Below are 54,675 nucleotides of genomic sequence, written 5' to 3'. Positions count from 1 at the left end.
GGCCTGGGCTTCCAGCTGATGACCGGCTGCATGGTCGCCTCGTCCCTGGGCGTCGCGCCGGCCCTGCACCTGGCCAGCGCCTGCGACTTCGCCGACCTCGACGGGCCCTGGTGGCTGGCCGTGGACCATCCCGGCGGCCTGCGGGTCGAGTGCGGTAGGATCACGCCGCCGAAGCCGGGGTTCTGGGGTGATGGGGTGGAGGCCGAGGGTCTGTGGCTGGGCTGAGCCTTCCTCCCCCTCTGGGGGAGGGGGACCGGCGAACGCCGGTGGAGGGGCCCTGTGCGTTGGCCAACGCACGACCGCTTCGCGGACCCCCTCCGTCTCGCTGCGTATTCGCAGCGATCCACCTCCCCCTAATGGGGAGGAGAGGATCCTCTCTAGCGCCCCAGCTTCTCGATCAGCGCCATCGCCGCCGCCGGATTGCGCACCTTCGCTCCGGCGATGAAGTAGGCGAACACGTCGCCGCGCTCGGCCCATTTACGCGCCTGCTTGACCACCCCGTCCAGCTCGTCCGAGGTCATGCCGGTCGGCTCGTCCGGCTTGCTGGACATCAGGCGGGCATAGGTGAAGTCGGCGGTCGGCTGGTCGATGCAGGGCCAGGTCGGCTCTTCGTCGTCGACGGCGTAGACGATGGCCGCGCCGTACTTGGCGGCCAGGTCGTAGAACTCTTGGCAGGCGAAGGTCGGGCTGCGGACCTCCAGCCCGTGGCGCATCGGCAGGCCCTTCAGCTCCTTTGGCAGTAATTTGAGGAAACCCTCGAAATCAGCCGGATCGAACTTCTTGGTGGCCATGAACTGCCAGTTGATCGGGCCGAGCTTCGGACCCAGCTCCTCCATCCCCTGCGACAGGAATTTCTGCAGCGAGTCGTTGTTCTCGGAGAGCACCTTGCGGTTGGTGCAGAAGCGGCTGGCCTTGACCGCGAACACGAAGTCGTCCGGCGTCTCGTCGCGCCACTTCTGCCAGCTGTTGGGCTTGAAGGTCGAATAGTAGGTGCCGTTGATCTCGATGCTGGTCAGCTTGGACGACGCGTATTTCAGCTCGTCCTTCTGCTTCAGGTCATCGGGATAGAAGGCCCCGCGCCAAGGCTCGAAGGTCCAGCCGCCGATACCCGTCCGGATCACGCCCTTGGCCATGTTTGTTCCCTTCCTGTTCACGGCGAACCTAGGGGAACTCGGCCGCCTCGTCGAGAGTGATTCAGGCTGCCAGCGGCTGGCCGAAGGTGATCCAGAAGCGGTTCAGGTCGCGGATGATGAACTCGCGCATGCCGTACTCGGTGTCGTGCGGCGGCTCGAACACCTCGACCCGGTCCTTGAGGCTGTCGAACAGGGCGTCCAGGCCGTCGTCGACGGTCAGGTAGAGGTCGACCTCGCGCCGCTGGGCGTCAGAGGCCTTGCCACCAGCGTTGAACATCACCGCCCCGTCGCCCAGGGTCAGCCGCGCCCAGCTCCAGGCGCCGTCCAGATTGTGGAAGCCGGTCAGCACGAAGCCGAGGTCGCGATACCAGTCGGACGCGGCCCGCACGTCGGGCACGTGGATCAACGGGGTGATGGAGCCGGGCATGGGGTGGTCCTCCGACGGGGAGCGTAGCGCGTCCGGCTGGATCTAGGCTAGCACTCCCCCACCTGACCCGCTGCGCGGGTCGTCCGCCCCCAAAGACGGGCGGAAGGGGATCACCTTCTTCCCCCTCCGGGGGAGGAGCGCCCCCCGGGTCGCGCGAAGCGCGCGCCCGAGGACAGGCTCCGGCGCGGAGGGGGCAAGTCCTCAGCACTCCACCCGGTTGACCGACAGGCCCACCGCCAGGCCGCCCATCGAGGTTTCCTTGTAGATCTCGTTCATGTCCTCGCCGGTGCGCTTCATCGTGGCGATGACCTTGTCGAGGCTGACCGAGTGCTGGCCGTCGCCCAGTAGGGCCAGGCGGGCGGCGTCGATGGCCTTGATGGCGCCCATGGCGTTGCGCTCGATGCAGGGGATCTGCACCAGGCCGCCGATCGGGTCGCAGGTCAGGCCGAGGTTGTGCTCCATGCCGATCTCGGCGGCGTTCTCGATCTGGGCGTTGGTCGCGCCCAGCGCGGCGGCCAGGCCCGCCGCGGCCATCGAGCAGGCCACCCCGACCTCGCCCTGGCAGCCGACCTCGGCCCCGCTGATCGAGGCGTTGCGCTTGTAGAGCGCGCCGATCGCCGCGGCGGTCAGCAGGAAGACGCGAACCTGTTCGGGCGCGCCCTTGTGGAAGCGCACGAAGAACCGCAGCACGGCCGGCACCAGGCCCGCGGCGCCATTGGTCGGGGCGGTGACGACGCGGCCGCCGGCGGCGTTCTCCTCGTTGACCGCCATGGCCCACAGGTTGACGAAATCCATGGCCGCCAGCGGGTCGCTCATCTGGCGCTCCATCCGGCCCAGGATGGTCTGGTGGATCTGGCGGGCGCGGCGCTTGACGGTCAGGCCGCCGGGCAGCACGCCGTCCTGGCGCATGCCGCGATCGATGCAGGCCTCCATGGCCCCGAAGATGCGGTCGAGGCCGGCGTTCATCTCGCCCTCGCTCATCCGGGCCAGCTCGTTGGCGGCCATGACCTGCGCGATGGTCAGGCCGGCCGCCTCGGCGCGCCGCAACAGGTCGTCGCCGCTCTCGAACGGGAACGGGATGGCCGGCCCCTCTTCCGGCGGAGCGTTGCTGCCCATCTCGCGCTCGTCGCGGACGAAGCCGCCGCCGATCGAGAAATAGGTGCGCTCGGCCAGGATGACGCCAGCGGCGTCAAAGGCCGAGAAGGTCAAACCGTTGGGGTGCTGGGGTAGACGCTCGTGGCCCAGCCAGACGATATCGGTGACCGCGTCGAACGCGATGGGATGGTCGCCGCCCAGGGTAAGCGACTGGGTCGCCTGGACCTCCAGCAGGGCAGCCTCGCCGGCGTCGGGATCCAGGTCGGCCGGCACGAAGCCCATCAGGCCCAGAACCACGGCCCGGTCGGTGGCGTGGCCACGGCCGGTCAGGGCCAGGGAGGCGTAGAGCTTGATCTCGACCCGAGCGACGGCGGGCAGCTTCCCGGCTTCGCGCAGCCGGCCGACGAACAGCACCGCGGCGGTCATCGGCCCCATGGTGTGACTGCTCGACGGGCCGACGCCGAGTTTGAACAGGTCGAAGACGGAGGCGGTCATTTCAGAAAACTTCGCACAATCAGCTTGTCATCCCGGAAGCCTCGCAGAGGCTGTCCGGGACCCAGGGGCGGCGCGCACCGCGCTTCGTCACCCCCTGGGTCCCGGCTCTACGCTGCGCTCCGGCCGGGATGACACGGGAGGAGCGCTTCAACGATCTTACTTCCGCTGCGCCGACGTCTTGTCGCGCAGGGCCTTGAACTCCGAGCCCGCCTGCCACTTGGGCCAGACGCGGGAATTGGCCAGGTCGGCGCCGATCTCGTAGACCAGGCCCAGGTCCATGGCCTGGCCGCTGAGGTCCCAGTCGGCCCGCCATTCGTCGGCCGGCTGGTGGTAGCGGTTGTCGGTGTAGTCGGCCTCGGCCTTCTCGCCGGCTTCCTTGCCGCCCTTGTAGAGGTCGTTGCCCGAGCCGATCGAGATGGCCGGCACGCCGCGCTTGGCGAACGGGAAGTGGTCCGAGCGGTAGAAGTGGCCGGCCTGCGGGGCGGGGTCGGGCGTGAAGTAGCGGCCGTGCAGCTTGGCCTTGGCGACCAGCATGTCCTGCAGGTCGACCTTGCCGTCGCCGGACGTGCCGACGTCCTTTGCCGGACCGGCCGCCGACAGGGCGTCGATGTTGATGTCGCCGACCGTGGTCGCCAGCGGGAACAGCGGGTTGGCGCCGTAATACTCCGAGCCCAGCAGGCCCTTTTCCTCGGCGGTCACGGCCAGGAACAGGATCGAGCGCTGCGCCGCCGGGCGGCTCTTGAAGGCGCGGGCCAGCTCCAGGATGCCGGCGATGCCGTCGGCGTTGTCGACGGCGCCGTTGTAGATCTTGTCGCCGCGCGCGTCGGGCGCGCCGACCCCCAGGTGGTCCCAGTGGCCGCTATAGATGACGGTCTCGTTCGGATACTTGGTCCCGACGATGCGGCCGGCGATGTTCTTGGAGACGATCGTCTCGTGCTTGACCTTGTAGTCGGCCGAGAACGTCGCGCCGTTCAGCGCCACCGGCTTGAAGTCGCGGCTCTGGGCCTGCGTCTTCAGGGCGTCGAAGTCGAGGCCGGCCTTCTTGAACAGCTCGACGGCGGTGTCGCGCTGGATCCAGGCTTCCAGCGACGGATGCTGCTTGGTTGGCGCCTTGCGGACGATGTCGAACATCACGTTGGTGTTGGAGTTCTTGACCGTGTTCCAGCCGTACGAGGCCGGGGCCGTCTCGTGGACGATCAGCACGCCGGCGGCGCCCAGGCGGGCGGCTTCCTCGTACTTGTAGGTCCAGCGGCCGTAATAGGTCATGGCCTTGCCGCCGAAGTCGCCGGATCCGGTCTCGAAGTCCGGGTCGTTGATCAGCACGACCAGGATCTTGCCCTTGACGTCCAGACCCTTGAAGTCGTCCCAATTGCGCTCGGGCGCCTTGACGCCATAGCCGACGAAGACGATCGGGGCGTCCTTGATCGAGACGGCGTCGACATTGGTCATGGCGGCGCGGACGGCGATCTGCTCGCCTTGCGTCCAGGCCTGCTTGTCGCCGCCGACCGTGACGCCGGCGCTGACCGGGCCGGTGATCTCGAACTTGCCCAGCGGCACGTTCTGGGTCCAGGCGCGCTTGCCGTCCTTCTGGAGGTCGCCGGCGGGGGACAGGCCGATGGCCTTCATCTGGTCGACGATGTAGCCGACGGCCTTCTTCTCGCCCGCGGTGGCGGGACCGCGACCCTCGAATTCGTCGGACGACAGCACCTTGATGTGGGCCGACAGCTTGGCGGGGTCGATCTTAGGCGCTTCAACCGCGTGCGCCAGCATGGGCGCGGCGAGAAGGGCGGTGGTGAGCAGCAGGCGTTTCATCGAGGGCCCTCTTGAAGGGGAAATCTTGTCGTTGGCGCGGACCCTAGTGGGGGTTTTCGAGCGTGGCTAGGGGCTGGGCCTCGGGAAAGCGCCCCCTCCGTCACGCTGCGTATTCGCAGCGCGCCACCTCCCCCGCGATGCGGGTGAGGAGGGAGCGCTACCATCCTCCCCCGTGCAACGGGGGAGGTGGCCCGGAGGGCCGGAGGGGGCGTTTAGCGCGTGACCCTTCTCCCATCCACCGCCCACCGTTCCAGCCGTTCGCCGTCCCAGACGTGCAGGGCGTCGTAGAGGTTGATGGTCGGGTCGCAGTGGCCCGGCTGCAGCCAGACGAGCTCGCCGACCTGGGGCGCGTCGGCTGGTGTTTCTCGAGCAGGATCGGCGTCGGCGGCGGCCACGGCCTTGTCGAAGCCCAGCGGATCGCGGCCGGCGGCCTTCAGCACATCGAGCGTGGCGGGATGGGCGATCATGCCGTGCTCGTCGCCCATCGGCCGCCACAGCGACCCCGGCGACGCGCCGGCGACCACCCGAGCCGGCGGGCCGTCCATCGACATGGCCTTGAAGCCGGCGTCGACGACGACGTGGCTCTTGTGGCGGGCCGAGACCACGGTCGCGGCCACGAACAGGGCCGGCTCGAACGGCCAGTCGCCGCCGCCCGGCGCGCCGCAGGCGTCATACTCGACGTCCATCACCGCGTAGGAGCCGGCCTGCAGCTCGGTGAACACCCCCGAGGCCAGGTCGAAGGCGTGGGTGCCGGTGCCGCCGCCGGTGACGACGGGCGGGGCCAGGCCGGCGGCGGTAAGCTCGGCGACCAGGGCCTTCAGCGTGGCGAAGGCGGCCTCGTCGGCGCTCTGGCGCAGCGCGCCGTCGTTCAGATGTTGCAGGTGGCCGAGATAGGCTTGGATCCCGGCGAAGCGCAGGCCCGGCGAGGCGTCGGCGGCGCGGGCCAGCTTCAGCGCCTCATGCGGATAGACGCCGGCGCGGTGGGTGCCGAGGTCCAGATCGACCACCAGGTCCAGCACGACCCCCGCCGCCACGGCCGCGTCCGACAGCCGGTCGATCTGGCCCTCGTCATCGGCGACCGCGCCGACCTTGGCGCCGGTCCGGGCCAGCACCGCGAGACGGGCCGTGCCCCACGGCGGGGCGGGGGCGGTGACCAGCACGTCCTGGATCCCGCCGGCCACATAGGCCTCGGCCTCGCCCACCGTCTGGCAGCACAGGCCGACCGCGCCGCGCGCGATGATCAACCGGCCGAGCGTGGAGCACTTGTGGGTCTTGCCGTGGGCGCGGAGGCGCACGCCGGCGGCGTCGCACAGAGCCTGCATGTGGTCGATGTTGCGCGTGAGTGCGGCGCGGTCGACGACGAGGAGGGGTGTCTGGGGGAGGGCGGTGGCGGGCGGCAGGTTCATCGGATATCCCCCTCGAAAATCACCGTGTCATCCCGGCCGCAGCGAAGCGGAGAGCCGGGACCCAGGACAACCGCACTGCGCTTGGCCCCTGGGTCCCGGACAAGCGCTGCGCGCTTTCCGGGATGACACCGATTGTGTGACCTAGATTTGGCCGCTCAAAACCCGCGCGAACAACCCCGGATCCACGTTGCCGCCCGACAGCACGATCGCCGCCGTCTTGCCCTTCAAGTCGATCTTCCCCGTCAAGGCCGCCGTCAGGGCCACGCAGCCGCCGGGCTCGACCACCAGCTTCAGCACCGAGAACGCGTAGCGCATCGCCTCGGCCACCTCGGCGTCGGTCACCGCCACGATCCCCGACAGGTTCCGCTGGTTGATCGGCCACGTCAGCTCGCCGGGGATCGGGGTCAGCAGGGCGTCGCAGATCGAGCGGGCGTCCTGGTCGATCGTCTCGCGCTGACCGCTCTCCAGCGAGCGGCGGGTCTCGTCGAAGCCGGCCGGTTCGGCGCCCCAGACTTCCGTGGATGGAGAAAGGCCCTTCACGGCCGTCGAGGTCCCGGCGATCAGGCCGCCGCCGCCGACCGGCGACAGCACGCGGTCCAGCTCAACGCCCTTGGCGCGCGCCTGCTCGACGATCTCGATGCCCAGCGTGCCTTGGCCGGCGATGATGTGGGGATCGTCATACGAGGGTACGACCACGCAGCCGCGCTCGGCGGCGATCTGGTCGGCGATGGCGACGCGGTCCTCGGTGAAGCGGTCGTAGAAGCGGATCTCGGCCCCGAAGCCCTTGGTCCCCTCGACCTTCACGGCCGGCGAGTCCGACGGCATGACGATCAGGGCCGGCACGCCCAGCAGCTTGGCGGCCAGGGCCACACCCTGGGCGTGGTTGCCGGACGAAAAGGCCACGACGCCGCGGGTCCTTTCTGCGTCGCTCAGCTGGCTGAGCCGGTTATAGGCGCCGCGGAACTTGAAGGCCCCGGCCCGCTGCAGGGTCTCGGGCTTCAGGAACACCCGTCCGCCCAGCCGTTCGTTCAGCGCCGGGCTCTCGATCAGCGGCGTCTCGACGGCCAGGCCCTTCAGGCGTCCGGCGGCGGCTTGGATGTCGGCGAGGGCGATGGTCATGGCGGAGATTTAGGGGGTAAGGCAGCGCTTTTGAAGGCCGAAGGGACGCCCCCTCCGTCACGTCGACTCCAAGTGGCCTTGGCGTCGCCGCGCCACCTCCCCCGTTTCACGGGTGAGGAGGTTTCATCCTCCCCTGCGCAGCGGGGGAGGTGGATCGATGCATCGCATCGAGACGGAGGGGGCGCTCTTCCCCACCGAAACCCTTTCCGACCTTCGCTGTTCGAGCCATATAGAACGCGGGCTCATGCTGTTCAGGACGACTCGATGAAGACCGCCATGTCCGCCGTCGCGGCCGCGACCCTGCTGGGGAGCGCCGCGCTGGGGTTCGCCGCGCCCGCCTTGGCCGGAGAGGCCTTTGTCGGGGTCTACAAGCACGACGTGACCTTCATCGGCGACGCGGTCGGCCTGGGCGCCGCCGGGCGCGAGGAGGGGGCCGACATCCATCTCGGCTATCGCACCGACCGCATCGAGAGCCTGCGCTGGCTGGGCAAGCCGCAGGTCCACACGATGGTGTCGATCAACACCAAGAACACTTCGAACTTCGTGGCCGCCGGTTTCGACTGGAGGATCGAGCTGGGCCAGCCGGGCGGCTTCTATTTCCGTCCCGGGATCGGCCTGGCCTATACCGACGGCAAGGCCGGCCTGCCGCCCGCCAACGCCCCGGGCCTGACCCAGGCCGAGCGCGACCGCCGTACCTATCTCTACTATCATCGCATCGATTTCGGCTCGAAGGTGCTGTTCGAACCGGAGCTGGCGCTGGGCTATCAGATCAACGACCGCTGGGCGGCCGAGCTCAGCTACACCCACCTGTCGAACGGCCAGATCTTCCACCAGGGCAAGAACCAGGGGCTTGACGACGCGGGGGTCCGGCTGGTTTACGCCTTCTGACTTCGCGATGAGCCGATTTGACGGTTCTCGTGTCGCCGCCCACAATCGACTAAACGTCCGCAGCCGAGTCCTGTCGAAGGGCCGCGTGACGTCACCGGGCAGGTGACAAGGCATATCTCTACCATGGCCAATGTGACCGTCGTCGGCGCCCAGTGGGGCGATGAAGGCAAGGGCAAGATCGTCGACTGGCTCAGCAACCGAGCCGATGTCGTCGTGCGCTTCCAGGGCGGCCACAACGCCGGCCATACGCTGGTGGTGGACGGCAAGGTCTACAAGCTGGCCCTGCTGCCGTCGGGTGTCGTGCAAGGTAAGTTGTCGGTCATCGGCAACGGCGTCGTCGTCGACCCGTGGCACCTGCTGGGCGAGATCGACAAGATCGCCGACCAGGGCGTGGCCATCACGCCCGAGCTGCTGATCCTGGCCGACAACGCCTGCCTGATCCTGCCGCTGCACAAGGACCTGGACCAGGCCCGCGAGGCCGCCTCGACCCAGAAGATCGGCACCACCGGCCGCGGCATCGGCCCCGCCTATGAAGACAAGGTCGGCCGCCGCGCTATCCGCGTCGCCGACCTGGCCGATCCGGAAGCCCTGAAGCCGAAGATCGAGCGGTTGCTCAGCCACCACGGCGCCCTGCGTCGCGGCCTGAACCTGCCGGAAGCGAACGCCCAGGAACTGTTCGACGCCCTGATGGAATTGGCCCCGCGCATCCTGCCCTACGCCCAGCCGGCGTGGCGGGTGCTGGACCAGGCCCACAAGGCCGGCCGCAGGATCCTGTTCGAGGGCGCGCAAGGCGCTCTGCTCGACGTCGACCACGGCACCTATCCGTTCGTGACCTCGTCCAACACCGTGGCGGGCCAGGCCTCGGCCGGCTCGGGCATGGGGCCCTCGGCGACCGGCTTCGTGCTGGGCATCGTCAAGGCCTACACCACCCGCGTTGGCGAGGGCCCGTTCCCGGCCGAGCTGTTCGACGAGGTCGGCCAGCATCTGTCGACGGTCGGCCGCGAGGTCGGGGTCAATACCGGCCGCGCCCGCCGCTGCGGCTGGTTCGACTCGGTGCTGGTGCGCCAGTCGGTGGCCATCAACGGCATCCACGGCGTGGCCCTGACCAAGCTGGACGTGCTGGACGGCCTGAAGACCCTGAAGATCTGCGTCGGCTACAAGATCGGCGACAAGGTCGTCGACTATTTGCCGGCCGGCTTGCGCGACCAGGCCGCCGCCACGCCGGTCTACGAGGAGATCGAAGGCTGGACGCAAAGCACCGCCGGCGCCCGCTCGTTCAAGGACCTCAACGCCAACGCCATCAAGTATGTGCGCCGGGTCGAGGAGCTGATCGGCGCTCCGGTGGCCCTGCTGTCCACCAGCCCCGAGCGCGACGACACCATTCTCATGCGCGACCCCTTTCAGGGGTAGCGAGGGTCTGATGCGCGACCCCTTTCAGGGGTAGCGGGCCTGACGCGCGACCCCTTCCAGGGGTAAGCGCTGCAATAAGTGCGACGGACCGTCGCACGGTAAACGCTTGGTGAACTATGTCAGGCCTAGCCTCCCGCGACTTTCGTGTTGCGGGAGGAGCGCTTTTGGCACTCCGGGACTTCCTCGAAGACGGGCTGGAAGGCGCGACACTCATCATGAGCCGTCGCAGCCGGGTGGGACGCATTCTCGTCACCTTGCTGGTGGGCGGGCTGGTGGCTTTCCATTTTGGAGCCCGGCCGGCGCTGGCGTGGGGCGGGGTGAATCTCGTCCTGGAAGGGTGGCTCGTCTATCTGCAGATGACCTTCAAGCCGCGGGCCGAGGGGCGGACCAATCCGTTCGTTCGCCTGGGGCCGCCGGCGGCCTTCGCCCTCGCCTGGTCGGTGATGGCGGGCCTTTCAGCCGTGCACGGCCCGATGGCGATGAAGTTCGCGGCCCTGATCATCCTGTTCGGCCTGATCGTCGAAGGCTTGAAATACGCCACCGTCAGCCGGTCGGCGATGCTGTCGATCCTGCCCGGGCCGTTCTTGGCCCTGATCCTGGTGCCGATGCTGGGGCCGAAGTTTACCATCCTGGACAAGGCCGTGGCCCTGATCGTGCTGGCCGGCCTGGCTGGCTACGCCATCGACGCCGTGCGCCTGATGCGCGGCGCGGCCAGGGCGCTTGAGCGGGCCCAGGCCGAGGCCCTGGAGGCCAGCCGCGCCAAGTCGGCCTTTCTGGCGATGATGAGCCACGAGCTGCGCACGCCGATGAACGGGGTGCTGGGCCTGGCCCACGCCCTGCGCGGCACGGCGCTGGACCCGCGCCAGGCCGAGTATCTCGAGATGATCGAGCAGTCGAGCCACGGCCTGATGACCATCCTCAACGACATCCTGGATCTGTCCAAGATCGAGGCCGGCAAGCTGGAGCTGGAGGTCGCGCCGTTCGACATCCGCAAGCTGGCCGCCCAGATCCGCCTGGTGTGGAGCGAGACGGCGCGGCTGAAGGGCCTGGAGCTGGTGCTCGACATCGATCCGGACACCCCCGCCTGGCTGTCCGGCGACGCGGCGCGGGTGCGGCAGATCCTGATGAACCTGGTCTCCAACGCCCTGAAATTCACCGAAGCCGGCCGGGTCACCGTACGGATCGCCCCGGCCGCGGGCGACGCCGGGATCGTCGTGGCCGTCTCCGATACCGGAATCGGCCTGAGCGACGAACAGCGCGCCCGGCTGTTCACCCCCTTCGCCCAGGGCGACCGCACCATCGCGCGCCGGTTCGGCGGCACGGGCCTGGGCCTGGCGATCTGCCGGCAGCTGGTCGAGATGATGGACGGCGAGATCGGCGTCGAGAGCGTCGCGGGCCAAGGCTCGACCTTCGCCGCCCATCTTCCCCTGCCGGCCGCGCGGGCGCTCAGCGACTTCACGGGGCCGGTCGCCGCGCTGGACCTGGCGGGCGCGCGGGTCCTGGTCGTCGACGACAACGTGGTCAACCAGACGGTGGCGCGCGCCATCCTCGAGGCCGTCGGCGTCTCGGTGGCCACGGTCGGCGACGGCTACGCGGCCTTGGCCCGGCTGCGGGTCGAGGACTTCGACGTCGTGCTGATGGACGTCCACATGCCGCAGATGGACGGGGTCGAGGCGGTGCGCCGGATCCGCGCGGGCGAGGGCGGCCGGGTCGACCTGCCGGTCGTGGCCCTGACCGCCGACGCCATGATCGGCGACGCCGAACGCTTGCTGGCCCAAGGCTTCGACGACGCCCACCCCAAGCCGATCCAGCCGGCGGGCCTGTTGGCCACGGTGGCGGGGCTGCGAACGCCGCCACCGATGATCGAACGGCTGAGAGCGGTGGGAATGTAGCGGCCTTTGAAGCTCTCCTCCCCCTCTGGGGGAGGGGGACCGGCGAACGCCGGTGGAGGGGCCCTGTGAGATTGCCAACGCAGTACCGCTTCGCGACTCCCTCCGTCTCGGCGCGTATTCGCACCGATCCACCTCCCCCTAATGGGGAGGAGAGCTGAAAAGGCTCCTCCCCACTTCCGGCCGCGCGCGTTCGAGCGGACGCGGCCCGCTCAGCGTTTGTTAGCAGGCGGTGGCGTATGACGGTGGGTCTCAAGTCCGGGGGTTTCGTGTCCGCAGTCGCGCGTCGTCGCAAGCTCAGGCCTATCAACAAGGCCGACCGCGTGATGCGCAGCCTGCGCGCCCTGGAGCGCACGGCCTCGACCAGCCGCGTGCTGAACCTGATCGCCATCGAGGCCGAGAGCGCCCACCGGCCCGAATACGCCGAGGCCCCGCTGTTCAGGAACAAGATCCTGAACACCGCCCTGATCATCAAGCACCGCCTGCGCAACGACGACATCTACCTGTTCGACGAGGCGCGGCCGACCGCGACCAAGATCGTCATTCCGTTCGACCGCCAGGACCTCGGCCTGGGCGGCCAGTCGGTGTTCGTGGGCCAGCGCGGCTGGACCGACGTGCTGGTCGAGGCCTGCAACGCCTCGGGCGACATGCACCGCGACCTGTCGGTTCTGCGGATGATCGACACCCTGCCGTCGCTGGACCCGTTTCTGCTGCGCGAGCACCTGCGCCGCCACGACCTGTCCGTGGCCAGCTGCTATTTCGCCCTGTCGCCAGCGGACTACGAGGCCATGCAGGGCTTCGTGACCATGGAGATCACCAAGCTGATCGAGCTGGCCTATCGCGACATCGGCGGTATCGGCCGGGCCCACGCCGCGCGGCTGGTCGAGGCCCTGCTGGCCACCGACGTCGACGAGCGCCTGGAGCCCCTGCGCGAGACCCTGGTCATGGAGGGTGGCAGCTTCAAGGAGGGCGTCTTCAGCTGGAAGGGCTTCCTCTACTACAAATGGGTGCTGACCACTCTGTGGCCCAAGCTGACCGACATCGCCGCGGAGATCGGCCGCATCGCCGTCACCGGCCAGCGCGACGCCGAGACCGGCCGCTATCTGGAGGAGGCCCGCCGCCGCCTGCAGGGCGGGGTGATGGTCGAGCGCACCGCGATCCTGCGCACCTTACGGATCTATGACGACGCCTTCGACAACCTGGTCGACAACGCCCGGCCCCAGGCGTTCCGCGACTTCCTGCTGCGCGCGCCCGAGCTGTTCCTGAGCCTGGGCGAGCGGGTTGGGGTGATCTCGCACATCTCCAGCTTCTGGCGCTATCGCTTCCCCGAGGGCGAGGCCCTGACGGCCCATATCGACGAGGCGGTTGATATCTTCATGGACTTTGAAGCAGGGCTGTCGGCGCCGTTGATCGGCTAGGGGCGATCAGACGGCACTCCGAAAACCCAACCCCCCGTGTCATCCCGGAAAGCCCGCAGGGCTTGTCCGGGACCCAGGGGCCGGCGCAGGTGCGGTTGCCCCTGGGTCCCGGCTCTCCGCTGCGCTACGGCCGGGATGACACATGAAAGGGCGGTTCAAATTGCGTCTGGACACTAGGCTCTCCTAGCAATCGCGCCCTGACAAACTGACGCGGTTAACGCTCGAAGATTATCAAGCGGATTTTTACATTCTAAGGTTAGTCATCGAGGTCTAGTTTCGAGGAGCTTCGCTTCCGTGTTCGACGGGAACGCCCGCACAATCCAGCGTATCGCCGCCAAGATGCAGCGAGTCATGGTCGTGGACCCCAACCCCGCGACCGCCCGACTGCTGGCTGAACACATGCGCCCGCTGGGCGGCGTGCAGATCTTCGCCGCGCCGTCGGCGGAGAAGGGCTACGCCATGGCCCGGGCCACCGATCCGCAGCTGATCTTCGTCGAGCACGCCCAGAACGGCGTCGACGGCCTGGCCTTCACCCGCAAGATCCGCCGCAGCGACCTGGTCTGCCGCGAGGCGCCGATCATCATGTGCACCGCCGAGGCCACGGCCGAGGCGATCTTCGGCGCCCGCGACGCCGGGGTGCACGAGTTCATGCGCAAACCCTTCACGATCAAGGACCTGGAGCGCCGTCTCGAGGCCGTGACCCTGAAGCCGCGCGACTGGATCGAGGCGGTAGCCTATGTCGGCCCCGACCGCCGCCGCTTCAACTCGGCCGACTACAAGGGGCCGCGCAAGCGCAAGGCCGACGCGGCCGGCACGCCCGCCGCGCGCCTCTCGCAGGCCCTGCGCATCGTCAAGTCGGCCGCCCAGGCGCTGGACATCGATCCGGCCCAGGCCCGCCGCGCGCTCTTGGCGCAGGCCGTGGAGCTGAAGAAGGTCGGCGAGGCCGTCAAGGATCCCCGCCTGCTGGAAGCCGCAGCGGCGCTGGAGACCTGCATGGGCGCGGACATGGCCGGCTCGGCCGGCCGCGCCGAACTGGTCAAGCGCATCGACGCCCTGATGGGCTTCATGACCGAGGACACCGGCCGGGCGGCGTAGGGACAAGATCCTCCCCCGCCCGCGGGGGAGCATCTACAAAAAGGCGGCGTCCTCGCGGGCGCCGCCTTTGTCTTGTCTGGTCGCGAAACCCTAGAACGCCATGCGGGCGATCAGCTGGAACACCGGGCCGGCCTTTTCACGTTCCAGCTCGTACTCGTCGAACGAACGGCCGCGCTGGTCGGCCAGGGTGGTGAACTTGTTGAAGGTCTCCTTCTTGTCGGAGTCCAGCAGGTTGGAGCCGGTCAGGCGCACGGTGGTGGTCTTGCCGAGGCGCTTTTCGATGAAGGCTTCCAGGTCGCCGCCGTAGGTGGTGGTGACCTCTTCGCCGACGACGCGGCTATAGGCCTCGCCTTGCTTGCGATAGCTGACGCCGAACGAGGCGGCCCAGCTGGGCAGGTCCTGGATGAAGCCGACGTTGAACACCGACTCCGCCTGGCTGTTGAAGCGGCGCTTGCCGAACTCGTCGCCGACCTCGCTGTCCAGGTACGAGTAGTTCAGGAACACGCCGGTGTTTTCCATGCCGATGAACGACAGCGGCGTGGAGAGGTCGAACTCGACGCCGTAGACCTTGCCGTCGCCGGTGTTGCGGGCCGAGTACAGCCAGGTCAGGTCGCCGGGCGCGCTGGCCGAGCCGGGCGTCCCGGTGTTGTAGATCTCGATCAGGTCCTTGATGTCGCGATAGAAGACGTTGACCCCGAACACGCCGTCGCGGCCCATGCGGCGCTCATAACCGACGTCCAGGCCCCAGGCCTTTTCCGGATTCAGGCGCGGGTCGCCGCGGAAGTCGTTGTCGCCCAGCTCTTCTTCCAGCGTGACGGGCGACAGGAACTGGAAGCTGGGGCGGCGCACCGTGCGGGCCACCGAGGCGTAGACCTGGTCGACGGTGGTCAGGTTGTAACGCACCGAGGCCGACGGCAGCAGGACCTGGTAGTCCTTGTCGGTCTGTTCGTTGATCACGAAGTCCTGGACCGTGACGTCGGTGGTCTCGTAGCGCAGGCCCGCTTCCCACTTCAGGCCGTTCGAGCGGCCCGACAGCATCACGTACGGGTCGAGGCGGGTCTGCTCCAGGCGCGCCTTGCTGGTGATGGCGAACGGCTTGTAGGCGGGCGGGGTCGCGGCCGGCAGGTTGTAGCGGTTGCGCGGAACCTCGGTGACACGAGCGTCGCGGCGCTTGGCCTCGTACTGGACGCCGAATTCCAGGTCGGTCCCGGCGGTCAGCTCGCGCTTGTGCTCCAGCTTGGCGCTGGCCTCGTCGTCGCTGGTGCGGCTCTTGGCCCGGTCGCCGGTGAAGCGGTCGCCGTCGGGGAACGGCGTGGTGTCGCGCAGATATTCGGTCTCGTACTCGAACTCGTACTCGTCGGCCTGGAACGCCGCGTAGCCCAGCTTCACGGTGGTCATGCCGCCGGCCATCGGGAACTTGTACTTGCCGTTCAGCGAGTAGCTGTCCTGCTGGATGTCGACGTCGTTGTCGTTGATCGTCGACAGGTTGGCGTTGCTGACGACGCCCTTGTTGTACTCGATCGAGTCTTCGTTCTGGAAGCGGTCGGTGTGGACGTAGAAGCCGTTCACCGACAACTGGCCGTCGCCGACCGGCACGTCGTAGGCGACGTTGAACGAGCTGTCGGTGCCGTTGCGGACGTCGGTCTGGAACTCGTTGTTGTTCAGGGCCGCGCCGGGCGCGTCGTAGCGCAAGCTGAGCTTTTCCTTCGGGTTGCGGCGGCCTTGGACATTGGCGCCGACCAGCAGACGGCCGGGGCCGACCTGGCCGCCCCAGACGCCGCCGATGACTTCGCGCACGCGCTTGTCGTCGAAGCGCAGGGCGCCGACGCGGACATAGCCGCCGTCCAGGGCCAGGGCGTCGCGCAGCACGATGTTCAGGGCCCCGGCCACGGCGTCGCCGCTGCGGTTGGCCGAGGCGCCGCGCGAGATCTCGATGTGGTCGATCAGCTCGGCCGGGATGCGGTCGACGAAGAAGGCCTGGTCGGCGCCGTTACCGAACGCGCCCGAGCTGGAGCCCGAGCCGGGGACCTTCTCGCCGTTGATCAGGATCTGGGTGTAGGCCGGGTCGAGGCCGCGCAGGCGCACGCCGTCCGATTCCAGCACGTCCGACAGGAACGAGACGCTGGGCACGCGCTTCAGGGCGTCGCCGACGGTCAGCGGCTCGAAGCGCTGGAAGTAATCGAGGCCGTAGTCGAGGACCGGCGCGGTCGAGTCGGTGCGGTTGCGATAGGCGATCTTGGCCTGGACCACGACCGCCGAGGCCAGGGTCGGTTCGTCAGCGGTCGCGATCGGCGCCTCATCAGGCGCGGCGGCGACGGCCGAAGCCAGGGCCAGCGGCGCGAGCGCCGCCAGCGCGAAGAGCATGGTCTTCTTCATCGATATCCCCTTGTTGTGCTCCGCGCGCGATTTGAGCAGGCGCGGTTGGACAGCCCGGGGTCGGCTTAGTTTCGTGTCGCGATGTTTCGCTGACAGTTTTGTTTCAAAATATTGAAGGGACCGCGTGACGCCCCCTCCGTCTCGCCGCGTATCCGCGGCGATCCACCTCCCCCGTTGCACGAGGGAGGATGGGAGGTTTCCTCCTCACCCGCGAAGCGGGGGAGGTGGCGCGATGCGGATACGCATCGTGACGGAGGGGGCGTTTTTGGAGCCTATCCCCTACCGTTGACCGGCGGGTCTGGACAGCCAGTGCCGCAGCGCGCCGTTGACCGGGCCGGGCGCTTCCATCGGCGTCATGTGGCCGGCGTTGGGGATCACCACCAGGTGCGAGCAGCCGATCGCCCAGGCCATCTCGCGATGGCCGGCGGCGGGGGTGATCTGGTCGTTCTCACCGCAGATGATGACCAGCGGCACACGCAGGGCCTTCAGCGCGGCCTCGCCGTCCTCGCGCTCCAGGCTGTTCTGGCGCAGGAACACCTCGCGGCCCAGGCGCTGGGTCATGTCGACGATGCGGCCGGTCAGGCCCGCGTCGTCCAGGCGCGAGGCGTCGACATAGGATTTCATGATCGCCTGGCCGATGCCTAAGAACGTCCCGCCCTTGGCGGCGGCCTTGTTCAGCGCCTTGCGCTGGGCGGCGCGCTCGGGCGTGTCGACGCGGATCGAGGTGTCCAGCAGGGCCAGGCGCTCGATCCGCTCCGGCGCGATTCGGGCGATCTCCTGGGCCACGTAGCCGCCCATCGAGAACCCGGCCAGGGCGAAGCTCGGCTCGGCCTTGGCCAATACGCTTTGCGCCATCTCGTGGAGGGTCGCATAGGGCGCGAGATCGGGAACCCACGGACGGGAGACGTCGGCGAGGCCGGTGATCTGGTCGCGCCACAGCTCGGCGTCGTTCAGCAGGCCAGGCAGCAGGATCAGCTGGGGGAGGGGAGCGGTCATCGTCGCTTTCTAACCCCTTCTCCCCTTGCGGGAGAAGGTGGCAGCCCCCGGGTCGCGCGAAGCGCGCGCCCGAGGATAAACTCCGCTGACGGATGAGGGGTTGCGCCGATCTATCGGACAGGGCTTTCGACCCCTCACCCGACCCTTCGGGCCCCCCTCTCCCGCAAGGGGAAAGGGGAAACGAAAAAGGAGCGCTCGAAAGCGCCCCTTCGTCTCGATCCTGTAAGCGAAGCCTACGCCTCGACCATGTTCTTGGCGATCGCCGCCTCGCGCATGTTCTTCTGCAGCTTCTCGAACGCCCGGACCTCGATCTGGCGCACCCGTTCGCGGCTGACGCCGTACTGCGAGGCCAGTTCTTCCAGGGTGGTCGGGTCGTCCTTCAGGCGGCGCTCGGTCAGGATATGACGCTCGCGGTCGGTCAGCTCGACCATCGCTTCTTCCAGAAGCGACATCCGCAGCGACTTTTCCTCGTTCTCGGCGACCATGGTCTCTTGCGACACCTGCTCGTCGTCGGCCAGCCAGTCCTGCCACTCGCTCTCGCTGTCCGAACGCAGCGGCGCGTTCAGCGAGGCGTCGGGGCCCGACAGGCGGCGGTTCATCGAGATGACCTCGCTGTCCAGCACGCCCAGCTTGGTGGCGATGGCGCTAACCTGTTCGGGGCGCAGATCGCCGTCCTGGAAGGCCTCGATCTGGCTCTTGGCCTTGCGCAGGTTGAAGAACAGCTTCTTCTGCGCAGCGGTCGTGCCCATCTTCACCAGCGACCACGAGCGCAGGATATATTCCTGGATCGAGGCGCGGATCCACCACATGGCGTAGGTGGCCAGGCGGAAGCCCTTGTCGGGCTCGAACTTCTTGACGGCCTGCATCAGGCCGACATTGCCTTCCGAGATCACCTCGCCGATCGGCAGGCCATACCCGCGATAGCCCATGGCGATCTTGGCCACGAGGCGCAGGTGCGACGTCACCATCTTGTGGGCGGCTTCGCTGTCCTGATGCTCTTTCCACCGCTGGGCGAGCATGAACTCCTCGTCCTTGGGCAGCATCGGGAACTTGCGGATCTCGGTGAGATAACGCGACAAGCCGCCGTCCGGCGACATCACCGATAGAGAATTCACGGCCATATTACTCATATCCCCTTGCGTGCGGATCCGCTCGCCGTTCGCGCGCGATCATCCCCCACACGGAGGACTAGATAGTTCGCGGAGCGGCTGTTGGAAGGGTGGTAACGCATTTGTAATGTCCGAGTTCACGGCTTGGGTATTGCATAAATGCGGCGTCACTTTGCTCCGGCGCGCGGCTGGGCCAATCTGCCCCTCCAAAGAGGGGAGTCGCTGATGATCCGTTTCGTGCTTCGCGTCCTGATCGCCGCCGCCGGCCTGTGGCTGGCCGCGCGCATCGTGCCTGGCGTCACCGCCGACGGCTGGACCACCCTGATCATCGCCGGCTTCCTGCTGGGGATCGTCAACGCCATCGTCCGGCCGGTGGTGACCATCCTGACCTTCCCGCTGACCATCATCACCCTGGGCCTGTTCCTGCTGGTGGTGAACGCGGCGATGATCGGCCTGGTGGCCTGGTTCCTCGACGGCCTGGCGGTCAGCGGCCTGTGGGCCGGGGTGATGGCGGCGATCGTGACCGGCGTCGTCAGCTGGATCGGCCAACTGCTGCTGGGTGACGCGAAGAGGGCCGAGCGGGAGTAACCTTTCTCCGACCTCCCCGGCGAAGGCCGGGGTCCAGATCTCATGGCGCTTGAGCTGATTGGAAGGGCGCGGCGCTCATAGAGCCTGCTTCAGCGCTCTTCCAGCTGGATCCCGGCTTTCGCCGGGAAGGTCGGGCGTTGGATGTGACGCCACGACTGCGAAGAAAGGCATTCGCCAACGAAGAACACGGTAAACGCCCCCGCAAACACTGTGACACCGCCGTGAAGTTTTCGCGAAATGAACCGTCGCAAGCGGGGCCATTAGCGGGTCGTTAGGCGCGAAATGGTCCCTGCCTCCCGCGAGTGGAGGCGTTATTATGTTCACCCTGCGGGACACTGTTTCTTCCCTGACCCCGGCGCGTCAGGACGATCTTGGCAAGGCGCTCTACGAGCGCTTCCGCGAGGAGCCCGACACCCTGATCATCCCGGTGCTGGACGGCGAGGACCGTCCGATCGGCATCGTCGAGCGCAACGCCTTCTTTCTGCGGATGGCGGCCGAGTATGGCCGAGCCCTCTACGCCAACCGCCCGATCTCGACCCTGATGGACCGCGAGCCGCTGGTCGTCGACGCCGACGCCGAGCTGGCCGAGTTCACCACCGACAGCCTGTCGTACCGCGCCTCGGACCTGCTGCGCGGCTTCATCGTCACCGAGAACGAGCGCTATCTGGGCGTTGGCACGGTGCTGGGCCTGCTGCAGGCGACGAACGAGACCAACCGCCGGGGCGTGGCCCAGATCGCCCGCCTGGCCCACTACGACCCGCTGACCGACCTGCCCAACCGGGTGCTGTTCCAGAAGCACCTGGTCGAGGCCCTGGCCCGCCGGGCGCGCAAGGGCGACCAGCTGGCCGTCCACTTCATCGACCTGGACCGCTTCAAGACCGTCAACGACACCCTGGGCCACCCGCTGGGCGACGCCCTGCTGCGCGAGGCCGCCGAGCGGCTGCGGGCCTGTGTGCGCGAAGGCGACACCGTGGCCCGCCTGGGCGGAGACGAGTTCGCGGTGGTCCAGACCGGCCTTTCGGACATGTCCGGCGCCACGCGCCTGGCAGGCCGGGTCGTCGAGGCCATGGCCGCGCCGTTCGACCTGCAAGGCCACCAGGTTGTGATCGGCGCCAGCGTCGGCGTCGCCGCCGCGCCCTCGGACGGCGAGGACGCCGACGAACTGCTCAAGAAGGCCGACATGGCCCTCTACCGCGCCAAGGGCGACGGGCGAGGGGCCTTCCACTTCTTCGAACGGGCCATGGACGAGCAACTTCAGGCCCGCCGCGCCCTGGAGCTCGATTTGCGTCGCGCCCTGCAAGCCGGCGAGTTCGAGCTGTTCTACCAGCCGCTCTACAATCTGGGCGACGAGCGGGTGACGGGCTGCGAGGCCCTGCTGCGCTGGCGCCATCCGGATCGGGGCATGGTCTCGCCGGCCGACTTCATTCCCCTGGCCGAGGAAATCGGCCTGATCGTGCCGCTGGGCGAGTGGGTGCTGCGCGCCGCCTGCGCCGAGGCGGCCAAGTGGCCCGACTACGTGCGGCTGGCCGTCAACCTGTCGCCGGCCCAGTTCCGCGACCGGGGCCTGGTGCGCACCGTGGTCTCGGCCCTGGCGATGTCGGGCCTGCCGGCCCAACGGCTGGAGCTGGAGATCACCGAGTCGGTCCTGCTGCAGGACAGCGCGGCCAACATGACCATGCTGCACGATCTGAAGGCCCTGGGCGTGCGGATCTCGATGGACGACTTCGGCACCGGCTACAGCTCGCTGAGCTATCTGCGCAGCTTCCCGTTCGACAAGATCAAGATCGACCAGACCTTCGTCCGCGACATCCTCGACGACAGCGACGCCATGGCCATCATCAAGGCCGTGCTGGACCTCGGCGCCAGCATGGGCATCGTCACCACGGCCGAGGGCGTCGAGACCCTGGAGCAGCTCAACGCCCTGCGCGGCCAGGGCTGCGCCGAGATTCAGGGCTACTTCATCAGCCGCCCGGCCCCGGCCAGCGAGATCGCCCGGCTGCTGGGGATCACCGAGACCTCGGCGGCGGCCGAGGCGGCGCCCATAGTCACCTTCTCCCAGAAGGAGAAGGGGGGACCCGCGCCGCGGGCGTGGGCGGATGAGGGGTTACAACGGTTGGGGTCCTGACGCCCCCTCCGTCACGTCGCCTATCGGCGCCGCGCCACCTCCCCCGTTTCACGGGTGAGGAGGGGTGCGGTTTCCTCCTCCCTCGCGAAGCGGGGGAGGTGGCGCGCTGCGGATACGCAGCGTGACGGAGGGGGCGCTGCCGCCTAACCCACCCTCTTCAACGCCGCGCCCAGGTCCTCGACCATCTCCGGCGTCGTCGCCCATGAGCACATGAAGCGCACCGTGCCGTCCAGGAAGCGGTAGACGAACCAGCCCTCGCCGCGGAGGCGCTCCAGGGTCGGCTCGTCCATCTCGACGAAAATCCCGTTGGCCTCGACCGGATGCTTGATCGGGAAGGGCATCAGGTCCGCCAGCTTGCGGGCCATGGCGTTGGCGTGGGCCGCGCGGGCCGCCCAGGGTCCGGTCGAACCGTCCTCGCCCAGCAGGCCCAGCCACGGGGCGGCCAGGAAGCGGCCCTTGGAGATCAGCTGGCCGGCGTGCTTGAGCCGGGCGTCCAGGCGGCGGGCGTGGCCGGGGTTCAGGAACACCACGGCCTCGGTCGGGGTCGAGCCGACCTTGGTGCCGCCCATGACGAGGATGTCGACGCCCATCCTGGCCACGCTCTTCAGGTCGAAGCCGGCGGCCACCGCGTTGGCCAGGCGGGCGCCGTCCAGGTGGACGCCGCAGCCCTTGGCCTTCACCGGCCCGATCAGCGCCCGCAGGTCGTCTTCCGAATAGACCGTGCCGTATTCGGTGGCGGTGGTCAGCGACAGGGCGGCGGCGGGCTGGTTGTACGAGACCTCCGGCCGGGCCAGCGCCGCCTCGAGGTTCGGAAGGGCGATCTTGCCCGAGGCGCCGGCCAGGCCGATCAAGCCCACGCCCTGGCCGAAGAAGCCGGGGGCGCCGGTCTCGTCGGTGCAGATGTGGGCATGCTCGTGGGCCAGCACCGCCTCGTGCGGCTGGGCCAGCAGGGTCAGGGCAAAGGCGTTGGCGGCCGTGCCCGAGGCGGTGAACCGCACCTGGGCGTCGGCGTCCAGCAGGGCGCGGATGCGATCGGCGGCCGCCTTGCTGACGTGGTCGGTCCCATAGCCCGAGGCCGGGCCGGCGTTGGCGGCGACCAGGGCCTCCATCACCTCGGGCATGGCGCCCGCGACATTGTCCGAGGCGAAGTCGTAGCGGGCGGTTTTGGTCATCTAGCTCGGCGGCGGTTGGGGCGGATTTTGCGGGAAGGCCGGCAGGCCGGGATCGATCGGATGCCACGGCTGGGCCTCGCTGGTCCAGATGTGGATGCTCGGCGCCAGGGACGAGGGATCGTCCATGCTGCCCAGCTTCACCGGATAGAAGGGCCCGATGGCCGGCTCGGAGATCAGCGGCGTGCCGCAGTCGGCGCAGAACACGCGGTCGATGTTCAGGCCGCTGCCGCCGGGGCTGGCGTAGCGCTTGGGCTGGCCCTTGGTGAAGACCAGGCCGTCCTTGGGCGTCAGGGCCACATAGTTGGGACCGCCGCCCGTGCCGTACTGGCACTGCCGGCAATGGCAGACGCCGACGCCGATCAGCGGCGCGGTGATCTCATACCGGATGGCGCCGCACGCGCAGCCGCCCTCGATCTTGCTCATGGTTTCGCTCCCTGGGTTGGATCGCGCCATCCTGCACGAACGGCGCAGTGTGGGAAGTCAGGTGGCCACGACGAACCGCGCCCGCACCTTGGGCCACAGCATGTTCACCGCCAGGCCGGTCAGCACCAGGGCCGCGGCGATCAGCTTCCAGGCCGGCAGGCCCTCGCCCAGCAGCAGGGCCGAGGCGCCCATGCCGAACACCGGCACCAGCAGGGCCATTGGCGTCACCGTGGCGGCCGGGTGGCGGGCCAGCAGCCAGCCCCAGGCGGCGTAGCCGAACATGGTGTTGCCCACCGCCTGCCAGGCGACGGCGGCCCAGGTCAGGGCGTCGGCGCCGGTCACGCCCTTGACGATGGCCGGCCAGCCTTCCAGCCACAGCGACATCAAGAAGAGCGGCGGGATCGAGAACAGGCTCGCCCAGACCACATAGCCCAGCATGTTCACCGGCCCGGCCTGACGCGCGACGATATTGCCGCCCGACCAGCTGAGCGCGGCCACTAGGATCAGCAGCACGCCCAGCGGCGTGGCCGAGCCGCCGCCATGCGCGGCGATCAGCACGATGCCCGAGGCGGCCAGCAGCAGGGCGGCGATCTGGAAACCCTGGACCCGCTCCTTGCTGATCCACATGGCCATGCCGATGGTGAAGAACACCTGGGTCTGCACGACCAGCGAGGCCAGGCCCGGCGAGATGTGGCCCTTCATGGCCACGAACAGCAGGCCGAACTGCCCCGCCCCGATCAGCACGCCATAGGCCGCCAGATTGGCCCACGACACCGCCGGCTTCTTCACGAAGAACGCCATCGGGACCAGCACCAGGCAGAAGCGCAGGGTGGCGAACAGCAGCGGCGGCAAGTGGTCCAGGCCGATGCGAATGACCACGAAATTGGTGCCCCACACCGCCACCACGGCCAGGGCCAGCAGGAAGTGGCGCAAGGGCAGGGGGGCGTGGGTCATGGCCGTTCCAATCGCAAGCTGGACTGGGGTGGGACTTGGGCCTTCAGGGCGTGGGTCGCAATGGAAACATTGTCTCGGTGACAATGGGGGCGGCTGGCTTGGCGGCGACGCACCAGCCCACTTTTTAGGTGTCATCCCGGCCGCAGCGAAGCGGAGAGCCGGACCCAGGGCAACCACACTGCGCCGGCCCCTGGGTCCCGGACAAGCGCTGCGCGCTTTCCGGGATGACACGCTATTTTGAGCTTTTGCGATCCTGAGCCGCCCCGATCCCCAGCCCCCGCACCAGCGTCGACAGCGCCAGCGCCCGCAGCTTGGCGGGATCGATGGTCGGGCCCAGCTTGTCGCTCAGTTGCAGCATCAGCATGCCGTGCAGCACCGACCAGAACAGGTGGCCGATCAGCTCGGCGTCGCCCTGCATGCCGCCGGCGTCGATCATCGCCTCGACGTGGACGGTCATGGTGCGCCGCGCGCGCGCCGCGGCGGCGGTCAATTCGGGATAGTCCTTCTCGGTCGGCTGGCTGAGATCGAACATCAGCTTGTAGGCGTGCGGCTCGCTCAGGGCGAAGGCGATATAGGCCTCGCCGGCGGCGCGGGACTTGTCCAAGGGGCCGCCGGGGCGCGCCATGGCCGCCTCGATGGTGTCGGCGAAGCGGGCGAAGGCGGCGGCGCGGACGGCGGCCAGGATGGCGTCCTTGTCCTTGAAGTAGCGGTAGGGGGTCATCGGACTGACGCCCAGGGCCTGGGCCAGCTCGCGCATGGTCACCGCCTCGATGCCCCGTTCGGCGAACAGGCCCTCAGCGGCCACGCACAGCCGGCGGCGGAAGTCTTCGACGTCTTCAGGCGACAGGACGCGGGGCAAGAGGGAATCCGGGTTGACTCGACCCCTCGCTTACAGCATAAATTTACACTGTAAACAATAACCAATGGGAGGACTGGCCATGGACGGCGAGGTGCGTATCAATCCGTTTCTCAGCGGCAATTTCGCCCCGGTGCGCAGCGAGGACGACTTCGACCTGGTCGTCGAGGGGACGCTGCCGGCGGGCCTGAACGGCACGCTGTACCGCAACGGCCCCAACCCGCAGTTCGACCCGCGGGACGGCAACTACCACTGGTTTGTCGGCGACGGCATGCTGCACGCCTTCACCGTGGCGGACGGCAAGGTGAGCTATCGCAACCGCTGGGTCCGCACCAACAAGTGGGCGTTGGAAAACACGGCCGGCCAGGCCCTGTTCGGCAGCTGGGGTAATCCGATGACCAGCGACCCCTCGGTGCTAGGCGTGGTCAGCGACGGCGTGGCCAACACCAACATCATCCAGCACGGCGGCCATCTGCTGGCGCTGGAGGAGGCCCACGCCCCGTTCGAGCTGACCGGTCCCGACCTGGGCACGATCGGCGCCTACGACCTGGGCGGCAAGGTCACGGCCCACCCCAAGGCCTGTCCGATCACCGGCGAGCTGGTGTTCTTCGCCTATGCCGACGACCCGATGCCGCTGTCGAACAAGATCAGCTGGGGCGTCGCCGACGCGGACGGCCGCTTGCTCAAGCGCGAGACCTTCGAGGCCCCGTACTGCTCGATGATCCACGACTTCATCGTCACCGAGCACTATGTCGTCATCCCTGTCCTGCCGCTGACCGGCAGCCTGCGGCGGGCGATGGGCGGCAAGCCGGTGTTCGCCTGGGAGCCCGACAAGGGCGGCCATCTGGCGGTGATCCCGCGTGACGCGGGCGTGGCCGGCCTGCGCTGGATCGAGATCCCGGCCTGCTACGTCTTCCATGTGATGAACGCGTTCGAGCGAGACGGCAGGATCGTCGCCGACGTCATGCGCTACGCGGCCGCGCCGCTGTTCCCCAACGCCGACGGGACCAAGGGCGAGAACGCCGCCGCCTATCTGACCCGCTGGACGATCGACCTCGAGGCCGGCGCGTTGACCGAGGCTGCGCTGGACGACACGGCCGGCGAGTTCCCGCGCTTCGACGAGCGCTTCGCGGGGCAGGCCTACCGCCATGGCTGGTTCGTGGGTCAGAGCCTGAAGCCCGGCGACTTCCGCTCTAACGTCGTGGCGCATGTCGACCTGGTCGAGGGGACGCGGAAGACCTGGACCGTCCCGGCCGGCGACGCGCTCTCGGAAGCGGTCTTCACCCCCGCCGGCGAGGGTGCAGCCGAGGGTCAGGGTTGGCTGACGGCGGTGATCTACCGCGCCGCCGAGGGGGTGTCGGAGTTCGTGGTGTTCGACGCCCAGGATGTCGAACGGGGCCCGATCGCCAGCGCCAAGCTGCCCCGACGCGTGCCGTTCGGGTTCCATGGCCAGTGGGTGGCGGCCTAGCTTCCTTCTCCCCTTGCGGGAGAAGGTGGCGCGCAGCGCCGGATGAGGGGTCGAAAGGCTTGTCCGACAGGGCGGCGCGACCCTTCACCCGACCGCCTTCGGCGGCCACCCTCTCCCGCAAGGGGAGAGGGAATTAAAACAACCGTTTGACTTCCCGCGCACCGAACCGCCTACTCCGCTCGATCAAGATGGAGCCGGCCATGCCCTGGGATTTCCTCGTCGCCAAGTCCGACCTGCGCCGCACCGAATTCCGCGACGCCACCCCCGCGCCGCTGACCGACGGCCAGGTCCGCCTGGCCATCGAGAGTTTCGCCCTGACCGCCAACAACATCACCTACGCCGTGTTCGGCGAGGCGATGAAGTATTGGGACTTCTTCCCGCCGCCCGACGGCTTCGGCCGCGTGCCGGTCTGGGGCCATGCACGGGTCGAGGCCTCGGCCCATCCCGAGATCGCCGTCGGCCAGCGGTTCTACGGCTACTGGCCGATGTCGACGCACCTGACCGTGCAGGCCAAGGTCGGCAAGACCGGCTTCACCGATGTCTCGGCCCATCGCCAGCACCTGGCGGTGGTCTACAACCAGTACCAGGCGGTGGGCGCGGCGGACGAACTGGAGGCCCATAAGGCGCTGCTGCAGCCCTTGTTCATCACCTCGTTCCTGATCGAGGACTTCCTCGACGAGAGCGCGCTGTTCGGGGCGAAGTCGGTGGTGCTGTCCAGCGCCTCGTCCAAGACCGCGATCGGCCTGGCCTATCTGCTGAAGCATCGCGGCGCGGCCAAGGTGGTCGGGCTGACCTCGCCGCGCAGCGTCGGCTTCGTCGAGAGGCTGGGTTATTACGACCAGGTCGTGACCTATGCCGACCTGCCGAACGCGGTGATCGAGCGGCCGGCGGTGTTCGTCGACTTCGCCGGCGACGCGGCCGTGCGGCGGGCCGTGCACGAGACGTTCGGGCCGGACCTGGCCTTTTCGTCGGCGGTCGGCGGCACCCACTGGGAAGCCGAGCGCGTAGGCGGCGAGTTGCCGGGCGTGAAGCCGGTGTTCTTCTTCGCCCCCGACCGCATCGCCAAGCGCCGCCAGGACTGGGCGCCGGGCGAGTTCGAGGCCCGCTACGGCGCGGCCTGGTCGGGCTTCGTGGCCGATGCGCCAAGGTGGCTGACGGTCGAGCGCGGCCAGGGGCAAGCGGCGATCCAGGCGGCCTACTTGGCGCAGGTGGACGGCGGGACGTCGCCGGAGGTGGGGATTATCCTCAAGCCCTGAACGCAACAAAGCTTGTCATCCCGGAAGCCTCGCAGAGGCTATCCGGGACCCAGGGGCCAAGCCCAGAGCGGTGGCCCCTGGGTCCCGGCTCTCCGCTTCGCTGCGGCCGGGATGACAAGCTTTGTTTGCCTTTTGAGTCGGACCGTTAGGCCGCCACCCGACCCTCCTCCGCCAAGCTCACCCCCAGCCGCTCGCGCAGCGCCGCGGCGCCGTCCGCCGTCAGCCGCACGGCGCGGCCCTTGGCCTCCAGCGCCAGCCAGCCGCGCGCGGTCATCGCCTCCAGCAGCTTGACGCCCAGCGGACCGGCCAGGTGATGGCGGCGTTCGGTCCAGTCCAGGCATTGGCGGGCGACGCCGCGCGGCGAGCGCAGGCTGTCGACCCGGACGCCGAGAGCCTCGAACCAGGCCCGGCCGTCCGGCGTCACCTCATAGAGCTTGTCGGCCGCCGGCCGGATCAGGTCGCGGTCGACCAGGGCCTCGCAGACCCGCACGCCCAGCCGCCCGGCGAGGTGGCCGTAGCAGCAGCGGGCGTCGCGCAGGGCGCGGGCCTTGGGCGAGCGGGGGACCTCCAGCGAACGGACCGGCGCGGCCAGCACCGAGAGGGCCTCGATGGCGTGGGCGACCTCGGCGCTGGCCAGCCGGTAATAGCGGTGGCGGCCCTCGCGCTCGACCGCCAGCAGGCCGCCGTCGACCAGCTTGGCCAGGTGGTTGCTGGCCGCCTGGGCGGTGACCCCGGCGGCCCAGGCCAGGGCGCTGGCGGGCTGGGCGCGGCCGTCCTGCAGGGCCTGCAGCATGGCGGCGCGGGTCGGGTCGCCGATCAGGGCGGCGGGGGTGGCGATGTTGGCGTCCATGCTCTCCATCCTAGCCCACGGAACGATCGAATGGTTCATCGGCGCGTGTAGCATCCGGACGGCGGATCGGGGCATCACCCGCGGCATGAGCACCGCCACCTCTCCCGCCCGCCTGCCGTGGATCACGGCCGCCGCCAGTTTCGGCTTCTTCGTCACCCAGCTGGACGTGACCATCGTCAATGTGGCGCTGGACGCCATCGGCGGCGCGTTCCACGCCCCGACCGCCCAGCTGCAATGGGTGGTCGACGCCTATATCCTGGCCCTGGCGGCGATGCTGCTGTCGGCGGGGGCGATCGGCGACCGGGTCGGACCGCGCCGGGCGTTCGTGGCGGGCCTGGTGCTGTTCGGCTTGACCTCGGCGGCCTGCGGCTTCGCGGCGAGCCCGTTGGCCCTGATCCTGGCCCGCGCGGCCCAGGGGGCGGCGGGCGCGTTGCTGATCCCCCCGTCCCTGGCCCTGATCGCCCACGCCGCTCACGGCGACGACAGAAAGCGCGCCTCGGCCGTCGGCTGGTGGACTGCCGCCGGCGGGGTGTCGATCGCCGCCGGCCCGGTGCTGGGCGGCCTGCTGGTCGAGACCCTGGGCTGGCGCTGGGTGTTCTTCGTCAACCTGCCGGTCTGCGCGCTCGGCGCGGTGCTGACCTTGGCCGTCGCCCCGCCGACCCCGCCCAAGCCGAAGGTCCCGTTCGACATCCCCGGACAGATCCTGGCCGTGGCGGCGGTCTCGCTGCTGGTCGGCGGACTGATCGAGGGCGGGCATCGGGGTTGGTCTGGAGCGCCGTTGGCAGCCTTGGTGGCGGGTTTGGCCCTTGCGGCGCTCTTCGTGCTGTTCGAGCGGCAAGCCCAGCACCCGGCCATGCCGCTGAGCGTCTTCCGCCGGCGGCCGGCCTGGACGGCGGTCGCGGTCGGTTCGGCGCTCAACTTCACCTATTACGGCCTGATCTTCGTGCTGGGCCTCTACATGCTGCGGACCCTGCATTGGAGCCCGTCTCGAGCGGGCCTGGCCTTCCTGCCGCTGACCGCGACCTTCATCGTCTCGAACCTGCTGAGCGGCGGCCTGGTCGCCCGGTTCGGCGCGCGGACGGTGACGGCCGGCGGGGTGCTGGTCGCCGCCTGCGGCTACGCCCTGACCGCGCGGCTGGGCGCGGGGAGCACGATGGCGGACATGCTGCCCGGCTTCGCCCTGATCCCCGGCGGCATGGGCCTGGCGATCCCGGCCCTGACCAGCGGCCTGCTGGCCAGCGTCGATCGCCACGAGGCGGGCGCGGCCTCGGGAACCCTCAATGCCTGCCGCCAGGTCGGCGGCGCGGCGGGGGTGGCGATCTTCGGCGCGCTGGCGGCGGCCGACGGGGTGACGGGGCTGCGCGTGTCGGCGGTCAGCGCGGCGGTGCTGCTGGCGGGGGCGGCGATCGTCCTGCACCGGCAGTCGCCGACGCGCGAAAGCGGAAGTAAGACAGGCAGCGCGCGGCAGAGGGCGACTCATGGCGATGATCACCAATCCCGATGACTTCTTCAGCAAAGGCTGCGGCCGGTGCGCCCGGTTCGCGACGGCGGACTGCTCGACCCGGCCGTGGATCGACGGGTTGAACGCCCTGCGCCGGATCTGCCTGGACCTCGGCTTGGAGGAAACGGTGAAATGGGCACACCCGTGCTACATGCACGCCGGGCGCAATATCGCGATCTTCGGCGCGTTTCGGAGCGACTTCCGGCTCAGCTTCATGAACCCGGGCCTGCTGGTCGACAGCGAGGGGGTGTTGGAGCCGCCAGGCCCCAATAGCCAGACGCCGGGCATGATCCGCTTCACCGCGACCGGGCAGGTGGGCGAGATGCAGTCGGTGATCCGGGCCTATCTGCGGCAGTTGATGGATCACGCCGAAGCGGGGACCAAGCCCGCGAAGGTCGACCGCGAGATCGACATGCCGGACGAACTGATCGAGGCTTTGGACGCCGACCCCGAACTGGCCGAGGCCTTCCACGCGCTGACGCCGGGACGCCAGAAGAGCTACCTGTTCGCCCTGAACCAGGCCAAGCAATCGGCGACCCGCCTGGCGCGGATCGAGAAGTTCCGCGGCAAGATCATCGCGGGCAAGGGCGCTCTGGAGCGATAGACGGACGCCAACAGCGGACCATCGAAGCCGTCATAAGGAGAGAGAAGAGATGACCCTGGAGCTTATCAACCCACCCGATCTACCGACCCCGACGACCTATACCCAGGTCGTCGTCGCAAGGGGGAGCAAGCTCATCTTCGTCGCGGGCCAGGAACCGGAAGGCGTCGACGGGAAACTCGTGGGTCCCGGTGATCTGGCGGCTCAAGCACGCCAGGTGTTCAGCAATCTTGGTCGCGCCCTCGCGGCCGCCGGGGCCGGCCCCGAACACGTGGCCAGGATCACGATCTACGTTGTCGGCTACGAGCGCGACCGTCACCTGGCGGTGATCGAAGAGGCTCGAGTCGTGCTGTTCGGCGATCACAAGCCCGCCGACGTCGTCGTCGGCGTCGCCGCCCTTTCTCCGGGCTATCTGATCGAGGTCGATGCGTTCGCGGTCGTGGATGGCTAGGGCGCGACGGGGCGGCGAACGACCGACTAGGGTGGGATGGCGGACATCCAAAATCCCTCTCTCATAGAGAGAGGGAGGGGCCCGCCGCGAAGCGGTGGGAGGGTGAGTGGTTTCACCGCTAGCCGGTGAATCCTGGGCCTGTCTGTCGCGCGTTTCGTCAGGGCTTCGTTCTGAGAGGGTGTAACCTCTCACCCTCCCACGCCTGCGGCGTGGGCCCCTCCCTCTCTCTTAGAGAGAGGGAATCGGACGGCGCGAACGTCCGCTCAGGGTCGACCACGGTCTGGATCGCCGCCCTCCCAAAAACATGCCTCGAGTCTGCTCGGAGTCCACGGACGTGAACGGGATGTCACTTTTTGCTGGACCACGTCGCGCCTAGGCTGAACGGCAACGCAAGGCGCCGCTTGGCTGTTCCTGGCGATCCGGAAACCTCAGCAGCGGATCATCGTCAATGGAAACAACGGCCGGGAAGCCCGCCACGCCGCGTTCGCGGGGCATGGCGCGACGCGAGCTTCTGGCCCTGGCGCCGGCGCTTCCGCTGGCGCTTTCGGGTGCGGCCAACGCGGCCGGGGCGGCGGATCCGATCGGGTCGCTCGTCGCTGATTTCGTGCAGGCGGGCCGCGCCGACGGCGTCTCCGCCGCGGTCGTGCGGGGCGGACACACGCGCTTCTATAACGCCGGGCTGATCGCGCGCGGCGGCCCCACGCCGGCGACCGAGCGCAGCATCTACGAGGTCGGCTCGATCTCGAAGACGTTCACCGGCCTGCTGCTGGCCCACGCGATCCTGGAGGGCCGCGCGGCCGCGTCCGACGACGTGCGCCGCTACCTGCCGTCGGGCTATGACAACCTTGTGCGCGGCGATCGTCCCGTGCGGCTGATCGACCTGGTCGACACCACCTCGGCCCTGCCCGACAACCTGCCCGACTGGCGCCAGGCGATCGGCGACGCCAAGCCCGAGCAGATCCCGTTCATCGCCGCCAAGCTTCTCGAGGGCTATACCGCCCAGACGCTGATGGCCGACCTGCGCACCGCCAGCCTGGTCGACACGCCGGGTACGGCTCCGCGCCACTCCAACGTCGCCTCGCAACTGACCGGGATTGTGCTCGAACGCCTCTACGGCCGCCCCTACGAGGCGCTGCTGGCTCAATATATCGAACGACCGCTGGGCATGAGCTCGGGCGTCGCCGCGCCCGATCCCGCCCTGGTCGCGCTAGGCTACGATCCCAGCGGCCCCGCGACGCCGGCGCTCACCGCGCCCGTGGTTCGGGCGGCGGGCGGGTTGCGCTATTCGGCGGCGGACATGGCGCGCTACCTGGCCGCTCAACTGGCCGCGCGCGATCCCGCCGTCGCCCTGACCCACCAGCCGGCCTGGGGCTCGCCCGACACTGGCGCGGTCGGCTTCCACTGGGTGATCGCCAAGACCGCCGACAGCCAGGTCTATCTGCGCCACAGCGGCGGCACCTTCGGCTTTTCCAGCCATTGCGAATTTTTTCCAGGCCAGGATTACGGCATCGTCCTGCTGGCCAATCGGGGGAGACTGGAAAGCGCGCTGCAGTCGCTCGCCGGCCTGGCCCACGACAAGCTGTTTGGCCGGCCTCGCGGGTTGGCGGCGCTGGAAGCCGCGCTCGAACAGAGCCGCTACGCCGACGTAAGCGCGTCCGTCGCCGACGTGCGTCGCCGCTTTCCCGAGCTTCACCTCACCGAGGATGGCATCAACGCCTGGGGCTACCGCCTGCTGTTCGCGTCACGTCCGGCGGAAGCCAAGGCGCTGTTCGGCTACAATGTCGCCCAGCATCCCGACAGTTGGAACGCCCACGACAGCTATGCCGAGTCGCTGGCGGCCACGGGCGACAAGGCCCAGGCCATCGAGGCGTACCGCCGGTCGCTGGCGCTCAACCCGGCCAACGACAACGCCGAGAAGATGATCGCCAAGATCTCGGCCGCGAAATAGGCCGGAGCGGAAACGAAAACGCCCGCCCCGGTCTCCCAGGGCGGGCGTTCCAAACTCAAAGCTTAGCCAAGCCTCACACCAGCGAGCCGTGGCACTGCTTGAACTTCTTGCCCGAGCCGCAGGGGCAGGGGCTGTTGCGGTTGGTGCGGTCCCAGCCGTCCGGCAGGGCCGCGACCGGCAGGGCCTCGCGCTGCTGGGGCGACAGGCCGTCGGGAATGGCGCCGGCGACGGCGGCGTTCTCGCCGGTCAGCGGATCGAGGTGGACCTCGATCAGGCCCTCCGGCGTGTGCGGGACTTCCGGCTCGGCATAGGCGATCTCGACCGTCATCAGCCAGCGGGTGGTGTTGGTGCGCAGGTCGCCCAGCAGCTTCTCGAACAGCGAGAAGGCCTCGGTCTTGTACTCGTTCAGCGGATCGCGCTGGCCATAGCCGCGCAGGCCGATGACGTTGCGCAGGTGGTCCAGGTGCATCAGGTGCTCGCGCCACTGCAGATCGATCATCTGCAGCAGGAAGTTCTTCTCGACCGAGCGCATCTGCTCGGGCGTGATGATCTCCTCGCGCTGGGCGGCGTAGTCGTCGGCCGCCTTGGTCAGGCGGTCGCGGATCTCTTCGTCGGCGATGCCTTCCTCGGCCGCCCACGCCTCGATCGGCAGGTCCAGGCCCAGGATCGACTGGACGCGTTCCTTCAGGCCCTCGATGTCCCACTGCTCGGCATAGGCCTTGGGCGGCAGGTGGCGGGCGATCAGGTCGTCGATCGTGTCGTGACGCATCTCGGCGATGATGTCCGAGAGGTCGTCGCTTTCCATGAACTCCTGGCGCTGCTCGAACACGGCCTTGCGCTGGTCGTTGACGACGTCGTCGTACTTCAGGAGGTTTTTGCGGATCTCGTAGTTGCGCTGCTCGACGCGCTTCTGGGCGGTGGCGATGGCGTTGTTCAGCCACTTGTGGGTGATCGCCTCGCCTTCCTGGACGCCGAAGGTGCGCATGATCGCGTCCAGGCGCTCGCCGGCGAAGATGCGGAGCAGGTCGTCCTCGCACGACAGGAAGAACTTGCTGCGACCCGGGTCGCCCTGACGGCCGGTGCGGCCGCGCAGCTGGTTGTCGATGCGGCGGCTTTCGTGGCGCTCGGTGCCCAGCACGAACAGGCCGCCGGCCGAGAGGGCCTTTTCCTTGGCGCCGGCGATCTCGGCCTCGATGCGGGTGCGCTCCTCGGCCTCATCCTCGGGCGTGACCTCGAGGCCCATGCCCTTCTGCTGCTGACGCCAGGTCAGCATGCGCATGTCGATGTTGCCGCCCAGCTGGATGTCGGTGCCGCGGCCGGCCATGTTGGTGGCGATGGTCACCGCGCCCGGCACGCCGGCGTCGGCGACGATCAGGGCTTCCTGCTCGTGGAAGCGGGCGTTCAGCACCTGGTGCGGGATGCCCTTCTGCTTCTTGCCCTCGTTCTCGAACGCGTAGCTGGACAGCAGCTTGGACAGTTCTTCCGACTTCTCGATCGAGACGGTGCCGACCAGGATCGGCTGGCCGCGCACGTGGCATTCGGAGATCTGCTTGAGGATGGCCTCGTTCTTCTCGCGCTCGGTGCGATAGACCTCGTCGTCGTCGTCGATGCGCTGGACCGGCCGGTTGGTCGGAATTTCCGAGACGCTCATCTTGTAGATGTCGTCGAATTCCTGGGCTTCCGTCGACGCCGTGCCGGTCATGCCCGACAGCTTCTTGTAGAGGCGGAAGTAGTTCTGGATCGTCACCGAGGCCAGGGTCTGGTTCTCGGGCTGGACGTCGACGCCTTCCTTGGCCTCGATGGCCTGGTGCAGGCCTTCCGACAGGCGGCGGCCGGTCATCATGCGGCCGGTGAACTCATCGATCAGGATGATTTCGCCGCTCTTGACGATGTAGTCCTTGTCGCGCGTGTACAGGACGTTGGCGCGCAGGGCCTGGTTGACGTGGTGCACGACCGAGACGTTGGCCGCGTCGTAGAGGCCCGCGGAGTCCTCGGCCAGGTGGCCGCCCGACATCAGGATCTCTTCGATCTTCTCCTGGCCGTCCTCGGTGAGGATGACCTGCTTCTGCTTCTCGTCGTGATCGTAGGTGGTCTTGTCCTCGATCAGCTGTTTCACCAGCACGTCGATCGTCTTGTAGAAGCTGCTGCGGTCCTCGGTCGGGCCCGAGATGATCAGCGGCGTGCGGGCTTCGTCGATCAGGATCGAGTCCACTTCGTCGACGATGACGAAGTTGTGGCCGCGCTGGACCATCTCCTCGACGCTGTAGACGAGGTTGTCGCGCAGATAGTCGAAACCGAATTCGTTGTTGGTGCCGTAGGTGATGTCGCTGCGGTACGCGCGCTGACGCTCGCCTTGGCTGAGGCCGTTGACGATCACGCCATAGGTCAGGCCCAGGAAGGTGTAGATCTGGCCCATCCAGTCGGCGTCGCGGCGGGCCAGGTAGTCGTTGACGGTGATGACGTGGACGCCCTTGCCTTCCAGGGCGTTCAGATAGGTCGGCAAGGTGGCGACCAGGGTCTTGCCTTCACCCGTGCGCATTTCCGAGATGCCCGAGAAGTGCAGCACCATGCCGCCGACCATCTGGACGTCGAAGTGGCGCATGCCCAGCACGCGCTTGCCGGCCTCGCGCACCACGGCGAAGGCTTCGTGCAGAAGGTCGTCGAGCGTCTCGCCCTTTTCCAGGCGCGCCTTGAACTCGGCGGTCTTGCCCTTCAGTGCGTCGTCGGAGAGCGCCGCGTACTCAGCTTCGTAGGCGTTGATCTTGGCCACCCGCGCGGCCAGGGTCTTGACCTTGCGTTCGTTGGAAGAGCCGAAGAGCTTTTTGGCGAAACCAAGCATGAAGAGGGGATCCGGTAGGACGGTTTGACGAGGAGGCCGGCGCTAAGGCTGTGGGGCCTCGACTACGGTAGATGAAGCCGCGACGGATCACCGGAAACTTCCGGCGCCCGTGCGGCCGGAGACTTAAGCACCGGTCATCTTGGTGTCAACGCGAAGACCCCTCGTGGAATAAGGCTTAAGCGCTGACCGCGGACGCGCGGACACAGGTTTCGTAAGCTTTCGCCGACGGCTTGGCGCATGGTCTTTTCTTCGAACGCCGTGTACCGAAACTGGGCCGGTCGCGTTCGACCAGGGTGGCCTCGCCTCGGCTCGATCGGCGCGGCGACCCTTTTCGCGGTGTGAAGCCGTTTCCACTCGGCGATAAACCGCGCTAGAGCGCTTCGTAGCAAAGCCGGAGACCTTGGCCTTGAAGACACTCGAGACCTTTCGCGCCCTGGGCGTGATCAGCGCCATCACCTGCGCGCTTCTGCTGGCGGCGTGCGGCCAGAATAAGGTCGCCGAGAAACCGCCGGAGCCGGGCGACACCGCCGTGGCCCGCGTCAACGGCCAGGTGATCTGGGCGTCGGACGTCAAGCGCGAGGCCGTGGCCCAGGGCCTGATTAGCGAGGGCGAGCCGCTGGACGTCTCCAGCGAGGTCTTCCGCCAGCGCCTCGACGAGGTCATCGACCAGAAGCTGCTGGCCTCCGAGGCCTCCAAGCGCAAGCTGGACAAGGAGCCGGTGGCCCAGCGCCGCCTGGCCGCCGCCCGCGAACGCATCCTGGGCGACATGCTGGTCGAGGGCGTGGTCGAGAAGGCCGTCACCGAGGACGCCATCCGCAAGCTCTATGCCGAGCAGCAGAAGCTTTCGAAGCGCTCGGAAGAGATCCGCGCCCGCCAGATCATCGTCGGCACCCAGGCCGAGGCCGAGAGCGTCAAGAAGCTGCTGGCCTCCGGCGCCTCGTTCGACGCCCTGGCCATGGAGCGCTCGACCGACCAGGCTACCCGCTTCAACGGCGGCGACCTGGGCTATTTCACCCTGGACGTGATGCCCGAGCCCTATGGCGCAGCCCTGAAGGACGCCGCCAAGGGCGCCCTGGTCGGCCCGTTCTCGGCCGAGGGCGGCTGGGTCATCGTCAAGGTCGAGGACAAGCGCACCGAGGAGCCCATCACCCTGGAGGCCGCCCGGCCGCAGATCGTGCGCTTCCTGACCTATGACCAGGTGCGCGACATCCTCGAGAAGCTGCGCGGCTCGGCCAAGGTCGAGATGCTGATCGGCAAGACCCAGGACGCGCCCGGCGCGGCCGCCCAGGAGCCGGCCTCGGCCCCGCCGGAACCCCCGGCCGCCGCGCCCGCCGCGGCTCCGCCTCCCGCCCAACCCGCCAAGAAGTAAGAGCGGCTCATGACCAAGACTCCCAAAGCCTCCGGCAAGAAGACGGCCGCGAAGGCTCCCGAGATCGCGTCCAATCCGGCCGCGCCCAATCCCGTCGAGCGCGCCGGCGCCGCCATCGAGCGGGCCCTGGTCGACCCGCTGACCTCGGCCCTGAAGCGCGCCGGCCTGCGCCGCGCCCAGAAGTCGGCCGGCGAGGATGTTTCCAGCCCGGCCCCCGCCAAGCCCGCCGCGACCGGCGCCGGCAAGCCGGGTCTGGCCATCTCGCCGCTGGCCGTGCCGTTTCCGCTGATCCCGCCGATCCCCGGCGTCGAGATCGCCACCGGCCGCGCCGGCTTCTACAAGCACGAGCGCGAGGACCTGCTGCTGATGCGCTTCGCCGAGGGCACCTCGGCGGCGGGTGTCTTCACCCGCCACGGCGTCGGCTCGGCCCCGGTCGACTGGTGCAAGCGCCAGCTGGCCGCCACCGGCGGAGCGGACGTGCGGGCCCTGGTGGTCAACGCCGGCTGCGCCAACAGCTTCACCGGCAAGCCGGGCGCCGACGCGGTGCGCCGCGTGGCCACGGCCGTGGGCAAGCGCCTGGACTGCCGCCAGCGCGACGTGATGATGGCCTCGACCGGCGTCATCGGCGTGATCCTGGACGACAGCAAGATCACCGCCCGCCTGCCCGAGGTGGAGACCCGCCTGACCGCCGACGCCTGGGCCCAGGCCGGCCGGGCGATCATGACCACCGACACCTTCCCCAAGGGATCTTACGCCACGGCGCTGATCGACGGGGTCGAAGTCAAGATCGCCGGCATCGCCAAGGGCTCGGGCATGATCGCGCCCGACATGGCGACCATGCTGGCCTTCGTGGCCACCGACGCGGCCATCGCCCCGGCGGCGCTGCAGACCCTGGTCAGCCTCTATACCCGCACGACCTTCAACTGCGTGACGGTGGACGGCGACCGCTCGACCAACGACACCCTGCTGCTGTTCGCCACCGGCCAGTCGGGCGCGCCCCGCATCAGCCGTCCCGGCGACAAGCGCCTGGCCGACTTCCGCGACAAGCTGGAGCACGTGCTGCTGGACCTGGCCCTTCAGCTGGTGCGTGACGGCGAGGGCGCGACCAAGTTCGTCAAGATCACCGTCAACGGGGCCGAAAGCCCGGCCAGCGCCCGCAAGATCGCCCGCACCATCGCCGAGAGTCCGCTGGTCAAGACCGCCTTCGCCGGCGAGGACGCCAACTGGGGCCGCATCGTCATGGCCGTGGGCCGCGCCGACGAGCCGGTGGCCCGCGAGCGCATCAGCGTCAAGTTCGGCGACCTCTACGCCGCCCGCGACGGCCTGATCTCGCCCGAATACGACGAGGCCAAGATGAGCGCCTACGTTAAGAACCAGGAATTCGAGGTCAGCGTCGACGTCGGCGTCGGCAAGGGCTCGGCCACGGTCTGGACCTGCGACCTGACCAAGCAATACGTGGCGATCAACGGGGACTATCGGAGCTAGCTGTTCTCCCTCTCCCCTTGCGGGAGAGGGTGGCCGCCGGAGGCGGTCGGGTGAGGGGTCGAAGAACGCCGCCACCGCGACCCACGGCAGCTCCGGGCGCCAAGCCGACATACCTATCGACCCCTCATCCGGCGCTCCGCGCCACCTTCTCCCGCAAGGGGAGAAGGAGAGCGCTATCGGTGCATCAGCTGATCGCGCACGTGCTAGAACCCCCTTCGTACGACCTCCCGGAGCCCCCTCATGGCCGACCCCACCCCCGATCAAGAAGCCGCCGTCCTGGCCGAGCTCGCCGCCGCCTGCCGCGCCGAAGGCTACATCGTCGAGGCCATCGACCGGGGCCTGGAGGTCTCGGGCGAGGACGAGGAGGAGGGCGCCTTCTACCTGCTGCCCGACCACGGCTGGCTGCAGGTGCGCTGCCTGGTGATGGCCCCCGAGGACCTGGCCGAGGCCCGCGACCTGACGGCCCTGTTCGAGACCATCGCCCACGCCCAGTTCCGCCTGATCGGCTGCCGCTTCGGCTATGACGCCGAGACCGGCCTGTGGCTGGTCGAGGACCTCTATCCGGGCTTCGAGGCCGCGCGCGTGCCGGCGGTGCTGGAGCAGCTGACCTTCGTCTGGGACGCGCTGGAGGACCTGTTCCTGGCGGCGCTGGCCGGGACGGTGCCGGGCGAAGACGCCTTCGACGCCGCGTTCGACCTGGAAGCGGCGACCCCGCCGAACTAAGCTCGCGCGAACCCTTGCCGCGCAAGGGGAACCGCTTGTCTAGCCTGCCGTTCCTGAGCGGTGTCGACCTGGGTGGAGGGCGTTGTGATGTCTGTGAAGCGATCCGTGATGATGGGCGCCTTGGTCGCCCTGTTGCTGGCCTCCGGCGCCCAGGCCCAGGTCAAGCCGCCCGCCACGCCGGACGAACCCGGCGGCCGCTGGGGCGAGGCCAAGAAGAAGGCCACTGAAATCGGCTCGCAACCGGTCCGCGATGTCGGCATGTCCAAGCGCGAGATCCCGCCGATCCTGGCGAAGGCCTATGACGACCCCTACAGCCTGCAGGGGCTTAAGTCGTGCAAGGCCCTGGCCACCGAGGTCGCCGACCTGAACGCCGTGCTGGGCGCCGACTACGTGATCGGCAACGAGTACAAGGAAAACCGGGCCGGCAAGCTGGCCGAGGCCGGCGGCAAGACCATCGTCAACAGCATCATCCCGTTCCGGGGCCTGGTCCGCGAAGTCACCGGCGCCGCTCCGGCCGACCGGCGGATGAACGCGGCGGTCGACGCCGGCCTGGCGCGGCGAGGCTTCCTGCGCGGCGTGCACCTGCGGCAGGGCTGCAAGACCAAGTTCTGAGGGGGCGATCAGGCGTCGCCGGTCACCCCTCGTCCGCGCGGCGCCGTCTGGAAAGCGCTTGGACCTTCAGCTTTTCTTTCGCGGCGGCCAGCTTGTCCGCATTCGCCTTGGCCGCCTGTTCGACGGCCTTCCCCGCTTCCGCGAGCGCTTCGTGGGCCGTCCGCACAAGATACTGCTCATGCAGAGATCGCAGGATCGACCCCACCGGGTCTGTCTTGAAGTGCTTGTGAGTGTTTATCTCGAGCAGGACGACCCGATCGGGATACTGCACGAGAAACAGCAGCACGTCGGAATTCTTGCCGCCCAGATGCAGGTGGATGACGCCCTCTTGCTCCAGGAGCGCGTCATGGTCGTCATCGATCCCCGCCCGGTAAAATCGCTCCTGCAGGCGTGTTCCGGCCGAGATCTGCTCGACGATCTCGTTGAAGTCGTCGTCGTAGACCGAACCGACGACAACCCTGCGCGAATGGTCACGGAAACTCGGCGCGCGCACGACAACCTTCGTCTTCGGCTCGATCCGAGGCCGTTTAAGTCGATTGGTCAGCGCCCCCTCCCGAGAGGCTAGCCGAACAGCAGCTTGCGCCGCTCCTCGCGGGACATCTTGCCGAGGTCGGGGCCGGTGACCTCGTCGGCGCGCCGGGCCGCCCGCACCAGCCGCTCGCTGTGCGTTTCCTTCGGGGTCTCCGCCTTGGCCTGCTTCGCTGGCTGAGGGGTCTTGTCCGCGAGAAAGTTGGTGGCCATGTGACCTCTGGGCCGAACGCGCCAAAGCGCCGCGTCTCGGAACAATAGATGTCTCTCGCACGGCGAAAGATCAAGTTGACCCAGCGCCGCGGCGCGGCCGGAGGGACTATCGCTCGCCCGCGCCCTTGCCTCCGCCACCACATCAGGCTCACATCTCCGGCATAACAGCGTCTGGGGGACGGCCAACTTGACGGAAGCCTTGATCGTTCGCGGGTTGAGCAAGACGTTCGCCAAGCCCGCGGTGTCCGACCTCGACCTGACGGTCCACGCCGGCGAGCTCTACGCCCTGCTGGGGCCCAACGGCGCGGGCAAGACCACCACCTTGCGGATGGTCGCCGGCCTGACCCAGCCCGACAAGGGCGAGGTGGCGATCTTCGGCGTCGACGCCCGCAAGGAGCCGGCGGCGGCCAAGGCCCTGGTGGCCTGGGCCCCGGACGAGGCGATGATCTACGACAAGCTGACGCCGCTGGAATATCTGGAGTTCGTCGCCGGCCTCTGGAGCATCGAGCCCAAGGCCGCCAAGGCCAAGGCCGAGGACCTGCTCTCCACCCTGGGCCTGGCCGACGAGGCGCGGCGGCGGTGCGAGGGCTTCTCGCGCGGCATGAAGCAGAAGGTCGCCCTGGCCGGGGCGCTGATCCACGACCCCAAGCTCTTGATCCTGGACGAGCCGCTGACCGGCCTGGACGCCGCCGCCGCGCGCCTGGTCAAGGACATGCTGCAGGCTAGGGTCGACGCGGGCGGCACGGTGATCCTGACCACCCATATTCTCGAGGTGGCCGAGCGCATGGCCGATCGCATCGGCATCATCGCCGGCGGCCGCCTGCTGGCCGAGGGCACGCTGGACGAACTGCGCGGCAAGGCGGGCGAGGCCAGCGGCCAGACCCTGGAAGACGTCTTCCTGCAGCTGACGACCGAGGCCCATCCCGTGGCGGCGGTCCCGATGGGCGCTACATCGTGAGCCTGCCGTTCAAGCCGGCCAGCACGCCTTGGCTGCTGAGCCACGAGCTGCGCCTAGCCTGGCGCGGCTTCAAGGCCGGCCGCAAGACCAGCGGCCCGGGAAGCGTTATCGCCTTCGCGCTGATCGGCGGCATGATCCTGGTCGGCGGGGTCTTCATGGGTCTGGGCCTGCGGGACTTCGACGTGCCGGTGAACCCGCTGTCGGTGATCATCGCCGACCTGGCGCTGGCGGTGATCGTCACCCTGATGCTGTCGACGACCCTGGCGGCGTCGGCCGACGCCCTCTACGAGCGGAACGACCTCGATCTGCTGTTCTCCTCGCCGCTGGCGCCGCGCAAGGTGCTGTTCGTGCGAGCCCTGGGCTTGGCGGTCAACGCCGGGCTCTGGTTCCTGCTCCCGGCCGTGCTGCTGCTGACCCCATCGATCGTGCTGGGCCACCCGGCCTGGCTGGGCGTCTATGTGACTCTCGCCGCCCTGGCCCTGGCGGCCTCGGGTGTCGGCCTGCTGCTGGCCATGGCTCTGTTCGCCCTGATCGGCCCCCGCCGCACCCGCACCGTGGCCCAGGTCATGGCGGCCCTGATCGGCGCGGCCTTCTTCCTGGCCAGCCAGTACCGCAACCTGATGGGCGAGCGGGCCAGCGAGAGCCTGTTCGCCCGCATCGCCCTGGACGCCCGCGACGGCCGCCTCAAGCCGCCGCCGTTCGCCGACCTGCCGCTGCGCGCCGCCCTGGGCGAGCCCTTGCCGCTGCTGGTGCTGGTCGTGGTCGGGGCGGGGATCTTCCTGTTCGCCGCCCAGACCCTGGGCCGCCGCTTCGCCGACGCGGCCGCCGCCACCCAAGGGGCCGAGACCCGCAAGGGCGCGAAAGGCCCCACCAAAGCCTTCGCCGCTGGCGCATTCCAGGCCACGGTCCGCAAGGAGCTGCGGCTGATCAGCCGCGACGCGGCCCTGCTGTCGCAGGTGCTGCTGCGGGTGCTGTACATGGTTCCGCTGGCGCTGGTGCTGGCCCGCAGCGCCGCGCACCTGCCGGCCTGGGCCCTGGCCGCGCCGGCGGCGGCCGTGACCTTCCTGGCCGGCCAGGTCGCCGGCAGCCTGGCCTGGATCACCGTCTCGGCCGAGGACACCCCCGACCTGCTGGCGATCTCGCCGACCCCGATGGCGGTGCTGAACCGCGCCAAGCTGACGGCGGCGCTGGTTCCGGTGGCCGTGCTGCTGGCTGTCCCGATCGCGGTCTTGGCCTGGTCGGCGCCGCTGGCCGGCCTGTGGACCGCGATCGGCGCCGCCCTGACCGCCTTGAGCGCCGGGCTGATCAATGTCTGGCGGCAGAAGCCCGGCAAGCGGGCCGACTTCCGGCGCCGGCGCGGCGGCTCGTTCTTCGCGGCCCTGGCCGAGATCCTGATCGCCGCCCTGATCGGCGGGGCGACGGCCCTGGCGGTGGCCGGTCAGCTGGTCTGGGCGGCGATCCCGCTGATCGTGGCCGGCGCGCTGATGATGGCCCTGCGCAGGACGGACGAACAGATCGCGGCGGCGCTTAGGGCGGCGGCGGTGAGCGCGAACTAGTTCCTCTTCAGCACAAACCCCGTGTCATCCCGGAAGCCTCGCAGAGGCTGTCCGGGACCCAGGGGTCGGCGCAGTGCGGTTGCCCCTGGGTCCCGGCTCTCCGCTTCGCTGCGGCCGGGATGACACGGTGATATTTGCTTGTTGAAGCTTCAGGCTGAACGCGCTCAAGCCTCCAGCAGCGCCCGGATCCGGCACACCACCCCTCCAGGCAGGAACTCGATCGTCGCCGAGCCTGACAGTTCCGCCGCCAGGCCGCGCTCGATCAGGCGCGAGCCGAAGCCGCGGGCCGTGGGCGGCTGGACCGGCGGGCCGCCGGTTTCGGTCCAGACCAGGTCCAGCCGCGCCGCGTCGGGTTCGGGGCAGTAGTCCCAGGCGATCCGGATGCGGCCGTCGGAGGTCGACAGGGCTCCGTACTTGACCGCGTTGGTGGCCAGTTCGTGCAGGGCCATCGACAGCGACAGCGCCGTCTTCGGCGACAGGCGGATGGCCGGGCCCGAGAGGTCGAACCGCGCGTGGCCGCCATGCGGCTCGGCCACCAGAGCGGTGACGTCGTGCAGCTCGGCGCCTTCCCAGTTCTCGCGGGTCAAGAGGTCGTGGGCCTCGGCCAGGGCGACGATGCGGCTGGAGAACGCCTCCTGGGCCTGGTCGAGCGCCCGGGCGCCGTTGAAGCTCTGGGCGGCGATGGCCTGGATGGTGGCCAGGCTGTTCTTGACGCGGTGGTTCAGCTCGTTGACCAGCAGCCGCAGGTGCAGCTCGGCCCGCTTGCGGTCGGTGATATTGACCACGGCGCCGACGAAGCGGTGCGGCTTGTCGTCGGCGCCGAAGAACACCTTGCCCTTCACGTTCACCCAGCGCTCGACGTGGTCGTCGCGGCCGATGCTGCGGAACTCGACGGTGTAGTCGGCGCGCACGGCCGGATCCAAGGCCTGGCGCATGGCGTCGCGGACCTTGGCCTCGTCGCTGGGATGGACGCGGGCCAGGAACGACTCGACGGTGAGCGGCTCGCCCGGCTTGATGCCGAACATGGCGTAGCAGCGCTCCGACCAGACCAGCGCGCCGGTGTCGATATTGAGGTCCCAGGTGCCGACGTCGGCCGCGTCGATGGCCAGGCGCAGGGTCTCTTCCTGGCGAAGCAGCCGGTCGATGGCCTCGCGCCGCTCGGTGACGTCCGAGACCACGCCGACGAAGCGGATCACGCGCTCGCTGTCGAAGAACGCCCGGCCGAACACCTCGACCCAGCGCAGGGCCCCGTCGCCGCCGCGATGGATGCGGTATTCGAGATTGATCATGCCCGGGCCCGCGGGGTCGGTCGCCGCCGCCACCGCCGCGCGGACCTTCGGCAGGTCGTCGGGATGCAACAGCCGCTCGAAGGTCTCCTGCGACGACGCCTCGTCCGGCGGCAGGCCGAAGATGGCGCGCGCGCGGGCGTCCCAGTACCGCTGGTTCAGATAGGGCTTGTGGTCCCAGCGACCCATGCCGGCGGCCTGGGCGGCGAGGTCCAGGTCCATGCGCGCGGACGCCAGTTCGGCCTCGACCCGCTTGCGCTCGGTGATGTCGACGATGACGCCGGTGTTGCGGGACGGCCGGCCGTCGGCGTCCAGATAGGCGTGGCCCCGGGTGAGGACCCAGCGCACCGAGCCGTTAGCCTGGACCAGGCGGTATTCCTCCGAGAAGTCGCCGCCTTCGCTGGCGGCCTTCAAGGCGACGTCACGGACGCGGTCGCGGTCTTCGGGATGGACGGCGGGGGTGAAGCTGTCGATGGGCAGGCCGGCCGAGGCGAACTCGGGCGAGACGTTGTGCAGCTCGGCGTAGCGGGCGTCGGCATAGACCTTGTTGGCCTTGATGTCCCACTCCCAGGCGCCGACCCCGGCGACCTCGCGGGCCAGGGCGTAGCGCTCCTGGGCGCTGCGCAGGGTCTTCTCGGCCTGGACCGAGCGTGAGATCTCGACGGCGGTGACCAGCACCCCGCCGATCCCGTTGGCCGCCGTCGTGTCGGGCACTGGGCTGTAGCTGACGGTGAAATAGCCCTTTTCCGGGACCCCGTTCCGGCTCACCCACAGAGGCAGCTTCTCGAACGCGAAGCCGCCGCTGGCGCCGCTGAGGATGTCCTCGTGCAACGAGCGGATCGAGGTCTCGAAGTCGGGGGCGGTGTCCTTGAGCAGCACGCCCAGCGCCTGGGGATGACCCACGTCGAGGGCCGGGGCGTAGGCGTCGTTGTAGATCAGGACCAGCTCGGGCCCCCAGCGCAGCGCCATCGGGAAATTGGTGGCCAGGATCATGTCGGTGGCCAGCCGCAGGGCCGGCGACCAGGACTCGATCGGACCCAGCGGCGTCGCTGACCAGTCGAACGCTCGCACGCGCTCGGCCATCTCGCCGCCGGCGACGCGAGTCAGTACAGGCGTGGCGCGGTGCTTGCCGTCGCCCATCGCATTGGTCCCCCATCCGATCATCGGACCGGCCCAGGTCATGGTGAACCCATAGACCAAGCGGACACAAGCTGCGTTGTAACGAAAGGACGCACCTAAACGAACGGGGCGACTTTCGTCGCCCCGTTTTTACAACCTATTGTAATCGTGTCTGTTTACTCGATCGGCGACCAGCGCTTCTCTGCCGGGGCGGCGTCACGCTTCGGGCCTCGGGCATCGTTCCGGGCGCCGCCGGGCTTTTGACCCTGGCCAGGACCACGACCTTGACGCTGCGGACCCTTGCCCTGGGCCGATTGCCCGCCGGCCGAGCGACCACCGCCGCCGCCGCCGCCATTGCCGCCGCCGGCGCCATTGCGGTTCCGGCCGCGATTGCGGCGCAGCTCGGACGGGACGTTGTTGCGCGGATCGGCCGCGCGCGGATCGACGTATTTCTCGGGCGGCGACAGCTTGTCGGCCACGGCCGCCGCGGCGGCGAGGTTCTTGTCGTTGCGGCGGTCGAAGGTCGGGATCACCTGGCGGGTGGCCTTCTGGATGTCCTTCAGCAGGCTGCGTTCGTCATCGGCGCAGAAGCTGATGGCGATGCCGTCCTTGCCCTTGCGGGCGGTGCGGCCGATCCGGTGGACATAGGCCTCCGGCACGTTGGGCAGCTCGTAGTTGATCACGTGGCTGACGTCGTTGACGTCGATGCCGCGCGCGGCGATGTCGGTGGCGACCATGGCCCGCATCTCACCGGCCTTGAAGGCGGCGAGGGCGCGTTCGCGCTGGCCCTGGGTCTTGTCGCCGTGGATCGAGGCGGCCTCGATGCCGGCGGCGTTCAGATACTTGGCCACCCGGTCGGCGCCGCGCTTGGTGCGGGTGAAGACGATGGTGCGGCTGAAGTTGCTGTCGGCGAACAGCTCGGCCAGCAGCGGACGCTTGCGCTGGGCCTCGATGAACAGCACGCGCTGGTCGATGCGCTCGACCGTGGTGGCCTGCGGGGCGACCGAGACCTGGACCGGATCCTTCAGCAGCTCGCCGGCCAGCTTGCCGATCTCGGTCGGCATGGTGGCCGAGAAGAACAGGTTCTGGCGGTTCTTGGACATCTGGGCGGCGATCTTGCGGATCGGCACCACGAAGCCCAGGTCCAGCATCTGGTCGGCTTCGTCGAGGACGAAGATCTCGACACCAGAGACGCTGGCCGACTTCTCGGCCATGTGGTCCATCAGACGGCCGGGAGTGGCGACCAGCACGTCGATGCCGCCCGCCAGGGCCTTCATCTGCGGGCCGTACTTAACGCCGCCATAGATCGTGTGGACCGACAGGCCCATGTGGACGGCGTAGGCCTTGAAGTTGTCGGCGATCTGGGTGGCCAGTTCGCGGGTCGGCGACAGCACCAGGCAGCGGAAGCCGCGGCGCGGGGCCGGCATGCGGTTCTCGGCCAGGCGTTGCAGGATGGGCAGGGCGAAGGCGGCGGTCTTGCCGGTGCCCGTCTGGGCGATGCCCAGCAGGTCCTTGCCTTGCAGGACGACCGGGATGGCCTGGGCCTGGATCGGCGTCGGCTCCTTGTAGCCCTTCTCGGCAAGGGCTTTCAGCAGCGGCTTGGCCAGGCCAAGGTCAGAAAATTGAGTCACGTGTGTTTGTCTTAATCATGCGCCGAATGCAGCCCATGCGTCCTCGCACGGCTGGCCCCTCGGCTAGTCGGTCGGAGGAGCGCCCCGCGTGCACGGGCTCTCTAATGAGAAGCTCTTCAGGGCGCTCGACAGGCTGGTCCGAAACGGACCCTCACGCGGCTGGAGCACCGATAGCGCCAAGGGGGCGCGAGGCCGATATCGGTTATTGCGCTGCGAAAGTCAAGGATCGCGGCGCAGCATGCCCGGAGCGGCCAATCCGCCGCACCCTTGCGAGGCCTGTTCGGACGCCGCCGCTAGCGATCGCCGCCGAGCGGTTCGGCCAGTCCGACCAGAACGCCCTCGGGGCCGCGGACGTAGCACAGCCGATACACGTCCTCGTACTGAACCACTTCCCCGACCAGCCGGGCGCCGTGCTTGCTGAGCCTGGCGAGGGTTTCGTCGAGGTCGCTCACCGTGAACATGGCGCGCAGATAGCCGAGCGCGTTCACCGGGGCGTTGCGGTGATCGGCGACGACCGACGGGGCGAGAAACCGCGACAGCTCGAGGCGGCTGTGGCCGTCGGGCGTGACCATCATGGCGATCTCGACGCGTTGGTCGCCCAGCCCCGTGATCCGTCCGGCCCATTCGCCTTCGACCATGGCCCGCCCCTCGAACGTCAGGCCAAGCTCGGTGAAGAACGCGATGGCGTCGTCGAGGGACTCCACGACGATGCCGATATTGTCCATGCGGAGCAGTTTGCTTCTGGTCATGATTTCGGTCGTGTCCCGGGTGAGGGCGTCAAAGAAGGGGCGACACTACAGGGGCGGGCCGCGTTTTGAAGCCGCCAGCCGGGGCGCGGGGAAATTTCATCGGCGATCGGCGTTGCCAACGGCGGAAAACCCCGCGACACCCGCATCCATGACCAAGCCGACCGTCCTCGTCGCCGCCGCCGCCCTGATCGATGTCGATGGGCGGGTGCTGATCTGCCAGCGCCCCGAGGGCAAGCAATTGGCCGGCCTGTGGGAGTTTCCGGGCGGCAAGGTCGAGCCGGGCGAGACGCCGGAGGAATGCCTGATCCGCGAGCTCCACGAGGAGCTGGGGATCACCGTCGCCCAGGCCTGCCTGGCCCCGTTCGTGTTCGCCTCGCACGGTTACGAGTCTTTTCACCTCCTGATGCCACTGTATCTGCTGCGTCGCTGGGACGGTCAGGTGACGCGCAAGGAGCACGAGGCGCTGGCATGGGTGAAGCCCGACAAACTCGCGGACTATCCGATGCCGCCGGCCGACGTGCCTCTGGTCGCCTGGCTGCGCGACCTGCTCTGAAGGCCTTCTGGCGTGACGAACGCGGCGCCACCGCCGTCGAACTGGGCGTCCTGGTCGCGCTGATCGCCCTGGTCATCGTCGGCGGGATGTCGGCCCTCAGCGGCAATATGAGCAAGATGTTCGACAAGGCCTCGACGGCCATCGCGGGCAGCTAAATCCTCTTCCTTCTCCCCTTGCGGGAGAAGGTGTCAGCGAAGCTGACGGATGAGGGGTTGATAGGCCTGTCAGCCTAGTGGGCGGCGGTTGTCGCGGTCGCAGCGGTTTCTGTCTTCAACCCCTCACCCGACCCGCTTCGCGGCCCACCCTCTCCCGCAAGGGGAGAGGGATCATGGCGTAGGTTTATCCCCCGCCGGCTGCTCCTTGACGCCCAGCGCGTCGGCCAGCCGCATCTTCGCCGAGCCCGGCCGCAGCGGCTTCTGCTGGCTGTCGTGCGGCGCCCAGCCGGTCACCGAGACGATCTCGAACGTCGCCGGCACGCGGCCGTCGGCCTCGGCGAAGCGCTCGACATAAAGCTCCATCGCCCGGAACAGCACCTTGCGCGGCAACGGCTTGCGCGAGCGGTCCAGCAGCACGCTGGTCTCGCCCATGGCCCGCAGATCCTGCATCAGCTTGATCGGGTGGGCGTAGCGGACCTTGACCCGGTCGACGTCGGCGACGGGCAGGGCGAAGCCGGCCCGCTGCAGCAGGCCCGCCGCGTCGATGGCGTCGGCGAACGGCGAGACCCGCATCGAGGCGCCGCCCAGGAGCTCGGCCTCGGCCGCCAGCAGGCATTGGCGGAGTTCCGTCAGGGTCGCTCCGCCGAAGATCGCGCCCAGGAACAGGCCGTCGGGCCGCAGGGCGCGGCGGATCTGGATCAGGGCGCCGACCAGGTCGTTGGTCCAGTGCAGCGACAGGGTCGAGACCACCAGGTCCAGGGTCGCGTCGCCGAATGGCAGGCGCTCCTCGTCGGCGACGACGCGCGGCGTGTCGCGGCCGGCCAGCATCCGCGCCGAGAGGTCGGTCTCGATCAAGGTGTCGATGTTGGCGCGGGCGTCGCTGTCGCCCAAGGCCTTGAAAAAATGACCGTTTCTCGCGCCGAGGTCGACGGAGACCGGAAAGCGTCGCAGGATCGTCTCCAGCCGCATGACCAGGTCCTGGGCCGCCCGCGCCTTCAAGAAGTCGGCGGACGCGAAGGCGGGCGCGGCGCGGTCGAGGCGGGCGCGGTGCAGGGCGCGGTCGAACAGAAGGGGCGAGGCGGTCATGGGCGCGGAACATGGCGATTCCGAACCGACATGGAAAGCCAAGCCGCATCCCCTTTTGCGAGATTGGGGAAGAGGGCTGCTGGACCTGCTGTTGCCGCCGTCCAGCCTGGACGGGCAGGCGGCGCTGAGCGGCGGGCTGACCGCGTCGGCTTTTTCGAAGCTGACCTTTCTCGACGACCCGGTCTGCGACGGCTGCGGCCTGGCCATGCCCTATGCCGACGCCGCCCTGGAGCGCTGCCCCGCCTGCCAGGCTAGGCCGAGGGCCTTCCAGCGGGCGCGGGCCGCCTGCGTCTATGACGAACACTCGCGCGAGCTGGTCCTGAAGCTGAAGCACGCCGATCGCACCGACCTGGCCGGCCTGTTCGCCCGCTGGCTGTCGCGGGCCTGCGCCGAGCTGTTGGCCGAGGGCGACGCCGTGGTCCCCGTCCCGGTCCACCGCGCCCGCCTGCTGCGCCGGCGCTACAACCAGGCCGCCGAGATCGCCCGGCCGCTGGCCCGGATGGCGGGGCTGGCCTACCTGCCCGACGTCCTGGCCCGCCAGCGCGACACCGCCAGCCAGGGCGGCAAGTCGGCCTCGGGCCGGCGGCGCAACGTGGCGGCGGCCTTCGTGGTCCCCGAGGCGCGGCGGGCCCAGGTGGCCGGGCGACGGATCGTTCTCGTTGATGACGTGTTGACCACGGGCGCGACGGCCGAGGGATGCGCGCGAGCATTGTTGGCGGCCGGGGCGGCGCAAGTGACGCTATCCGTCGTCGCGCGCGTTACAGAAATGCAGGCGCGTCCTATATGAGGACGCACACGTCCACGAGTCGGAACATGGCCCACGTCACCATCTACACCCGTCCCTTCTGCGGCTACTGCGCCCGCGCCGTCGCCTTGCTGAGCGACAAGGGCGCCGATTTCACCGAGGTCGAGGCCGGCATGGACCCCAAGCTGCGCCAGGAAATGATGGACCGCTCGGGCCGCGCGACCTTCCCGCAGATCTTCGTCGGCGACCAGCACATCGGCGGCTGCGACGACATGATGGCCCTGGAGCGCGAGGGCAAGCTGGACGATCTTCTCGCCGCATGAGCCCCCTTCGCGTCGGCCTCGTTCAGACCCGCACGCCCGCGACCCACGCCGCGGCGCTGGCGCATGTCGCGCCCCTGGTTCGCCAGGCGATCGGAGAGGGCGCCCAGTTCGTGCTGACCCCCGAGTGCACCAACGTCGTCCAGAAGGACCGGTCCAAACTGCTACCGACCCTGACGGCGCTGGAGGACGATCTGGTGGTCCAGGGCCTGCGCGCCATCGCGGCCGAGACCGGGACCTGGATCGACATCGGCTCGGCCCTGGTGCGGCGCGAGGATGGAAAAGCCGCCAACCGCCAGGCGGTGATCGATCCGACCGGGGCGATCGTCGCGACCTACGACAAGCTGCACATGTTCGACGTGGATCTCCCGACGGGTGAGACCGCGCGGGAGTCGGCGACCTATACGCCGGGCGAGCGGGCGGTGGTGGTGGAGACGCCGCTGGCGATCTTCGGCCTGACCATCTGCTACGACATGCGCTTTCCGGCCCTGCACCGGGCCCTGGCCCTGGCCGGCGCCACGGTGCTGACGGTTCCGGCCGCCTTCACCCGGCCGACCGGCGAGGCGCACTGGGATGTGTTGCTGCGCGCCCGGGCCATCGAGACGGGCTCGTTCGTGATCGCCGCCGCTCAGGGCGGCTTCCACGAGGACGGCCGCGGCACCTGGGGACGCACGATCGCCATCGGGCCGTGGGGCCAGGTGCTTGGAAAACTTGACCACGACGAGCCCGGCGTGTTGATGGCCGATCTAGACCTGCCCGCCGCCGTCTCGGCGCGGGCGGCGATCCCGGTCCTCCAGAACGCCCGGCCTTTCGTCGGGCCATGAAGCTCACAACGTGAAGTCCACCATTTAAAGACCATGATCAAGTACGCGCTTCAGTGCGATGCGGCCCACGAATTCGAGGGTTGGTTCGGCGCGTCGGCGGACTATGACGACCAGGTCCAGCGGGGCCTGATCGCGTGCCCGGTCTGCGGCTCGACGGACGTCTCCAAGCAGATCATGGCCCCCGCCGTGGCGGGCACGAAGGCCCAGCGCGCGGCGTCGGCCATGGATCCGAACATGCGCGAGATGATGATGACGGCCATGGGCGAGGTGCGCCGGCACGTCGAGGAGAACTTCGACAATGTCGGCGACGCCTTCGCCAAGGAGGCCCGCGCCATCCACGAGGGCAAGTCCGAGGAACGCGGCATTTACGGCGAAGCCTCGCCCGCCGAGGTCAAGGCCCTGGTCGAGGACGGCGTCCGCGTGGCGCCGCTACCGCCCGCGGCGCCGAAGAAGACGGATGTGAACTGAGACGAGACCCGTGGCGGATCCGCCAATTCCCTCTCTCTCAGAGAGAGGGAAGTTAGAAAGCCCCCCACACACGAAAAAGGGCGGCGGACCTGCATCCGCCGCCCTCTTAAGCTTCCGAGAAAGCGCTACCCGTTACCGACTAGCGGTACTCGTAGTGGCACTTCTTCTTGTTCTTGCCGATCTGGTGGCCGGCCACGCCGCCGACGCCGGCGCCGAGCAGCGTGCCTTCGGTCTTGTTGCCGTGACCGGCGATGGTGTTGCCCAGCAGGGCGCCGCCGAGGGCGCCGATGACGGCGCCGTTCTTGGCCTTGGACTTGTTGCAGACCAGGACGCGGGTGCCGCGACGCGACTGGGCGTCGGCGGCGGTGACGGCCACGGAGCTGACGGTGAAACCGACAACGGTGGCCAGAACGATGGCTTTCAGGCGGGCGCGCATGGCGGCTCTCCGGTAGTTTCTTGGTTAAGATCCCTCGGGACGTAAACGCCCAAGCTGACGGCCGGTTGCCAGAAAGTCGACCAGCCGACCGTCAAGCTTGACCGCCTACGGTTCGTTCGTGGCCAAAATCAGCCTTCGAGGCGATAGCGGCCGTCGGCGTCGGGGCAGACCCGGACATAGCGCGTCTCGACCCGCCCGTTGTAGTCGGTCGGGGCCGGGGCCAGGCGGCAGCGTTCGCTGGCCGAGGCGAAGCGGCCGTCGCTGTAGCGATAGGGCTCGGTCTGCTCATAGCTCCAGTAGTTGCCGCGCGTGTCGCACTTGGCCGAGGCGTTGCCGACCGCCGCGCCGACGCCGGCGCCGACCAGGGCCCCCAGCACCGTGCCTTCCGGACGGGCGTTGCGGGCCGCGACGTTCGAGCCGAGGGCCGCGCCGGCCAGGGCCCCGATCACCCCGCCGACCGTGGCGTTGCGCTTGGCGTCTTGGCGACAGTCGTTCGGGTAGTTGACGTTGGCGCTGGTGTCGACGCTGTAGGCGCCGGCATAGGGCGCGGCGAAGCGGGCGCCTTCGCCCGGATGCCGGCGGTCGTAGGCGCCGACGCCGCGACGGCGGTCATAGTCGTCGCGAGTCCGCAGATAGCGCTCGCGGTCGCGATCCCACTGATCGCGATTGGCGTCGTAGCCGCTGGCATGGCTGACGCCGCTGACGCGGAAGCGGTCGGCCTCGTCGGGGTGGCGGCGGTCATAGGCGCCTTCGCCGTTGCGGCGGTCGTAGTCGTAGCGGGCCCGCTCGTAGCTGGCCCGGCCGCGCTCGAACTCGGCCTGCTCGGCATAGTAGGCGGTGCTGTCGCGATACTGGGCCACGCGGTAACGGTCGGCATAGGTGGGATAGCGACGGTCATAGGCGCCGAGGCCGTACCGGCGGTCGTAGTCGTCGCGGGCGCGGATGTAGTTGGCGCGGTCACGCTCATAGGCCGCCTGGCGGTTCTGATACTCGCCGACCTGCTCATAGTAGTTGCCGCGCTGGGCGTCGTAGTTTCGCAGGCTGCGCTGATACGCTGAATCCTGGGCGAGGGCGGGCGCGATCGCGCCACACGCCATCGTGGTGGCCAATATCGCGGCCAAGGCCTTGGAAGTCATGGTGTCTCCGTTCCCTCTAGAACGGATCGACGGCCGACCCCCGATACCGGGTCGCCAATCCGGGTTCATGTCCCTGCGGAGTCAAAGCCCGCCGTGGACCGAAGTTCCCGAAACTTGACCGTTTCAACCTCTGGTGACGGTCATCATGTAATTTATGTCGACATCGCTGGAGCGGCTCCAGCGGCCGGTCAGCGGATTGTAGGCGACGCCGAACGGTCCGTGGACCTCGACCGGCTCGCCGCCCAGGAAGGCGCGCAGCTCTTCGGGCTTGAGGAACTGCTTCCAGTCGTGAGTGCCCGGCGGCACCCAGCGCAGCACGTATTCCGCCCCGATCTTGGCCAGGGCCAGAGCCTTCAGCGTGCGGTTCAGGGTGGCGACGATCATCAGCCCGCCGGGCTTTACGAGCCGCGAGCAGGTGCGCAGGAACTCGCCCGGATCGGCGACGTGCTCGATGACTTCCATGGTCAGCACCACGTCGAACGGCCCCGCGCCCTCGGCCAGCAGCTGTTCGGCGGTGGCGGGGCGATAGCCGATGGCCAGACCCTGCTCGGCCGCGTGGGCGGCGGCGGTCTTGATGTTGTTCTCCGAGGCGTCGATCGCGGTGACGTCGAAGCCCAGCCGGGCCATCGGCTCGGAGAGCAGCCCGCCGCCGCAGCCGATGTCCAGCAGCGACAGGCCCTCGAACGGGGCGCGGGCCGAACCGTCGCGGTCGAACCGCGCCAGGGCCTGCTCGCGGATGAAGGCCAGGCGGCAGGGATTGAACACGTGCAGCGGCGCGAACTTGCCCTTCGGGTCCCACCACTCGGCGGCGATGGCCGAGAACCGCGCCACGTCGGCGGGGTCGATGCTCCAGGAGGGCGTTGCTGCAGCGGCTTGAGTCATGAGCCTTCCTCTACCACGCGGAGTTTTTCGCGCCACGATCCGAGAAAAAAGACACCTCCGCGACATTGCCGTTGCGCGATCGCCCCGCTAGAAGGCGCGGGCTTGCGCGAGGGGGAGCGATCCGGCCGCGCGGGCGCAAGA

General features: G+C 68.9%; 52 protein-coding genes and 3 pseudogenes (1 of these 55 only partly in view). 27 read left to right on the top strand and 28 right to left on the bottom strand.

All coding sequences use genetic code 11. The features are described from left to right. Positions 1-225 carry the 3' portion of a dipeptide epimerase gene (locus AC1DSO_RS03290; RefSeq protein ID WP_477067478.1) on the top strand. 780 nt of this gene lie to the left of the window's left edge, so the window shows 225 of its 1,005 coding nt (coding positions 781-1,005); its start codon lies beyond the left edge, outside the window; its stop codon occupies positions 223-225. 152 nt (positions 226-377) lie between these two features. Here AC1DSO_RS03290 and AC1DSO_RS03285 read toward each other — a convergent pair whose 3' ends face one another. The 7 genes and pseudogenes from AC1DSO_RS03285 to AC1DSO_RS03255 form a co-directional block, all read right to left on the bottom strand. Next, entirely contained in the window at positions 378-1,133 is a 756-nt protein-coding gene (locus tag AC1DSO_RS03285; RefSeq protein ID WP_477067477.1) for a DUF72 domain-containing protein, read from the bottom strand. 61 nt (positions 1,134-1,194) lie between these two features. Next, on the bottom strand, positions 1,195-1,560 hold the full coding sequence (locus AC1DSO_RS03280) for a VOC family protein (RefSeq protein WP_477067476.1): 366 nt from the start codon (positions 1,558-1,560) through the stop codon (positions 1,195-1,197). A 201-nt stretch (positions 1,561-1,761) separates the two neighbouring features. Then, positions 1,762-3,150 carry an L-serine ammonia-lyase gene (locus AC1DSO_RS03275; RefSeq protein ID WP_477067475.1) on the bottom strand — a complete coding sequence of 463 codons (1,389 nt, stop codon included), beginning with the start codon at positions 3,148-3,150 and terminating at the stop codon, positions 1,762-1,764. A 156-nt stretch (positions 3,151-3,306) separates the two neighbouring features. After that, positions 3,307-4,962: a M28 family metallopeptidase gene (locus tag AC1DSO_RS03270; RefSeq protein ID WP_477067474.1), complete on the bottom strand. Its 1,656-nt coding sequence runs from the start codon at positions 4,960-4,962 to the stop codon at positions 3,307-3,309. Positions 4,963-5,174: 212 nt separating this feature from the next. Further along, on the bottom strand, positions 5,175-6,368 hold the full coding sequence (locus AC1DSO_RS03265) for an alanine racemase (protein ID WP_477067473.1): 1,194 nt from the start codon (positions 6,366-6,368) through the stop codon (positions 5,175-5,177). Between the two features lie 141 nt (positions 6,369-6,509). Continuing rightward, positions 6,510-7,487, bottom strand: a complete 978-nt coding sequence (locus tag AC1DSO_RS03260; protein WP_477067472.1) for a threonine ammonia-lyase — start codon at positions 7,485-7,487, stop codon at positions 6,510-6,512. Next, positions 7,484-7,676 (bottom strand): annotated as a pseudogene (locus AC1DSO_RS03255) (hypothetical protein); the annotation flags it as partial. The pseudogene AC1DSO_RS03255 and the gene AC1DSO_RS03260, both read right to left, overlap by 4 nt. 75 nt (positions 7,677-7,751) lie before the next feature. Here AC1DSO_RS03255 and AC1DSO_RS03250 point away from each other — a divergent pair. The 4 genes from AC1DSO_RS03250 to AC1DSO_RS03235 all read left to right on the top strand — a co-directional run bounded on the left by AC1DSO_RS03250 (position 7,752) and on the right by AC1DSO_RS03235 (position 13,092). Next, a complete protein-coding gene (locus tag AC1DSO_RS03250; RefSeq protein WP_477067471.1) occupies positions 7,752-8,375 on the top strand; it encodes an acyloxyacyl hydrolase in 624 nt (207 codons plus the stop codon). A gap of 123 nt (positions 8,376-8,498) precedes the next feature. After that, positions 8,499-9,785: an adenylosuccinate synthase gene (locus AC1DSO_RS03245; RefSeq protein WP_477067470.1), complete on the top strand. Its 1,287-nt coding sequence runs from the start codon at positions 8,499-8,501 to the stop codon at positions 9,783-9,785. Positions 9,786-10,000: 215 nt separating this feature from the next. Beyond that, positions 10,001-11,677, top strand: a complete 1,677-nt coding sequence (locus AC1DSO_RS03240; protein ID WP_477067469.1) for an ATP-binding protein — start codon at positions 10,001-10,003, stop codon at positions 11,675-11,677. A 323-nt stretch (positions 11,678-12,000) separates the two neighbouring features. Continuing rightward, positions 12,001-13,092 carry a hypothetical protein gene (locus AC1DSO_RS03235; RefSeq protein ID WP_477067544.1) on the top strand — a complete coding sequence of 364 codons (1,092 nt, stop codon included), beginning with the start codon at positions 12,001-12,003 and terminating at the stop codon, positions 13,090-13,092. On the opposite strand, the pseudogene AC1DSO_RS03230 reads toward AC1DSO_RS03235, so the two are convergent. After that, positions 13,089-13,236: pseudogene (locus tag AC1DSO_RS03230) on the bottom strand (hypothetical protein). The gene AC1DSO_RS03235 and the pseudogene AC1DSO_RS03230 sit on opposite strands and share 4 nt — an antisense overlap. A 195-nt stretch (positions 13,237-13,431) precedes the next feature. Between AC1DSO_RS03230 and AC1DSO_RS03225 the strand changes: the two are divergent. Further along, positions 13,432-14,187: a response regulator transcription factor gene (locus AC1DSO_RS03225; RefSeq protein WP_477067543.1), complete on the top strand. Its 756-nt coding sequence runs from the start codon at positions 13,432-13,434 to the stop codon at positions 14,185-14,187. Positions 14,188-14,277: 90 nt separating this feature from the next. On the opposite strand, the gene AC1DSO_RS03220 is transcribed toward AC1DSO_RS03225, so the two are convergent. From AC1DSO_RS03220 to AC1DSO_RS03205, 4 genes are all read right to left on the bottom strand, one after another. Further along, positions 14,278-16,563 (bottom strand): TonB-dependent receptor plug domain-containing protein, encoded by a 2,286-nt coding sequence (locus AC1DSO_RS03220; protein ID WP_477067468.1) that lies wholly within the window; start codon positions 16,561-16,563, stop codon positions 14,278-14,280. A gap of 279 nt (positions 16,564-16,842) precedes the next feature. Further along, complete coding sequence (locus AC1DSO_RS03215) at positions 16,843-17,559, bottom strand: alpha/beta fold hydrolase (protein ID WP_477067467.1); 717 nt, start codon at positions 17,557-17,559, stop codon at positions 16,843-16,845. A 233-nt stretch (positions 17,560-17,792) separates the two neighbouring features. Beyond that, positions 17,793-18,689, bottom strand: coding sequence for an RNA polymerase sigma factor RpoH (gene rpoH / locus AC1DSO_RS03210; RefSeq protein ID WP_477067466.1), 897 nt, complete (start codon positions 18,687-18,689; stop codon positions 17,793-17,795). Next, positions 18,686-18,790 (bottom strand): hypothetical protein, encoded by a 105-nt coding sequence (locus AC1DSO_RS03205; RefSeq protein WP_156136830.1) that lies wholly within the window; start codon positions 18,788-18,790, stop codon positions 18,686-18,688. Before AC1DSO_RS03205 ends, rpoH begins: the two co-directional genes overlap by 4 nt. Before the next feature lie 103 nt (positions 18,791-18,893). Between AC1DSO_RS03205 and AC1DSO_RS03200 the strand changes: the two genes are divergently transcribed. Both AC1DSO_RS03200 and AC1DSO_RS03195 read left to right on the top strand, forming a co-directional pair. Then, complete coding sequence (locus tag AC1DSO_RS03200) at positions 18,894-19,256, top strand: phage holin family protein (RefSeq protein ID WP_477067465.1); 363 nt, start codon at positions 18,894-18,896, stop codon at positions 19,254-19,256. A 316-nt stretch (positions 19,257-19,572) separates the two neighbouring features. Further along, positions 19,573-21,381 carry a putative bifunctional diguanylate cyclase/phosphodiesterase gene (locus AC1DSO_RS03195; protein ID WP_477067464.1) on the top strand — a complete coding sequence of 603 codons (1,809 nt, stop codon included), beginning with the start codon at positions 19,573-19,575 and terminating at the stop codon, positions 21,379-21,381. Between the two features lie 143 nt (positions 21,382-21,524). Here the strand turns inward: AC1DSO_RS03195 and AC1DSO_RS03190 are convergent, their stop codons facing one another. The 4 genes from AC1DSO_RS03190 to AC1DSO_RS03175 form a co-directional block, all read right to left on the bottom strand. Beyond that, entirely contained in the window at positions 21,525-22,553 is a 1,029-nt protein-coding gene (locus AC1DSO_RS03190; RefSeq protein WP_477067463.1) for a threonine aldolase family protein, read from the bottom strand. Beyond that, a complete protein-coding gene (locus tag AC1DSO_RS03185) occupies positions 22,554-22,976 on the bottom strand; it encodes a GFA family protein (RefSeq protein WP_477067462.1) in 423 nt (140 codons plus the stop codon). Positions 22,977-23,033: 57 nt separating this feature from the next. After that, positions 23,034-23,930: an EamA family transporter gene (locus tag AC1DSO_RS03180; protein WP_477067461.1), complete on the bottom strand. Its 897-nt coding sequence runs from the start codon at positions 23,928-23,930 to the stop codon at positions 23,034-23,036. Between the two features lie 232 nt (positions 23,931-24,162). Next, the gene (locus AC1DSO_RS03175; RefSeq protein WP_477067460.1) at positions 24,163-24,789 is read right to left on the bottom strand and encodes a TetR/AcrR family transcriptional regulator; all 627 of its coding nucleotides are present in this window, start codon (positions 24,787-24,789) and stop codon (positions 24,163-24,165) included. Positions 24,790-24,868: 79 nt separating this feature from the next. On the opposite strand from AC1DSO_RS03175, the gene AC1DSO_RS03170 reads away from it, so the two are divergent. Further along, positions 24,869-26,254 carry a carotenoid oxygenase family protein gene (locus AC1DSO_RS03170; protein WP_477067459.1) on the top strand — a complete coding sequence of 462 codons (1,386 nt, stop codon included), beginning with the start codon at positions 24,869-24,871 and terminating at the stop codon, positions 26,252-26,254. Between the two features lie 200 nt (positions 26,255-26,454). After that, positions 26,455-27,510 carry a DUF2855 family protein gene (locus tag AC1DSO_RS03165; protein WP_477067458.1) on the top strand — a complete coding sequence of 352 codons (1,056 nt, stop codon included), beginning with the start codon at positions 26,455-26,457 and terminating at the stop codon, positions 27,508-27,510. Positions 27,511-27,655: 145 nt separating this feature from the next. Here AC1DSO_RS03165 and AC1DSO_RS03160 read toward each other — a convergent pair whose 3' ends face one another. Further along, the gene (locus tag AC1DSO_RS03160; protein WP_477067457.1) at positions 27,656-28,360 is read right to left on the bottom strand and encodes an ArsR/SmtB family transcription factor; all 705 of its coding nucleotides are present in this window, start codon (positions 28,358-28,360) and stop codon (positions 27,656-27,658) included. An 85-nt stretch (positions 28,361-28,445) separates the two neighbouring features. Between AC1DSO_RS03160 and AC1DSO_RS03155 the strand changes: the two genes are divergently transcribed. The 4 genes from AC1DSO_RS03155 to AC1DSO_RS03140 all read left to right on the top strand — a co-directional run bounded on the left by AC1DSO_RS03155 (position 28,446) and on the right by AC1DSO_RS03140 (position 32,861). Next, positions 28,446-29,864 (top strand): MFS transporter, encoded by a 1,419-nt coding sequence (locus AC1DSO_RS03155; protein WP_477067542.1) that lies wholly within the window; start codon positions 28,446-28,448, stop codon positions 29,862-29,864. After that, positions 29,839-30,465 carry a YdeI/OmpD-associated family protein gene (locus AC1DSO_RS03150; RefSeq protein ID WP_477067456.1) on the top strand — a complete coding sequence of 209 codons (627 nt, stop codon included), beginning with the start codon at positions 29,839-29,841 and terminating at the stop codon, positions 30,463-30,465. The genes AC1DSO_RS03155 and AC1DSO_RS03150 overlap by 26 nt, the downstream gene beginning before the upstream one ends. A 49-nt stretch (positions 30,466-30,514) precedes the next feature. Beyond that, entirely contained in the window at positions 30,515-30,913 is a 399-nt protein-coding gene (locus tag AC1DSO_RS03145) for a RidA family protein (protein ID WP_477067455.1), read from the top strand. A gap of 448 nt (positions 30,914-31,361) precedes the next feature. Then, a complete protein-coding gene (locus tag AC1DSO_RS03140; RefSeq protein ID WP_477067454.1) occupies positions 31,362-32,861 on the top strand; it encodes a serine hydrolase in 1,500 nt (499 codons plus the stop codon). Positions 32,862-32,934: 73 nt separating this feature from the next. Here AC1DSO_RS03140 and secA read toward each other — a convergent pair whose 3' ends face one another. Then, entirely contained in the window at positions 32,935-35,700 is a 2,766-nt protein-coding gene (gene secA, locus AC1DSO_RS03135; RefSeq protein ID WP_477067453.1) for a preprotein translocase subunit SecA, read from the bottom strand. A gap of 400 nt (positions 35,701-36,100) precedes the next feature. Here secA and AC1DSO_RS03130 point away from each other — a divergent pair, with 400 nt between their 5' ends. From AC1DSO_RS03130 to AC1DSO_RS03115, 4 genes are all read left to right on the top strand, one after another. Beyond that, positions 36,101-37,069, top strand: a complete 969-nt coding sequence (locus AC1DSO_RS03130) for a peptidylprolyl isomerase (RefSeq protein WP_477067452.1) — start codon at positions 36,101-36,103, stop codon at positions 37,067-37,069. Between the two features lie 9 nt (positions 37,070-37,078). Next, complete coding sequence (argJ, locus tag AC1DSO_RS03125; RefSeq protein WP_477067451.1) at positions 37,079-38,554, top strand: bifunctional glutamate N-acetyltransferase/amino-acid acetyltransferase ArgJ; 1,476 nt, start codon at positions 37,079-37,081, stop codon at positions 38,552-38,554. A 240-nt stretch (positions 38,555-38,794) separates the two neighbouring features. Further along, the gene (locus AC1DSO_RS03120) at positions 38,795-39,277 is read left to right on the top strand and encodes a hypothetical protein (protein ID WP_047410226.1); all 483 of its coding nucleotides are present in this window, start codon (positions 38,795-38,797) and stop codon (positions 39,275-39,277) included. 87 nt (positions 39,278-39,364) lie between these two features. After that, complete coding sequence (locus tag AC1DSO_RS03115; protein WP_477067450.1) at positions 39,365-39,889, top strand: hypothetical protein; 525 nt, start codon at positions 39,365-39,367, stop codon at positions 39,887-39,889. A gap of 22 nt (positions 39,890-39,911) precedes the next feature. Here the strand turns inward: AC1DSO_RS03115 and AC1DSO_RS03110 are convergent, their stop codons facing one another. Together AC1DSO_RS03110 and AC1DSO_RS03105 are read right to left on the bottom strand one after the other, a co-directional pair. After that, on the bottom strand, positions 39,912-40,382 hold the full coding sequence (locus AC1DSO_RS03110) for a hypothetical protein (protein ID WP_477067449.1): 471 nt from the start codon (positions 40,380-40,382) through the stop codon (positions 39,912-39,914). Positions 40,383-40,450: 68 nt separating this feature from the next. Next, on the bottom strand, positions 40,451-40,630 hold the full coding sequence (locus AC1DSO_RS03105; RefSeq protein WP_477067448.1) for a hypothetical protein: 180 nt from the start codon (positions 40,628-40,630) through the stop codon (positions 40,451-40,453). 187 nt (positions 40,631-40,817) lie between these two features. On the opposite strand from AC1DSO_RS03105, the gene AC1DSO_RS03100 reads away from it, so the two are divergent. After that, a complete protein-coding gene (locus AC1DSO_RS03100; protein WP_477067447.1) occupies positions 40,818-41,588 on the top strand; it encodes an ABC transporter ATP-binding protein in 771 nt (256 codons plus the stop codon). Then, a complete protein-coding gene (locus AC1DSO_RS03095) occupies positions 41,585-43,144 on the top strand; it encodes a hypothetical protein (RefSeq protein ID WP_477067446.1) in 1,560 nt (519 codons plus the stop codon). The genes AC1DSO_RS03100 and AC1DSO_RS03095 overlap by 4 nt, the downstream gene beginning before the upstream one ends. Here the strand turns inward: AC1DSO_RS03095 and AC1DSO_RS03090 are convergent. The 4 genes from AC1DSO_RS03090 to AC1DSO_RS03075 form a co-directional block, all read right to left on the bottom strand. Further along, positions 43,141-43,278, bottom strand: coding sequence for a hypothetical protein (locus AC1DSO_RS03090; RefSeq protein WP_477067541.1), 138 nt, complete (start codon positions 43,276-43,278; stop codon positions 43,141-43,143). The two genes, AC1DSO_RS03095 and AC1DSO_RS03090, sit on opposite strands and share 4 nt — an antisense overlap. A gap of 30 nt (positions 43,279-43,308) precedes the next feature. Then, positions 43,309-45,612: a PAS domain-containing protein gene (locus tag AC1DSO_RS03085; RefSeq protein ID WP_477067445.1), complete on the bottom strand. Its 2,304-nt coding sequence runs from the start codon at positions 45,610-45,612 to the stop codon at positions 43,309-43,311. Positions 45,613-45,725: 113 nt separating this feature from the next. Then, positions 45,726-47,180 (bottom strand): DEAD/DEAH box helicase, encoded by a 1,455-nt coding sequence (locus AC1DSO_RS03080; RefSeq protein ID WP_477067444.1) that lies wholly within the window; start codon positions 47,178-47,180, stop codon positions 45,726-45,728. A 293-nt stretch (positions 47,181-47,473) separates the two neighbouring features. Then, positions 47,474-47,929 (bottom strand): VOC family protein, encoded by a 456-nt coding sequence (locus tag AC1DSO_RS03075; RefSeq protein WP_477067443.1) that lies wholly within the window; start codon positions 47,927-47,929, stop codon positions 47,474-47,476. Between the two features lie 148 nt (positions 47,930-48,077). On the opposite strand from AC1DSO_RS03075, the gene mutT reads away from it, so the two are divergent. From mutT to AC1DSO_RS03060, 3 genes and pseudogenes are all read left to right on the top strand, one after another. Then, positions 48,078-48,482: an 8-oxo-dGTP diphosphatase MutT gene (gene mutT / locus AC1DSO_RS03070; RefSeq protein WP_477067442.1), complete on the top strand. Its 405-nt coding sequence runs from the start codon at positions 48,078-48,080 to the stop codon at positions 48,480-48,482. Beyond that, entirely contained in the window at positions 48,398-48,637 is a 240-nt protein-coding gene (locus AC1DSO_RS03065) for a Flp family type IVb pilin (RefSeq protein ID WP_477067441.1), read from the top strand. Before mutT ends, AC1DSO_RS03065 begins: the two co-directional genes overlap by 85 nt. Continuing rightward, positions 48,638-48,808: pseudogene (locus AC1DSO_RS03060) on the top strand (hypothetical protein); the annotation flags it as partial. On the opposite strand, the gene AC1DSO_RS03055 reads toward AC1DSO_RS03060, so the two are convergent. After that, a complete protein-coding gene (locus AC1DSO_RS03055) occupies positions 48,809-49,723 on the bottom strand; it encodes a methyltransferase domain-containing protein (protein WP_477067440.1) in 915 nt (304 codons plus the stop codon). Between AC1DSO_RS03055 and AC1DSO_RS03050 the strand changes: the two genes are divergently transcribed. From AC1DSO_RS03050 to AC1DSO_RS03035, 4 genes are read left to right on the top strand one after another with little or no spacing between them, the layout of a single operon-like run. Continuing rightward, complete coding sequence (locus tag AC1DSO_RS03050) at positions 49,722-50,510, top strand: ComF family protein (RefSeq protein WP_477067439.1); 789 nt, start codon at positions 49,722-49,724, stop codon at positions 50,508-50,510. The genes AC1DSO_RS03055 and AC1DSO_RS03050 overlap by 2 nt on opposite strands. Before the next feature lie 26 nt (positions 50,511-50,536). Then, positions 50,537-50,791: a glutaredoxin 3 gene (grxC, locus tag AC1DSO_RS03045; RefSeq protein ID WP_477067438.1), complete on the top strand. Its 255-nt coding sequence runs from the start codon at positions 50,537-50,539 to the stop codon at positions 50,789-50,791. Further along, on the top strand, positions 50,788-51,612 hold the full coding sequence (locus tag AC1DSO_RS03040) for a carbon-nitrogen hydrolase family protein (RefSeq protein ID WP_477067437.1): 825 nt from the start codon (positions 50,788-50,790) through the stop codon (positions 51,610-51,612). The genes grxC and AC1DSO_RS03040 overlap by 4 nt, the downstream gene beginning before the upstream one ends. 33 nt (positions 51,613-51,645) lie before the next feature. After that, complete coding sequence (locus tag AC1DSO_RS03035; protein ID WP_477067436.1) at positions 51,646-52,080, top strand: DUF1178 family protein; 435 nt, start codon at positions 51,646-51,648, stop codon at positions 52,078-52,080. A 139-nt stretch (positions 52,081-52,219) separates the two neighbouring features. On the opposite strand, the gene AC1DSO_RS03030 is transcribed toward AC1DSO_RS03035, so the two are convergent. From AC1DSO_RS03030 to ubiG, 3 genes are all read right to left on the bottom strand, one after another. Continuing rightward, positions 52,220-52,516 (bottom strand): glycine zipper 2TM domain-containing protein, encoded by a 297-nt coding sequence (locus AC1DSO_RS03030; protein ID WP_477067435.1) that lies wholly within the window; start codon positions 52,514-52,516, stop codon positions 52,220-52,222. 128 nt (positions 52,517-52,644) lie between these two features. Further along, positions 52,645-53,652, bottom strand: coding sequence for a glycine zipper 2TM domain-containing protein (locus AC1DSO_RS03025; RefSeq protein WP_477067434.1), 1,008 nt, complete (start codon positions 53,650-53,652; stop codon positions 52,645-52,647). 123 nt (positions 53,653-53,775) lie between these two features. After that, positions 53,776-54,534, bottom strand: coding sequence for a bifunctional 2-polyprenyl-6-hydroxyphenol methylase/3-demethylubiquinol 3-O-methyltransferase UbiG (gene ubiG / locus AC1DSO_RS03020; RefSeq protein ID WP_477067433.1), 759 nt, complete (start codon positions 54,532-54,534; stop codon positions 53,776-53,778). Between the last annotated feature and the right edge of the window lie 141 nt (positions 54,535-54,675).

Source organism: Caulobacter sp. P4_E5 (genome assembly GCF_056401555.1).
This window is presented reverse-complemented; position numbering and strand designations above follow the sequence as displayed.

Excerpts from the sequence above, each read along its gene's own strand:
- rpoH (WP_477067466.1), bottom strand. The coding sequence starts at position 18,689 with ATGAGTAATATGGCCGTGAATTCTCTATCGGTGATGTCGCCGGACGGC.
- AC1DSO_RS03250 (WP_477067471.1), top strand. The coding sequence starts at position 7,752 with ATGAAGACCGCCATGTCCGCCGTCGCGGCCGCGACCCTGCTGGGGAGC.
- AC1DSO_RS03245 (WP_477067470.1), top strand. The coding sequence starts at position 8,499 with ATGGCCAATGTGACCGTCGTCGGCGCCCAGTGGGGCGATGAAGGCAAG.
- AC1DSO_RS03160 (WP_477067457.1), bottom strand. The coding sequence starts at position 28,360 with ATGGACGCCAACATCGCCACCCCCGCCGCCCTGATCGGCGACCCGACC.
- AC1DSO_RS03030 (WP_477067435.1), bottom strand. The coding sequence starts at position 52,516 with ATGCGCGCCCGCCTGAAAGCCATCGTTCTGGCCACCGTTGTCGGTTTC.
- AC1DSO_RS03065 (WP_477067441.1), top strand. The coding sequence starts at position 48,398 with ATGGGTGAAGCCCGACAAACTCGCGGACTATCCGATGCCGCCGGCCGA.
- AC1DSO_RS03200 (WP_477067465.1), top strand. The coding sequence starts at position 18,894 with ATGATCCGTTTCGTGCTTCGCGTCCTGATCGCCGCCGCCGGCCTGTGG.
- AC1DSO_RS03190 (WP_477067463.1), bottom strand. The coding sequence starts at position 22,553 with ATGACCAAAACCGCCCGCTACGACTTCGCCTCGGACAATGTCGCGGGC.
- AC1DSO_RS03205 (WP_156136830.1), bottom strand. The coding sequence starts at position 18,790 with ATGCGTTACCACCCTTCCAACAGCCGCTCCGCGAACTATCTAGTCCTC.
- AC1DSO_RS03105 (WP_477067448.1), bottom strand. The coding sequence starts at position 40,630 with ATGGCCACCAACTTTCTCGCGGACAAGACCCCTCAGCCAGCGAAGCAG.
- AC1DSO_RS03035 (WP_477067436.1), top strand. The coding sequence starts at position 51,646 with ATGATCAAGTACGCGCTTCAGTGCGATGCGGCCCACGAATTCGAGGGT.
- AC1DSO_RS03145 (WP_477067455.1), top strand. The coding sequence starts at position 30,515 with ATGACCCTGGAGCTTATCAACCCACCCGATCTACCGACCCCGACGACC.
- AC1DSO_RS03150 (WP_477067456.1), top strand. The coding sequence starts at position 29,839 with ATGGCGATGATCACCAATCCCGATGACTTCTTCAGCAAAGGCTGCGGC.
- argJ (WP_477067451.1), top strand. The coding sequence starts at position 37,079 with ATGACCAAGACTCCCAAAGCCTCCGGCAAGAAGACGGCCGCGAAGGCT.
- AC1DSO_RS03165 (WP_477067458.1), top strand. The coding sequence starts at position 26,455 with ATGCCCTGGGATTTCCTCGTCGCCAAGTCCGACCTGCGCCGCACCGAA.
- AC1DSO_RS03025 (WP_477067434.1), bottom strand. The coding sequence starts at position 53,652 with ATGACTTCCAAGGCCTTGGCCGCGATATTGGCCACCACGATGGCGTGT.
- AC1DSO_RS03225 (WP_477067543.1), top strand. The coding sequence starts at position 13,432 with ATGCAGCGAGTCATGGTCGTGGACCCCAACCCCGCGACCGCCCGACTG.
- mutT (WP_477067442.1), top strand. The coding sequence starts at position 48,078 with ATGACCAAGCCGACCGTCCTCGTCGCCGCCGCCGCCCTGATCGATGTC.
- AC1DSO_RS03195 (WP_477067464.1), top strand. The coding sequence starts at position 19,573 with ATGTTCACCCTGCGGGACACTGTTTCTTCCCTGACCCCGGCGCGTCAG.
- AC1DSO_RS03220 (WP_477067468.1), bottom strand. The coding sequence starts at position 16,563 with ATGAAGAAGACCATGCTCTTCGCGCTGGCGGCGCTCGCGCCGCTGGCC.
- AC1DSO_RS03215 (WP_477067467.1), bottom strand. The coding sequence starts at position 17,559 with ATGACCGCTCCCCTCCCCCAGCTGATCCTGCTGCCTGGCCTGCTGAAC.
- AC1DSO_RS03265 (WP_477067473.1), bottom strand. The coding sequence starts at position 6,368 with ATGAACCTGCCGCCCGCCACCGCCCTCCCCCAGACACCCCTCCTCGTC.
- AC1DSO_RS03120 (WP_047410226.1), top strand. The coding sequence starts at position 38,795 with ATGGCCGACCCCACCCCCGATCAAGAAGCCGCCGTCCTGGCCGAGCTC.
- AC1DSO_RS03055 (WP_477067440.1), bottom strand. The coding sequence starts at position 49,723 with ATGACCGCCTCGCCCCTTCTGTTCGACCGCGCCCTGCACCGCGCCCGC.
- AC1DSO_RS03285 (WP_477067477.1), bottom strand. The coding sequence starts at position 1,133 with ATGGCCAAGGGCGTGATCCGGACGGGTATCGGCGGCTGGACCTTCGAG.
- AC1DSO_RS03180 (WP_477067461.1), bottom strand. The coding sequence starts at position 23,930 with ATGACCCACGCCCCCCTGCCCTTGCGCCACTTCCTGCTGGCCCTGGCC.
- AC1DSO_RS03260 (WP_477067472.1), bottom strand. The coding sequence starts at position 7,487 with ATGACCATCGCCCTCGCCGACATCCAAGCCGCCGCCGGACGCCTGAAG.
- AC1DSO_RS03185 (WP_477067462.1), bottom strand. The coding sequence starts at position 22,976 with ATGAGCAAGATCGAGGGCGGCTGCGCGTGCGGCGCCATCCGGTATGAG.
- AC1DSO_RS03040 (WP_477067437.1), top strand. The coding sequence starts at position 50,788 with ATGAGCCCCCTTCGCGTCGGCCTCGTTCAGACCCGCACGCCCGCGACC.
- grxC (WP_477067438.1), top strand. The coding sequence starts at position 50,537 with ATGGCCCACGTCACCATCTACACCCGTCCCTTCTGCGGCTACTGCGCC.
- secA (WP_477067453.1), bottom strand. The coding sequence starts at position 35,700 with ATGCTTGGTTTCGCCAAAAAGCTCTTCGGCTCTTCCAACGAACGCAAG.
- AC1DSO_RS03140 (WP_477067454.1), top strand. The coding sequence starts at position 31,362 with ATGGAAACAACGGCCGGGAAGCCCGCCACGCCGCGTTCGCGGGGCATG.
- AC1DSO_RS03155 (WP_477067542.1), top strand. The coding sequence starts at position 28,446 with ATGAGCACCGCCACCTCTCCCGCCCGCCTGCCGTGGATCACGGCCGCC.
- AC1DSO_RS03275 (WP_477067475.1), bottom strand. The coding sequence starts at position 3,150 with ATGACCGCCTCCGTCTTCGACCTGTTCAAACTCGGCGTCGGCCCGTCG.
- AC1DSO_RS03115 (WP_477067450.1), top strand. The coding sequence starts at position 39,365 with ATGTCTGTGAAGCGATCCGTGATGATGGGCGCCTTGGTCGCCCTGTTG.
- AC1DSO_RS03085 (WP_477067445.1), bottom strand. The coding sequence starts at position 45,612 with ATGACCTGGGCCGGTCCGATGATCGGATGGGGGACCAATGCGATGGGC.
- AC1DSO_RS03270 (WP_477067474.1), bottom strand. The coding sequence starts at position 4,962 with ATGAAACGCCTGCTGCTCACCACCGCCCTTCTCGCCGCGCCCATGCTG.
- AC1DSO_RS03235 (WP_477067544.1), top strand. The coding sequence starts at position 12,001 with ATGCGCAGCCTGCGCGCCCTGGAGCGCACGGCCTCGACCAGCCGCGTG.
- AC1DSO_RS03240 (WP_477067469.1), top strand. The coding sequence starts at position 10,001 with ATGAGCCGTCGCAGCCGGGTGGGACGCATTCTCGTCACCTTGCTGGTG.
- AC1DSO_RS03075 (WP_477067443.1), bottom strand. The coding sequence starts at position 47,929 with ATGACCAGAAGCAAACTGCTCCGCATGGACAATATCGGCATCGTCGTG.
- ubiG (WP_477067433.1), bottom strand. The coding sequence starts at position 54,534 with ATGACTCAAGCCGCTGCAGCAACGCCCTCCTGGAGCATCGACCCCGCC.
- AC1DSO_RS03170 (WP_477067459.1), top strand. The coding sequence starts at position 24,869 with ATGGACGGCGAGGTGCGTATCAATCCGTTTCTCAGCGGCAATTTCGCC.
- AC1DSO_RS03050 (WP_477067439.1), top strand. The coding sequence starts at position 49,722 with ATGGGCGCGGAACATGGCGATTCCGAACCGACATGGAAAGCCAAGCCG.
- AC1DSO_RS03280 (WP_477067476.1), bottom strand. The coding sequence starts at position 1,560 with ATGCCCGGCTCCATCACCCCGTTGATCCACGTGCCCGACGTGCGGGCC.